Here is a 57,671-nt window from a genome sequence, read left to right on the forward strand (position 1 = left end):
GGTTTTTACATTCTAGTTGGTAATTAAACTTGGCTCTTAAAATCCGCTGCAATTCCATTAGTTTTGGTATTGAAAGAGCTGCGTGTGACTGTGTTGTTAGTTCTAAGACGTAACAAGCTTTGGGGCAAAAATGAGTTAGATGCTAGATTATTGAGTTATCTAAAAATCACTAAAACCTGTAAACCGCTAAAGTTTTATTAATGGGCATCGATCCACCTCGTTAGTCATTTTACTCACTTAACTCAGTGTCCAATGCTGCTGGTACGGATCACATAACCTAGCACCCAGTTTGCGACAAAACCTTAAAGAGTGATCTTCTTTAGAGTGGCAATTATATTTGTGTTAGGTTCTGTTACTAATAATACCACAAAGTGTATTTGTGGTATTATTGGTAACACAACCTAACAAAGGGGCATGACAATGGATCTCTGGCATTATCCTCGTACACAGCTTGCTACGTTTATCCTTAACGGGATGGACAAAGGTCTTCTTCAACGTGTTTCAATCTTCGCTCCACGTAAGCGAGGTAAAACTCAATTTATACAGAAAGACATCATTCCTATCGCTCGTGAACTTGATGTTTTACCTATCTATGTAGATTTTTGGATGCAAAAAGACGATCCAGAAGGCATCTTCATTAAATCCGTCATTAATGCTTGTGAAAGAAATGAAGGATTTCTACATAAGCTTGGCAAAGCTCTCAACTTCAAAAAGTTAGGTTTTAGTGCAGCTGGTGGCAAAGTTGAAGTTGAGCGGTCTCAGGGAGAATTGAGAACTGACTTATTCGCTGTATTTCAACGCTTAAATGAGCTGGATATGCCTGTTTTGCTGTTACTTGATGAAGTTCAACATTTGGCTACTCGCAAAGAATTTGACTCGTTTACGGCCGCTCTACGTAGTTTTGTCGTGAACAGAGAGGATAACAACATCAAATGCATCTTCACAGGCTCTAGTCGAGATGGGTTAAGTCGCTTATTCAAAGACAACAAAGCTCCATTCTACAACTCCAGCCAAACCCAGATTTTTGAAGAGCTGGATATGGATTTCGTTGAATTCGAGTTAGCTGCATTCGAAAACGTAAGTGGTGGTGTAAAACTCGACAAACACAAAGCCTTAGAAATATTAATCAAACAAAATCGTGCTCCTGCTCGGTTTGTTGAAATGCTAAAAAATATGGCTTTGAATATGGTTCATGACTTCGATATTGGCGTCCATCGCTATGACGTTGATCGTATCGAGTCAGAGAACCACTTTTCAAAAACATACGAACAATTGAAACCTATCGAAGTGGCGATCCTAAAGCTTGTTGCTGCCAATGAGGCAAAAGGTCTTTATACAAAAGCAGGATTAGACAAAGTGAAGGCTTTCATTGGCGACCCAGAAACAGATATTACAAAATGGTCGGTGAAAAATGCAGTCACACGATTGAAGTCACTTGAGCTCATTTACAGTCCAGAGCGTGGAAAGTTGGAAATTGAGAACCACGATTTTCGTGATTATATTCTTGAAAAGTAAGCGTAACTATTTACCCGTAAGCTCTTGGCTGGCCATTTATGCGAGCCAGTTAACTTGATCCCACATTGGACTTGAGTGATCTTTTTGCGGTTGAAACCTGCAAAAAGCGCGCCTAAGCGACAAAAGAATAGATTTGTTATTTAAGTAAGAGCCGCATATCTGTCTATGATAGATACCTCATGCCTAACACGCAATTGTGAAAAAATGAGTTTGATTCTAAAAGCCATCTGCTCCTCATTCTATTGAGAGCATTGCTTTTTATTACGATCCTACAGCTGAACGCGTGTTTATTCGTTGCTGGCGTGCCTTGCTTAATATCGTTTACAAGCATTGTTATGTTGGTATTTGTGTTGCTTGATGTTTTCGTTGTCTTTTCAGTGGCTTAGGCTCTTTAGAGTCTGCGGGTAAAATGCGCTAGTCTTAACAACCCCTTAAATTCAACGAGTTAAATATAAGGGGAGTTATGATTTAAAATGGGTTAAAGCACAATAGCTCTCCTCATTTATTTCGGCATTTTAGCTGCGACCTTTCTTTTAAAATCATCGCTTTCTCTAATGATATGGGGTGGTAGGGGCTAGATTTATGTTTATCCTTCGGTGCAATATCAAGCACGATCTTTTTCCTTGCACCTCGTGTTAATAACGGGGCCTCTAAAGTGCCGCAAAACTGCGCTTTAAGTGCGGCTCTGTTGGCGATAGTGAGATCCAATTGAGCCAGGTTGTGACTTGCGATATCCAAATCATGGCAGCGAATACAGCCCCAACATAGTGCTTGCGCCGAAGTATCGGCAAGGTTTTTATCGAGGTAATACTTGGCCACCGATAGCGTCATATAATGCCCATGCAAGCAGCGTATTGTGACTTTATTATCCGCAGATAGGCGCTCGACGGTAAATTCACCGTGATAACCCATCGTCATACTTTGCCGCTTGCTTTCATAATGGGGAGTATTTTCAAACACGTTTGTTAAAAAGGTATCACGATCCATTTTGGGTGGTTCGCTGTGATGTAGCGTGCGAAAAAGTTCCTGACAAATCGTCAGGGCGACATCAAATTGCTCATGGATCTTCAGCGCTTTTATCTTGTTATTTGGGGTTATTTTATACGTTGGAATACGAGTTAAACTGAGGGTGTCATGGGCGGCAAAAAAAGCATCGACACGCGCATCGCGTTGTTGTTGCGCAGCAAACCTCGCGGCGCGTTTGGTGGTGGATTTGATTTGTTCATGTTCCGCGACATGTTGAGAGCCATCGATCTCATAGACGCGCTGCAATGTGGCTTGATAAAAATCCAGTCGTAACAAATTGCCTTTGGTGCTTTTTAATTTTTTGAATGTCTTTTCAGTTTGCAGATGGAGTTGCCATTGCCAGTTGAAAAATAAGATAAATTTAACCAGCCAACTGACGTGGGCATTAGGACTTAAAAATCCGCGCTTGCCCTTTTTAAAGTCGACATACCGCAGCGTGATGGTCGATTGAGCCGGGGTTAAGGTCAATGACTCGAGGGTTGATAAGATCATAAGGGTGATCTCCAAATTATAATAGGGCACCTTGCCGCGCTGTTTTAGCTTGGCAATGTTCGCTTCAATCTCCTCATTGGAGTCAACCAATTGATAAAGCGCCGAGTGGGTTTGCATACGTTTAAGCGATCCTACAAATTCACGTATTCTGGGTCCGTTTAGCGTGTTTCCTGAGTCAGATACGCACTCAGGGCAAGGCGTATTGACCTTGTGTTCACGGATATAACGAATCAGCGAGTAAGACGTAAAGGTTTTGTTTATACGCCCGTGATGAGCGCACACGAGGGTTAAAGGGGTGCCTTCTAAGATGCGCTGATCGCCTGTCTTGAGGTTGGAGCTTTCTAGACAAACGCGCAATCTAATACCGTGTTTTTGAAATTCAGACTCAAAAAAATCAGCGGTATAAATGGATTTTTGATCGGCGGCGCACAAACGACAAGGGTTGCGCATGAGCTTGCTTTTCATGGCTTTGAGTGCCACTTTTTTGGTGTAGGAGGGGTGATGTTGACAGGCGACGATCAAGCTATCTGAGGAGGATAGATCTTCGCGCCGAGCAAAGAGGTGTTGATTATGTTCATGATCGGCTTTCATCGAAGACAGTTGCCAAGTACTTACCGCTTGGATCAAATCATTAAGATCGCAAAGCGTTGGCATGACGTGGATCGGCATTCCTCCATTTTCGCCGCAACGAGCGCATACCGCTCGTTTGGCGTTTTGTGGGGCCAACCAATGCCGCTGATCGCAAGTCTTGCAGGTGTGAAGGCAAGGCTTCGATACCATGGTGAAACTGCTCTTATCAATGTCGTAGTGTTTGACACTTTCTTGCGCTTGCTCAAACGAAATACGCTTGCTTTTCCCTTTACGTTTTTTATCGCAATGCTGACAAAAAAGGTGTTGGCCATTTTGGATGTGTGTTTTGATATTGCTGATATTATGTTCACAAGTCGCAAGGCATGCTCGACAGGTGATGAAATTGCGATCGGTATTTTTCACAAAGCGTGCTAACGCCTCTTCATTTTTCTCGCCCACAAACCATCCTAAAAGCGGATCGGCATCAAAAAGCGTTTGAATATCCCGTAACTTCATTAACTTTTTATGGGTGTGCCCATCGTTGTCAGCTTCATAATGACACTCAAGACAAAATAGCGATTTTTGAGCCTCGCCAGTGTAGTACAGGTACCGACCTTTTGAGGTAAAGTCATAATGGTGGCGATCGCAATGCAAATACAATGTGTCGTTGCGTTCATTTTGGATAAGCGCAGGGGCCGTCACGCGATAGTGGGCGTACCAAGCAAAATGCACTTTTTTAAGTGGAAGTGCATGGGATAGGGCGCGTAATTTTTCGGTGATCGCATCTGGGGATGTTGCTGTCATAAAAACCTCTCATAGAGACTAAGGGTGAGTTCACCCTAATAGCCTAAGAGACTTTTAATTCGATCGCAAGGCATTGAATTTTAATGATTTTTATATTGTTAGTTTTTGGTTTGAAAGTGTCTCAATCACAAAGGTTTTGCATTGATAGTGTCTCAGGTCATAGGCGATGCGCTCTAAGTCTTTGTTGTGACATGGGTAAAAAAAATTGTCAAAACGGCCCCAACAGGACTGCGGCATTGGGTTGATAAGAAAAAACGCTCATTCTTGATCCAATACTTTTTCTTTTTTTCGGATTTATATTTATATTTGCTACCTCAGACGAAATTAAATATCGTTTATATGATAATATTCATGAATTTATTGTTTAATGAAAAATGTTATTTGTTATTAAACTTTGGTAAGTCAATTCTATTATATGAATATTAAAAAATGAGAATTTATTATAAAATTAACCAAATAGTTCGTATTAGCGCTTTATCTGCCGCTATATTATTTCCAATATCTTCTTTGGCAAGTAAATGGATTGAAGTGGGGGATCTTCATTTACGATCCGATATCCAACTATTAGCCGTTCCGATATCCAACTATTAGCCGTTCCGATATCCAACTATTAGCCGATGCGGGCCTTATTAGCGTTCCGGTCAATACCTATCCTTTGATGTGGAGTGGTGTGATTGATGATCTCAAGCAGCATAAAAATGACCCATTGTCGGGTGTGGTAAAAAAAGCCTTTGAACATGTGATGCGCGCCTATCAAGACAGTTATAAAAAAAGCCACACCACACTTACCGCGAGCACCGCAAACGAGCCTTCTCGTTTTCAACATTTTGATGAATCCCCTCGAAATAAAGGGCAAGTTCGGCTTAGTCATGATGGAGAAACGGATCACTTTTCCTATAAAATATCGGCCAATGTGCAGAGCGCCGATAGCTTTGGTGATTCGGTAGCAAGTTTAGATGACAGTTATATTTCCGCGTTCTTAGGTAATTGGGCGCTAACTTTAGGCTCTTATCAACAGTGGCAAGGTCCTGGTTGGGATACTGATTTGATCCGCAGTAACAATGCTCGCCCCATGCCATCTGTTTTTTTAACTCGCGATAAATCCGAAGATATTGATTTCCCTGTTTTAAGATGGTTAGGGCCTTGGGCCTTCACGACTGGCATATCTTGGATGAATGATGACCGAGATATCGACAATACTTTACTTTGGTCAATGCGTTTAACCATCAAACCAATCCATAATCTGGAATTTGGCGTATCTCGCGCATCCCAGTTGTGTGGCGATGATCGGCCATGTGGGGGCGGCACATGGAAAGATATGCTAATAGGTAATGATAATCAATCTGATGAGCAGCCAGGTAATCAACTGGCAACGGTTGATATCCGCTGGGGCGATACCGTCTTTGATGTGCCGTATGGTATTTATTGGCAAAGCATGGGGGAAGATGCGGTACGCCTTGATCGTTTCCCTCCGTTCCAAGCAAAAAATTATTTGTATGGCGCTGATGTGAGCTATCAAGCGCTTGGTCAATATATTCGGACTTATTTTGAATACAGTGAAAGTCAGCCGACTTGTGGTAGCTATCATGGAAACTGCGCTTATGAGCATCATATTTATAAATCAGGTTATCGCTATAATCATCGCAGTGTTGGCAGTACTTACGATAATGATGCAAGAACGTTTACATTAGGTTTTGTTGGAAGCAGCGAACTTGATCATCAATGGCAACTGAACCTTCGCTATTTAGAGCTAAATCGAGATAATAGTAATCGCTCTGGTGAGTATGCCGGTAACCAAGTGACGGATGTGGCAGAAAACGCTAACCAGATCGAAGGGATTTATCAATGGCCGATCTTTATAGGGACGATGAAGGTGGGGCTAGTTTACACTTATTCGACATATGAAAATGATATTGATGCGGATAGTGATTTAGATGGTTGGATGAAGTGGGAGTACGAGTTTTAATCTTGCTCCCTTAACTCTTTTTGAATATCCCTTGTTGAGCATGTTAGGCCTAAAAAACCAGATTTTGATCTGGTTTTTTAGGTCTGAGCACTGTTAGATGTTAAGTATTCTTGGACGCTTTATCGCTTTTATATTCATATTGGTAATAGCCATAGCCACCATAACCCGCTGCGGCTTTTTTCTCGAACGCATTTAAAATAAAGCCTTTAACTTCAATGCCATTTTGCTCAAAACGCTGCTTGGCAATGTCGACTTCCTTGGCTGTGTTTTGCTCAAAACGACCTACGATTAATGTCGTTCCTGCATGAGCGCCTACAATCGCAGCATCGGTTACCGCTAAGATTGGCGGTGTATCGACGATCACCATATCATAATGCTCGCTCGCCCAGTCCAATAAAGCTTTAAAGCGAGGGTGGAGCAGCAACTCAGATGGATTAGGTGGAATGTTACCACGGGCAATAAAAGATAAATTGTTCACATCAAGTTTATTAATGATGCTGTCCATATCCATTTGACCACTTAAGTAATCCGATAGACCAGGCTTATCACTGGTATTAAACTGACTTCCCATTTTCCCTTTACGCATATCCGCATCAATCACTAATACGCTTTGGTCTGCTTGGGCGATGACGGTCGCCATATTGGCCGATATAAATGACTTACCAATTGATGGGCTTGGTCCTGAAATCATTAAGACCTTATTTTTAGCTTCCATCATGGCAAAATACAAACTTGTCCGCAGGCTGCGTAGGGCTTCAATGGCGAGATCCGCAGGATTAGCTTCTGCCAATAATGTTTTATGAATGGTCAGATTTTTTTGATGCTGTTTTCGCTTTTTATTAAAGCTATCTTGGTCTAGGGATAATGGTATCGAAGCGTAAACGGGTAAACCAATGGCTTCAATTTCTTCTGGGCTTTCAATGCCTTTGTGCATCGCGGTTTTGAGTAGCACCAAGGCGACTGACAACATGCCGCCTAATAACGTCGCGAGAACCGCGATCAGGGGTTTTTTAGGCTTAACCGGTTGAGTAAAGCTTTGCGCGCCATCAATGATACGAACATTACCCACGGTGCTGGCTTTTACAATATTAAGCTCTTGCACTTTATTTAGCAGTTGGATGTAGATCTGCTGGTTCACTTGCACATCGCGTGTCATGCGCAAGATTTCACGCTGGGTTTTGGGTAATTTCTCAATGCGTTTATTTAAGCGGGCTTTTTCTGCCAACAAGGTTTTACGTTTATCGAGTAGCGACTGATAAGCCGGGTGATTTTTGGTATACAGCTTAGAAATATCACTTTCTTTAAAGGTCAGCTCGTTGAGTTGTGATTCAAGTGTCACCATCACGTTTAAGGTTGATTGCGCTTCCATGGTGAGATCGACCGACTCATTATTTTGACGATATAAATTAAGCTTATCTTCCGCGGTATTTAATTGAGATTTGATGGTGGGTAAGTGCGTTTTTAAGAACTTTAAGCTGCTTTCTGCTTCGGCCGAATTACGCTCAACATTTTGCATAAAGTAGTTTTTGCTGACATCATTGAGGATAGCTTTAATGTCTTCGCGACTTTCACCAGTTAACGATAGCTGTAAAATGCCGGTTTGTTTGCCGCGCTCACTCACCTCAAGGTTGGTTTGTAGCGTTTGGATCGCATCTAAACGGCTAATTTTTCCAATAGAGAAACTGTCGTTATCATTCGCTTCAATTTGAGAGACGAATAACAATAGGTCACCTTGCTTGGCCAGTTTTCCAACTTGACCGGTTAGGATTTCTTTCCCTTCTTCATCACTTAATGAGTAAGTCCCTTGTTCTTGGTTGAGCAAGGTTAAGGTATAAGCTTGAGGTTCGGCATTTTCAGGTAAGATAAAGCGGCTGATCTTGATGTGTTGGGTGTCTCCCATTAGGCGTGAAAATCCTTTCCCTACGATTGGGAAATGAATGGCACTTGAGACAGTAGTGAGATTGAGGTTATCAACGGTTTCTCCTAATACCATGCGCGATTTTAAGATCTCAATTTCCGTTGCCGCAGGCGATTCTGTGTCAAATAAATCGGTCATATCACTGTTTAAAGCTGGCATGCCCGTGCTTTTTTGTTCAACTTGGATCAGCGCATCGGTTTTATAGATTGGGGTTGCCAGTAGGGCATAACTGACACCTAACACAGCAAAAATGAACGTGGTGACAATAATAAACCAGCGATGATCGAGTAAGATGCCAAACAGTTTACCAAGGTCGATCACATCGTTATTGGATGCTGTGCGGGGTGAGGCTGAGTTATTCTTATTACTGCTATTTACACTCATGCGTATTTCAATTCCAATTTGTTATAAACATTATTATTATCAACCAGATATTAGTGGTTATCATGATGGTTGCAGGTTTATTTTAATTTTTTAGACCAAGCGCCGGATGATTGCACGATTAAATCAAAAGCGTGCTCAAACGCTTCTCTGCTTTTTCGATAAGGATCGGGGATGTCTCTTTGCCCTATCCATTGACCAAACAGCATGGTTTTACCTCTGACTTCCGGGGCAATTTGGCATACGGCTTCGATATGCCCCTTTTCCATCACCAAGATCAAATCATACTCTTGGCATAATGCATAGGTTAATTGCTGAGCTTGATGTCCCTCAAGAGAGACATCATGTTCAGTTGCCAGTTCGCTTGCCATATTGTCGGCAGGTTTGCCGCTTAAGCCGCTTTTTTGCGTTGCGATGCCCGCAGAAGCGATATGCTTATGTGGCAGTTGCTTTTGCAATAACCGTTCACCTGTTGGCGAGCGGCAAATATTGCCCACACAAACGACGAGTACTTTGTCAAACATACTGATGACCTACTTCAGATTCATATAGTAATTCAAGCCTTCCGATAGATTGTTAAAGGCACTGATGGTTGGTACCAGTTTCATGACTACACGGTTCCAACGGGTAATTGGCGCGGCAGTCACATAGACAATATCGTACGGCTGCATTTGAAATTCGGTACCAATAACCAGCGCTGTGGGGTCTTTTATATTTAACTGATAAATATTGGCGATTGGTGGTTTTTCTTTTTTCTCACCGTCATTTTTGCTTACGGCTGTCGTTGAACCGTTTGTTGCGGATGCCGTTTGGGTGCTGTCAGTGTTATCTGAATCATTCGCGGTCGTTGCTGGTGGCGTTTTGATCCCGCGGATCACAAACACGCCAGTGGCATCGGCGTCGAGCTCGTTAATTCCGCCCACGCTACTTAATGCTTCGGTCAAGCTCATGCCTGAACGATCAATTTTTAATAATTTAGGTTCGTTGACTTCGCCCATCACAAATACTTTTTGGCCATCATTACGAGGAACATGAATGATGTCGCCATTTTCAAGTAAGCGGTTTTGAGTTAGATCGCCACGTTGCATTAATGCATACAGAGAAATACTTTCTTCTTTACCGTTGCGAGTTAAAGTGATGTTACGCCAATCGGCATCTGCAGATAACCCACCAGCACGGTTAATGGCATCTAATAATGTCAGAGGAACATTACTAATCGGTTGTTGGCCTGGGTTATTGATTTCACCAGTCACATAGGCTTTTTGCGCGCGAAACGACGCAACATTCACATCCACTTGCGGACTTTCGATATATCTTGCTAGGCGAGTGGATATTTCAGAACGAATTTGAGTAACGGTTTTACCGCCAACATGAACGGTGCCTATATAAGGGTAGAAAATAGTGCCGTCAGAATGCACCCAATTGCCCGATTCACTTGAGCTTCGGTAAGAGCCAGCCGGAATGGTCAGTTCTGGGTGATCCCAGATCGTGATGTTTAAAATATCACCAGCGCCAATATAGTATTGATATTTTGCGATTTCGGCATCCAATGCTGGATTACTGCGAGAAGAAACGTGATTGGTCTTAAATGTCGATACGGTATTGGGGGTCAGCGAGTACACGTTAACTCGGTTTGAAATGTCATCGGAGTCATCGTCATCTTTTGAATCTGAATCCGATTGAACGACATTTTTACCATCTAAACTAAGATGGGAGCCAGGCAGTGTACAACCAGTCAGTAAAATACTGGTTAAGATAAGTGCAATTGTTTTGGTTGTCGTTTTCATTCGATCCGTCGTTTTTTGTTTGTTATATCATCTACAACAAGTGAGTAACGTTATGATTTAAAATCAGTTATGGTTTTTTTTGTTACCAACGACCAGACAATATTTGCATTCTGTCATTGGTGGGCTTTGTATTTTCAGGTTTAACCTGGTGCGGGGGAGCAAAAAATACAGTGGTGAGCTAGTGCCAGATGATACTTGAAAATGACGAGTAAATAAATAACAACCTCCCTTCAAATATTGACGAAAGTCAAGAATAGGGAGAAAAGGTAAAATACAGTGTTTTAATGTGTGGTCAGGGTGTATTTGACACTGATTTTACATGGGAAAATTATATTGTTAGGTGGGTGGTGATTCATTATTCGTATGGATGAGTAATAAGCCGCCCATCTGATGTTTAACTGTTTATTATCAATTGGTTAGGTTTGTTTTTTGGTGCTTGGTAGTTGTGGTGTTAATTATCGCTCGATTTATTGATGAGAATATGGATAATAAGGGTGCATTCTAAAGTAATTTAGATGGCATTCATTGGTAAATACATCTGCTACGCCAATATTTAAGATTTAATTAAGGATATCTTTTGTCTGACTCTCTCATTGAACTTATTGTCATGTTCTTTATTTCGTTGAGCATTTTGCTTGTCTTTCGAAAAGTAGCAAAAAAGATCAACTTGGTCGACCAACCTCATGGACGCAAGCAGCATAAAGGCGCAGTGCCTTTAGTCGGTGGACTCGCGATTGGAACGTCGTTTCTAGCATTCTTATTTATCGCTACTCATTCTTTTCCTCATGTAAATGATTTTGCAGCTTCTATTTTAGTACTGCTTATTATTGGTGGGTTAGATGATAAATTCGATGTGAGCTTTAAAATTCGATTTATTGTGCAAGCTGCGATCTCTTTATCGATGATGTATTTTGCCGATGTAAAGTTGCATCAACTCGGTGATATGTTCGGATTTGGTGAGGTTCATTTGGGTTGGCTTGGTTATATCATTACCATTCTTGCAGTTGTAGGGGCGATTAATGCCTTTAATATGGTCGATGGCATTGATGGCTTATTAGGAGGACTTTCAATGGTGACCTTTGGCGCTATTGGTATGTTGCTGTTAGCTGATGGTCAGCCAGAGTTTGCCTATATCAGTTTAGCCATCGTCGTGATCTTACTTCCGTATATTTTGCTTAACTTAGGTCTTCTCGGTCGACGCTATAAAATATTTATGGGTGATGCCGGCAGTATGATGATTGGCTTTATGGTGGTGTGGTTTTTACTTTGTAGTAGCCAGGTACCCGGCAAAATGCTTATTCGCCCCGTCACGGCATTATGGTTTATTGCTATTCCGTTAATGGATATGGCGTCAATTATGATCCGCCGTATTCGTCGTGGAGATTCTCCATTTAAACCCGATCGAGAGCATTTACATCATATTTTCCAACGCTTAGGGCTTTCATCGACGCAAACCTTGCTGGTGATTTGTTCGATGGCTGCGGTGTGTGCCGGCTTTGGTTATTACGGTGAAGTGACCAATATCCCTGAAGCTGTCATGTTTTATTCTTTCTTAGTGTGCTTTGCGGTTTACTTTTTGTTATTGGCTTACTCTTGGAAGGTCACGGCCAAGCTGCGTGTGTGGTTCAAGTTAAAGACTAACCGTGAAACTGAACAAGAGAAGATCTCTGTCGCTAAAATTGATTAAACAGCAATATGTATCGTTAATCGCTGAAAATGATAGGCTGACAGGGGGGGGGACTTGTCTATTTGTCTTAATTTGTTGTGCTAAGTTAAGTTTTGAATGAATTTCTGACGCGATAGTAGAAATGCGCCATCCTTCCTTTTACAATGTGACTATTCCTTACTCTTTACGCAACGATCTCACTGACCGTGAATATCTCAGTGTTCTTCCCAATAAATAACACTAACACTGTGATTTTATTGCTTGAATGGTAAGTCCTTTATTATTAATTTTATCGAGTGGATGTTATGAAAATTGCTATTGCGGGTACAGGCTATGTTGGCCTTTCGAATGCGGTTCTTTTATCGCAAAATCATCAGGTGATGGCAGTCGATATCATTGCTGAAAAAGTGGCGATGATTAACAATAAACAATCGCCTATTGCCGATGCCGAAATTGAGCAATATTTAGCGGAAAAAGAGTTAAACCTGACCGCGACGCTTGATAAACAATTGGCTTACCAAGATGCCGAGTTCGTGATCATTGCCACGCCTACCGATTACGATCCTAAAACCAACTACTTTAATACTTCATCGGTTGAAGCGGTCATTAAAGAGGTGATGGCGATTAATCCTAATGCTGTGATGGTGATCAAATCGACCGTGCCAGTGGGTTATACCGCCAGCATTAAACAAGAACTTGGCTGTGACAATATTTTATTCTCGCCAGAGTTCTTACGTGAAGGTCGCGCTTTATTTGATAACTTGCATCCGTCTCGCATTATCGTGGGTGAACAATCTGAACGCGCCCAAGTATTCGCTAACCTTCTGGTTGAAGGGGCGATTAAAGATGACATTGAGGTGCTATTTACCGATTCAACCGAAGCGGAAGCGGTGAAGTTGTTCTCTAATACTTACCTTGCATTGCGTGTGGCCTATTTTAACGAGTTAGATTCTTACGCTGAAGCTAATGGTTTGGACACGCGCCAAATTATTGAAGGCGTAGGCTTAGATCCACGTATTGGTAATCACTACAATAACCCATCATTTGGTTACGGCGGCTACTGCCTGCCAAAAGATACCAAACAATTACTGGCAAACTACGACGCCGTACCAAATAACATCATTGGCGCGATTGTGGATGCTAACCGGACTCGTAAAGATTTCGTTGCCGATTCCATTATTAAGCGCGCGCCAAAAGTGGTGGGCATCTACCGTTTGATCATGAAGGCGGGCTCGGATAATTTCCGCGCTTCCAGTATCCAAGGCATTATGAAGCGTTTAAAAGCCAAAGGTATTGAAGTGGTGGTGTATGAGCCGGTGATGAAAGAAGACGATTTCTTTAATTCCCGCGTGATCCGCGATTTTAACGAATTTAAACAAATGTCGGATGTGATCGTGTCAAATCGCATGATGGATGAATTATCGGATGTGGCGGATAAAGTCTACACCCGTGATTTATTTGGCTCGGATTAAAAGCTAAAAGCGAAATTCCGGATAACTCGTCCTTCGTTTCCTGAATGACAAAAGGTAACTACGACAAAGGATTGTCATGCATTACGATGTGTTTAATGGCGACGCAGATGGCATTATTGCGTTGCTGCAATTGCGCTTAGCTTCCCCTAAAAAAAGTCAATTAGTGACGGGGGTTAAGCGTGATATTCAATTGCTTACTCAAGTTGAAAATGCCCGTGATGTGACGTCGGTGACAGTGCTTGATATTTCATTGCAAAAAAACCTTACTCCACTGACTGCGTTGCTTGAACGTGCGATCCCTGTTTTTTATTGCGATCACCATCAAAGTGGCGATATTCCCAACCACTCCAGCCTGACAACTTTAATTAATCTCGACTCTGAAATGTGCACCAGTTTACTCATCAACCAAAAGCTAAAAGGCCAATATCAAACTTGGGCGATTGCGGCGGCATTTGGTGACAATATGGTGAAAGGGGCATTACGTTTAGCTCAGCAATTCGACCTTAGCCAATCTCAAATCGACTTTCTTAATGAACTCGGCGTACTGGTTAACTATAACGGTTATGGCGCTGACTTAAGCGATTTGCATATCTCGCCAGCGGATTTATTTACTCAATTACTGAGCTACCCTAACCCGTTTGATTTACAAGCTGATTTAAAGTCGCCATTTTATCAACTTCAAACCGGATACCAAGCCGATAAAGCCCATCTGAGCGCTATTTCTGCCAGTTATGTGGATGAGGTTTGTGAAGTGTTCATCTTGCCGTGCCAGCCGTGGGCAAGGCGGATTAGTGGCGTGTTTGGCAATGAACTGGCTAATCGAAATCCGGATAAAGCATTTGCGGTGTTAACGTTAAATCAGCTTAATCAAGATCAAGAATTAAAGAAGAGTGAGAAGAGTTACACCGTCAGCGTTCGTGCGCCTTTGAATAATCGACTGGGCGCAGATGAAGTGTGTGGGCAATTTGCCACTGGAGGCGGAAGACGTGCGGCGGCTGGGATCAATCACTTAAACGCCGATCAAATGAATGCATTTATTGAGGCGCTAAGCCAGCGGTATTTATAAGATAAAATAAAATGGTTATCCCACGTGACTTCCCACACGAGTAGATAAACCCTGTCACCCCACGCGAGTAGGTAAATTCCGTCATCCCATACGCGAGTAGAACGAGCAGATAGGGGATCTCGCTTTTCTCTTTGCTATTTAAATCCCGGCGCCATCAATTAAATCAGGTGAAGTACCATTAAATTGCTGATCCATATCCCAAGATGGCTTGTCACTTTGCGGGCGACCCACGATTTTAGCTGGAACGCCTGCAACTGTGGTGTGAGGGGGGACGGCTTGTAAGACCACCGAGCACGAACCAATTTTCGCCCCTTCACCGACTTCAATATTGCCTAATATCTTGGCACCTGCGCCAATCATAACGCCTTCACGGATCTTCGGATGACGATCGCCACCATCTTTACCAGTACCACCGAGGGTGACGTCTTGTAAAATTGACACATCATTTTCCACTACCGCTGTTTCACCAATCACAATGCCAGTGGCGTGATCGAGCATAATGCCATGACCAATTTTTGCGGCTGGGTGAATATCGACTTGGCAAGCGACGGAAATTTGATTTTGCAAATAGGTGGCAAGGGTGACGCGACCTTGATTCCATAGCCAGTTGGCCACGCGATAGCCTTGTAGCGCGTGGTAACCTTTTAAATACAATAGAGGAATAGAGTACATTGAAACGGCAGGATCTCGGTTTACGGTAGCGCAAATATCACACGTCGCCGATTCGGTTAGACTGCAATCAGAAAGGAACGCCTCTTCGACCACTTCACGCACGGCCATGGCGGGCATGGAAGCGGTTTTGAGTTTATTGGCCAAGATATAACTCAATGACGCGGCTAAGCTGTCGTGGTTAATAATGGTCGAATGATAGAAACTGGCCAGCATTGGCTCTTGCTCTGCCTGTTGCTTGGCTTCTTCTACGATTTTGTGCCAGATCTTCTGTTTTTCGCAGTGCTTCATGAAATCCTATTTCTCTTTTAGTCGTTATCGCCGCTTTGAAAACCACGATAACGAGTTAATCCTTTAGTGCCAAGATTCTTATGTTTCTAATCTTTTATCTTTCTGCTTTTTTCGCTCTGGCGAGTAAATCTTGCGCCGCTTGGCGAGCATCTTTACCTTGATACAATACTTGATAGATTTGGTCAACAATTGGCATTTCAACACCCATACGATTAGCCAGTAGCCACACTTCTTTTGTGTTGCGATAGCCTTCTACTACTTGACCTATTTCTTGTTGGGCTGTATCGATGGTTTTACCTTGACCTAATGCCAAACCAAAGCGTCGGTTACGCGATTGGTTATCGGTACAGGTTAACACTAAATCGCCTAAACCTGCCATGCCCATAAAGGTTTCTGCTTGTGCGCCTAATGCTGTGCCTAAGCGGGTCATTTCAGCCAGGCCACGAGTGATCAAGGCGGTTCGAGCATTAGCACCAAAACCAATGCCATCGGACATGCCAGCGCCAATCGCGATCACGTTTTTCACTGCGCCGCCCAGTTGCATACCGGTGAAATCTTCATTGGCATACACGCGAAAGCTTTTATCGCAATGAATAGTCTCTTGTAGATCTTTTACAAATTGAGCATTAGGAGAGGCAACAGAAATTGCCGTGGGCAATCCGGCCGCCAATTCTTTGGCAAAGGTTGGGCCAGATAATACCGCGAGTGGAATGTCATCGCCCAAAGCTTCTTGCGCCACATCTTTTAATAAACGGCCAGTTTCAGGTTCAAGCCCTTTGGTTGCCCAGCAAATGCGTGAATTGTCTAATAAGTGCGGCTTTAAACTGCCGAGCACTAAACCAAATACATGGCTTGGTACGACGACTAATAAATCTCGGCTTGAGGATACCGCAGTGGCTAAATCGGTTTCAATGATCAACGATTCTGGGAAGGCTATCCCCGGTAAGAACTCATGATTGGCACGGTCTGCTTGTAGCTTTGCCATGTGCTCGGCTTCATGCCCCCAAAGCACAACATTTGAACCATTGCGAGCCAGAGCGATGGCAAGAGAAGTACCATAAGAGCCCGCGCCGATAACGGTCATAACGACATTTTGATGAGGAGTTGTGTTTGGCATGATGAAAACCTTTTGATGAGTTCTGAAGGGGATAACGCAATAGACAAAAAAGCAAAAGCCGTTTAAATACTCACGAAACATCTAATCTCGATATTACTTGAGTATAGCGCTTTTGCTTTTTTATTTTCAGCGTTCAAAACGAAGCGCTTTCACACTTCATCGAGAAAACCAGATTATGCTTCTTCTTGTGGTGCTTGTTCAGCTTGTTGCTGTAGGTAGTTCATGAACAATGCATCAAAGTTAACCGGTGCTAGGTTCAATTGTGGGAACGTACCTTTAATCACTAAGCTTGAGATTGTTTCACGAGCGTATGGGAATAGGATGTTCGGGCAGAATGCACCTAGGCAATGAGCCAGTTGACCTTGTTCCATTTGTCCTGCAGTGAAGATACCGCCTTGTTGAATTTCACATAGGAAAGCAACTTCTTCCGCATTTTTAACGGTCACGGTTAAACGTAGAACCACTTCATAAACGCCTTCGCCTAATTCACGGCTTTGAGTGTCTAGCTCAAGGTTAACATCTGGTTCCCACTCTTTTTGAAACATGTTTGGTGAGTTCGGCGCTTCAAAAGAGATGTCTTTTAGGAAGATACGTTGAATTGTGAAGTTCTGTTGTTCTTGCGGTGCTGCTTCAGCCATGATTAAAATCCTTGTAGAGATAAATTAAAAAATGATTTGTAAGCCAGCACGCATGATGATGCGAGATATGCGTGAGTGGCTTTGCTTATTTTATTTCTTACCTTTTTTAGACACTGCTTTATCAGAGACTAACGGTAAGTTCTTTTCGTTCCAAGCGCTCATGCCGTTTTTCAGTACGGTCACGTTTTCAAAACCGGCTTTGGCCAATAGGTTGGCACTTTCTGGCGCAGTTTGTCCTAACTTGCATACCACAATGATTGGGGTCGCTTTGAATTTTTCAATGGTAGAAAGTGCACCAGATTTGATGTCTGATGGTAAAATGTGAACTGAGCCCGCAATATGACCATGTTTGAACTCTTCTTTCGAGCGAATATCAACCACAACGCCGTCTTGTTTGTTAATTAAAAAAGTCAGTTCATCGTTATCAATGGTTTTGTATTTGGCGGTTGAAGCTTTATAAAAACTCATGACCAATGCCGCCAGTACACCAACCCAAACAAGGCACATGATTAGGTTTTGTTGAAAAAATTCCGTATATTCTTGCATATTTTAAGCTCTTACCTGCGATAGCTGGGGACATCCACAGCTGAAATTTGAAAGGCAAGAGTATAACCGTCTAAACAAGCAGTGGCGAGAAGAGAAGAGAAAAAACCTATTCTAGATCTTAAAAGAGGCTAGGGGGCGTTGATCTTTCGTGATTAAATTTTGTTCAACAGTCCCTAAAGCCCAAAGTAAAATGTCAGTTTATCTTCAGTAAACCTTAAGGGTTTCTTGGTACAATGTGTTTATTGGTGGCGGCAAGTAATTCAAGCCATGTCATTATACTGACATGCTATTTCAATTTGCTATTACCTTGCACATGCTACTCTTACCAGAGAAAAACCAAATATACTCCAGTCACGCATCTTGACGTCATTGGGCTATATTAATCATAAATAACGAGGCCAGAATGATTCCGAGTATTTCTGTTGTGATCCCTGCTAAAAATGAGCAAGGAAACATTGGGAGGCTTATCAAGGAGATCCATCAAAGCCTACATGCTTTTGAGCAAGTAGAAATTGTTATCACGGATGATGGCAGCACCGACCAAACCGTACAAGAAGCCATAGAGACTGCTCGCGAGTGCCAATGTGCAGTGCAAGTAATTAGCCATGCACAAAGCTGCGGGCAAAGCACCGCTGTATTAACTGCAGTCAAACATGCCAAAGGCGACTGGATTGTGACTTCTGACGCGGATGGCCAAAATGATCCTTCCGATATGCCTGCGATGCTAGAGGCGGCAGCGAAAGTGACCAACCCGCACTTTTGTATCGCAGGGTTTAGAGCTAAGCGCCAAGATACCGCGTGGATCCGCTTTCAATCTAAATTTGCTAATGGCATTCGCGATAAATTATTGGGCGATGGCGTGCCCGATTCAGGTTGTGGCTTAAAAGTTATTCCTAAGCAAACCTATCTTCAATTACCGTATTTTGATCACATGCATCGTTTTCTTCCAGCGTTAATTAAGCGCCTTGATGGCGAGATTGTGGTGCATCAAGTTCAACATCGTGATCGAGAAGTCGGCACATCTAACTACAATGCTTGGAATCGAGCTTGGGTGGGTGTGGTCGATTTATTTGGCGTGATTTGGTTAAAGCACCGTGCCAAACTGCCGGTGGTCAAAGATGTTCAAGCGGTCACCGCGCCAACGGGCAAAAGTGATGACGCTTATTCCAATGACGACACTATCTAAATGAAGTGGTTAAAGCTGGCGGCGTTGATCGTGATTATCTTGTTGCTTATTTCGCAACTGAATAATCCGGTGATCGCCCATATTGCCGATAAAAACTGGCTGGTGGATTACATTGGACAAAATGGCATTAAAGGCGATGTTATTTTACTGGTGACATCCATATTCTTCTTAGCCATCAGTGGACCTAAGCAAGTGATCGCTTTGGTGTTTGGCTATTTGTACCATATTTACCTTGGAACCTTATTGACGATCGCTGTGTGTGTAGTCGCGGCATCGATCAATTATACGGTGGCGCATTTTTTACTGGCTAATATTCTATTTAAACGATTTCCGAATCGAATGCGAAAATTTAATGCCTTTGCCAGCCGCGCGCCGTTTACCAAAATTTTATTACTGCGCTTATTTCCGATTGGCAATAACGTGGTAACCAATGTGTTATCTGGCAGTGTGCGGGTGCCACTAGTGCCCTTTTTTTGCGCCAGTATTCTTGGCTATTTGCCGCAAACGATCATTTTTGTCTTAGCTGGTGCGGGGATCAAGTCGCCTGACAGTAATCTTATTTACGTCAGTGTTGGCCTAGGTGTGGTGAGTACCATTTTAACCAGTTTGATTTATCGTGATCATGTCAAACAACAGGTTGAATCATTAAATCAAGAATCAAATTTGGATGAAGCATCATGAACCAGGTTTCAGGCTCTATTGGAGCTCGCTGTCAACAAGCGTGGCGCAATGAAGATTACTATCAAACCCTATTGTTTTTATTGGTGATTGCGGCGGTTATTATTTTAGCCGGCGCAGGTTTTCGTGACCCGTGGCCTGCCGATGAGCCTCGCTTTGTCGAAGTGGCGCGTGAGATGGTGCAATCGGGTAATTGGTTTTTCCCGATGCGGGGAGGGGAATTATACCCAGATAAACCGCCGGTGTTTATGTGGTCGATGGCGGCTTTTTATTGGCTAACGGGCAGTTTAAAAGCGACGTTCATGTTACCTAATGCGATTGTGAGTTTGATGGCATTAGTGTGTTGTTATGACATTTCCGCCAAATTGTGGAATGTCAAAACTGCGCGCACGGTTGGTTTGTTATTACTGATCGCCCCACAATTTATTATTCAGGCTAAAGCGGCGCAGATTGATGCCATGGTTGCCGCTTGGATAACGATTGCGATGTATGGTTTGTTACGCCACTTTTTTGTTAAAACCAGTTGGACTTGGTATTGCGTTGCCTGGGGCTTTATGGGACTGGGGATCATTACCAAAGGAGTGGGGTTCTTACCGGCGCTACTGCTTATTCCTATCTTGTTTTTACACTTTTCGGGCAAGCATCGCTTTGAAGAACAAGTGTCATGGAAACTCTTGTGGGGACCGGTGGCCATGCTTGCGGTCGTCGCTTGTTGGTTGATTCCTATGCTGTCGATTGCCGAAAGTAGCCATAATCCCGATTTTATTGCTTATAAAAATAATATTTTATTTAAGCAAACCGGTCAGCGTTACGCCCATTCTTGGGGGCACATTAAACCTTGGTATTACTTTGTGGTCAGCGTTATTCCTGCCATGTGGTTTCCTTTGTACTTTGTATTTTTCAATAAGAAATTCTGGCAACAAAGTCGCCAATCTGTGGTGATCATTAGCTTATTAGCTTGGATTGCATTAGTGGTGGTGTTCTTTAGCTTTAGCCCTGGTAAGCGTGGGGTTTATATTCTACCAGCACTGCCGATGATGGCACTGATCGCGGGGCATTTCTTAGCGCGCGAGACTTGGCAACCTTGGGTCGAAAAATTGCTCAAAGGCTTAATTGCCGTCCTTGGTGTTGCGATGCTGGTGGCCGCAGGGATGGCGTTATTTAAAGCGCATGTGGTGACTAAAGCATTGGGCGATGACACCTTACCTTATGCTGCATTCTTTATTGTTGCAGGCGCGGTGTGGTTGCTGGCTTTCTGGAAAGGGCTAAAAAAACCAGCATTATGCAGTTTAGGCGCGGCATTAGCCATTACTTGGGTGTTATACAGTTTTGTCGGCTACTCTTTATTAAATCCAATGCGGACTCCTGCTAAAGCCATGATGCTTGATGTGCAGCAAAAAATTGGCTCTGATGGCGAACTCGGTTTAACTCGCTTTAAAGAGCAGTTTTTATTGTTCTCGCCAATTTCATTAACTCATTTTAGTTATTTAGATGAGGCGACAGAGCAAGACCGTAACGCTTGGCAGTGGATGAAAGAAAAACCGAATCGCTACATCATGACCACCAATTCTAAAGATATGGAATGCTTTGATCGCACTAAAGCGGTGGATCTTGGTATGGCGCATCGCCGTGATTGGATTCTACTCGACAGTCGCAGCTTGCTTACTACCTGCACGGCGCCACAAGAGAAGAAACGCTATCACTTAACGATTACTCAACCATACTCATAATATAACGACCTTATCGCCGTCTTAATCATGATCTCTCGCTAGCTTCGATGAGATAGGATTAAGGCGGCTTTTAAATATGCAGGGCTTTACATGTTGAAACACAGATATACTTTTTATTTCGCTTTTTTTGCTATTGCACTGCTGAGTTTTATTAATCGCGATTTAACTCCAGTCAATGAATTAAAATACATCAGCATTGCGCTGGAAGCGTTGCAATCGAACCATTGGTTTGCTTTTTATAATCATGGTCAAATTTATGCCGACAAACCACCGGTGTATTTTTGGGTCATCATGGTGGGTATTAAGCTATTTGGCACCAATGGCGCGGCGTTGTTTACCTGTTTATTTAGTATCTTGCCGGCGATTGGTATTGCAGAAGTGATGCATCGTTGGACTAAACATGAGCTCAAACCTGCGATGGGCAATATCGCGGTGGTGATGTTGATCAGCAGTGGGTTATTTTTAGCTTGCGCCATTATTTTGCGTATGGATATGTTGATGGCGCTGTTTATTACCTTGGCGTTGTATCAGTTCCATCTTGCATTTATCCGTCAGCAACAATATTTAGCCCCATCCGCTCAGCGCTACTTTATTTTACTGTTTATCTTATTGGCCTTATTGATTAAAGGTCCGGTCGGGCTGTTATTGCCGGTGCTGTCTATCTTCGCTTTCTTGTGGCAAAAAAAATCACTAAAGCAATGGTCGCTGTATTTTCCATTAAAAGGTGTGTTGTTATTTTTGCTGATCATTGGCTTGTGGGGGTTGGGCATTGATTATGATGGCGGGCATCAATATTTGTATCAACTCACTATAGGTCAAGCACTAAAACGCGGTATTCATGCTAGCGTGCACCCAGAGCCTATTTATTATTATTTGCAAAGCGCCTTTAGTACCTTACAACCTTGGAGTCTATTGCTGGTGGTGAGTGGGCTTGGCTTTATTCTGCAATTTTTTAAATCTAAATCGCAATTAGAAACCCAATCCAAACTATCTGATACTGCATGTTTATTTCTGACGGTAACAATCACTGGGGTGGTAATGTTGTCGGCGGTGAGCAGTAAGCTTGAGATTTATTTTCTGCCCCTGATGCCTTTTGTTATTTTCGCTAGCGTGATGATATTGCAACAACTCAATGAGCGTAAATGGTGGTTGTGGGGGTTATACCCAATTGCAGTGCTGACCATGATTGCACCTATAGTGGCATTATTTTTCACCTCCGCATTAGATAAATTACCAGTGTCATTAAGTGATGCCTACTTACTGCTTGCGAGCCTCTTTATTTTTGGTGTAATAACGATGGGTTTGTTACTCAAACAGAAGTATCAACATGCTGTGGTCTCACTTGGGTGTACTATGCTCGCGATTATACTGGTGGCGGCGTTAGTGGTGCCGAAATACAACAACTTACTTGGGGTAGAACAAGTCGCAAACTTAGCGCAACAGCAATCTCCAAAGTATGGCAATCAAGGTTATTACGCTTACAAAAAAGAATCGATCCAAAATATGGATGTGTATTTTCATCAACCGGTGCTTCTGATCGATACGGTTCAACAAGCGGTGAATCTTAACGTTGGCAGCGTGATCATTACTAAAAACAAACAAGCAGAAATCATCAAAGCCTTAGCAGCCAAAGGGCAAAAGCCAAGCTATATTAATACCGAAGGGAAATACACATTATTGGTAAGATAGCGAAGCACATCAATACGGCAAAAACGGTATTGTTGAGGCGCTTACAGCCCGTCACTTTCGAGGATCTACCTACAGCGCGCGGTGATTAGATTCCCGCTCTCGCTTATGCTCGGCAGGAATGACGAATTTCTGTGGTTCAGCGCGTGGTGATCGACTCACCGCGGGTTGGGTTTCAAATATTATTCGGCGAGCTCGATCGTTATGCGCGCTTTTGATTTTCATCTTGCTTAAAACTTCGGCATAATGTTGGCAATCAATGAAATTTTGTACCAGATTTATGTGACAGTTGCAGGGTAAGTCGCAAGTATATCGACCAATAAGCGGTCTTAAATTGATCTTATCCTACAGTTTATAATGAAAAGTGTAGTAAAATTACGCTCAACGAAAATCTATAATTTTTAGTCTTTAAACGAGGTTTAACATGTCGAATAAAAAACCAATCGCTTTAGTGATCCTTGATGGATGGGGTTCTCGCGAAACTCATGGCGATAACGCGATTGCTAATGCCAATACTCCGGTACTGGATTCTCTATTTGCTAATCAACCGAACACGCTTATTTCAGCTTCAGGTTTCGATGTAGGTCTACCTGATGGTCAAATGGGTAACTCTGAAGTGGGTCACACCAACATTGGTGCGGGTCGTGTGGTATATCAAGACTTAACTCGTATTACGAAATCTATTGCCGATGGTGAATTTAAAGATACGCCAGCACTTGCCAATGCGATTGATAAGGCTGTTAAATCTGACAACGCGGTTCACATCATGGGTCTTATGTCTCCTGGTGGCGTACACAGCCATGAAGATCACATCTACGCTGCGGTACAAATGGCAGCAGAACGCGGCGCCAAAAAAATCTATGTACACGCATTCCTTGATGGTCGTGATACTCCGCCGCGCAGTGCAAACAATGCACTACAACGTTTCCAAGATTTATTTGCAGAGCTAGGCCTTAAAGAAGGTCGTGTTGCCTCTCTAATTGGTCGTTACTTTGCTATGGATCGTGATAACAATTGGGATCGCGTCCAAAAATCTTACGACTTGCTGACTCAAGCAAAAGCGGAATTTACTTTTGATTCAGCAACTGCTGGCCTTGAAGCGGCTTACGCGCGTGATGAAAATGACGAGTTTGTACAAGCGACTGAAATTCGCGCCGAAGGTGATGCACAAGCGTCTATCGTTGATGGCGACGCTGTGATCTTTATGAACTACCGCGCTGACCGTGCTCGTGAAATTACTCGTACTTTCGTACCTGATTTCTCTGGTTTTGAACGTGCTGTATTCCCAACGATTGATTTTGTGATGCTAACTCAATACGCGGCAGACATTCCTCTGCTTTGCGCATTCCCACCGGCATCATTAGAAAATACTTACGGTGAGTGGCTGTCTAAATGTGGCAAAACTCAACTGCGTATTTCTGAAACTGAAAAATATGCTCACGTTACTTTCTTCTTCAACGGCGGTAAAGAAGATGAATTTGAAGGTGAAGAGCGCCAATTAGTCGCGTCTCCAAAAGTCGCTACTTACGATCTTCAACCTGAAATGAGCGCGCCAGAATTAACCGACAAGTTAGTTGCAGCGATCAAATCAGGCAAGTTCGATACTATCATTTGTAACTACCCGAACGGCGACATGGTTGGTCACACTGGCGTTTATGAAGCTGCGGTTAAAGCATGTGAAGCCGTTGATGAATGCATCGGCCGTGTGGTTGCTGCAATCAAAGAAGTCGATGGTCAAATGCTGATCACAGCCGATCACGGCAACGCTGAAATGATGATCGATCCAACAACCGGTGGCGTACACACTGCGCACACTAACTTACCAGTGCCATTGGTTTACGTTGGTTCTAAAAACCTTGAATTCAAAGCGGGCGGTAAGCTATCTGATCTTGCGCCAACCATGCTTGAACTAACAGGAATGGAAATTCCAGCAGAGATGACTGGTGAGGTAATCGTAAATCTGAAATAATCCTTATCCTTCGTACTTGAAGCTACAGCTAGCTCTAAATTGATAATAGGTTGACTACGATCATTCACTCCAATCACCTAGACAGCTAGCTTTCTGTTTACAAAAGAAAGCTCATGGAGATGAATGATCTTGCCGCCTCACTGCAACATCAATTACTTTGGATAACGAATTGTGCGAATTACTGTTATGGTAGTTCGCACAATATTTGTAGATCATGTCTTTTTGATAGACGCAGATCGTGTCTTTAAAAGATAGAAAGGACCATGTTTTAGATGAATTTATGCAAAAAAAGGCTTTCTAGTTTCCTCGTCGGCCTATCACTTTCTATTTTATTACTTCCACTTAGCGTAAACGCTGCCTCAAAAGAGGAGCTAAAAGGCGTATCGGCGCAGATATCTCGTCAAAATTCCTCCATCAGTTCGCAGCAGAAAAAACTCAATAAATTACAAAGCGAATTAAAAGATCACGAAGTGGCGATTTCAAAATTAGGTCAAGAGATCCGTCATACTCAGCGAGAGCTGAGTAAGGTTCACGTTAATTTAAATCAGCTTCAAACTCAAAAACAACAATTAGAACAAACCAAAGCCGAGCAAAAAGCCACGCTTGAAAAATTAATCAAAGCCTATTACATCACTAGCCGTAATAATGATGTCTCCCAAATTCTACAAGGCGGCGATCCAGCAGAAAAAGATCGCATCAGCCAATATTTCCAACATCTTGCGACCGCTCGTACCGAAGCCATCCAAGCGCTAGAAATAACCCAATCTCAACTGGATGAAAAACAACAACAACTTTCAGTCGAAGAAAATAAACAATCGATGCTATTGGCGCGCCAAAAAGACAAGCGCAGCGATCTACAAAAAGCGCAAGGCCAACGTAAAGACACTGTCTCAGGCATTCGCACGAACATTAAGAGTAATCAAAGTAGCTTGGCCGAATTGCGTCGTAATGAAACACGCTTAAAAGCCGAGATAGCTAAAGCGGCAAAACGTAATATTTCGCCAATGGATGGGTTGGCGAAATACCGAGGTCGCTTGCCGTGGCCATTAAAAGGCAGCATTGCCCACAGTTATGGTACTCGCCAAAGCGGGCAAGTGACTTGGAAAGGTATTGTGATTAACGCCAAACAAGGTCAAGCGGTGAAAGCGGTGCATTCTGGTAAGGTGGTATTTGCCGAATGGCTACGCGGCTACGGTTTAGTGGTATTACTGGATCACGGTAAAGGTGATATGACCTTATATGGTTATAACTCAACCTTACTGAAAAAAGATGGTGATGTGGTCGCTGCTGGTGAAACCATTGCTCTGGCAGGTAATACCGGTGGACAAGATCGCCCATCACTGTACTTTGAAGTTAGACGTAACAGTCAGCCACAAAACCCAAAGAGTTGGTTGCAGAGATAAATACGACAATCTGAGAATAGGCAGCGAGACGCCGAGTGCGCTTCGCTGCAAACCTCAAAATACAGTGGTAACTTTAATTTTATGCCTTCTGAGCGTTATGGCTTCACTCTTGAAGCTGTTGCAATAATTGCTTTCTAAAATACACCGCATAACCATAAGCGCAGATCCCACCGACTATATTGCCAACCGCGATGCCAACAAATAGGCCTTGCACGCCGTAATGATGACTACCAAACAAAGCAAAAGGTAAGGTGAAAATAAATAGGCGGGCAAAGTTCCAGAAGAAGGCTTTAAGTGGCAAGTGCATTGCATTTAAGCAACTGACCAACATCATGACAAGCCCTTGGAAACCATAGCTAAAAGGCACAATTAACAAAAAGTGCCACAAGGTTCGGTGGACACTTTCTTCTTGGCTAAATAAGGAAGCAATAGGCCAACTTAGCGGCACCATCAATACAAATAAACCAAATTGAAAGATCAGCGAAAAACGCATCGACGCAAACAAAGCCTCAAAGCTACGTTGTGGATTCTTTGCCCCCATATTTTGCGCGATAAACGGGGTGAGTACTGAGCCAAGCGACATTAAAACTAAGATCATAATCGATTCGACTCGTTGTGCAGCGCCATAAGCCGCCACCGCTTCTGTTCCAAATCCTGCCAGCATCCACATTAAAATTGCACCCGATAGCGGATTCATCGCACTGGAGAATGCCGCTGGAGTGCCAATTTTTAAGATTTGTTTCCAATCACTCAAGATGTTTGCAAACTTTGGTCGAGCCACCATTTTTTCGCGCAAGATCAACACATGTAAAATAAGGATTAACCCGCCTAACCAACTGATCGCACTGGCAATCGCCGCGCCTTGAATGCCAAGTTCAGGAAAAGGGCCGTAGCCAAAAATAAGTAGCGGATCGAGTATGCCGTTAATTAACCCCGACATCATCATGATCTTAGCGGGCGTTTTGGTATCACCGGTGGCGCGGATCACACTATTGCCGGCCATAGGTACGACTAATAATGGAATGGTGAGATACCAAATCGACATGTATTGCTCAATCAACGGGAGCAGCGGCGGAGTCGCTCCTAATGCACTAAATAGCGGCTTAATTGTGAGAAAGCCAATGGTTGAAGCAATGCTGACCAAGAGTATTGCCAGCAATAAACCATGAGTCGAAAAACGCGCCGCTTTGCTATCATCTTTTTGCCCAAGTAAACGACCAACATTGGCCGATAACCCCATGCCGATGCCAAGCGTAATGCAGCTCACGCCAAAGGTGACTGGAAAGGTGAAACTGATCGCCGCTAAGGCTTGAGTGCCTAATAACGAGATAAAAAAGGTATCGATAAGATTAAATGTCAGGATCGCAAATAAGCCAAACATCATTGGTACGGTCATTTTTTTTAAGACGGTTTGAATGTGGCCAGTGAGTAGGCCGTGTTTATCATGCATGGTAATGACAACGTTGATGATGGAAGCAATAGGATACAGGAAAAGCGAAAAAGCGGGAAGCGGGCACGCTATGGCTCGGGAGTTCAAGATCTCCAACCGGGATCACATTTTTTTTCGTCTGCCCCCTTGTATTATGGCCTGAGCTCCCCAACATCTTTATCAGCCGAATGATTCGGCATCCCTAAAATTTCTATGAACATCTACTAGGAGAAACAACCAGATGAACATTCGTCCTTTACACGACCGAGTTATTGTTGAACGCCAAGAAGTTGAATCTAAATCGGCTGGTGGCATCGTACTAACCGGTTCTGCTGCGGAAAAATCAACTCGCGGTATCGTTCTAGCTGTAGGCAAAGGTCGTATCTTAGAAAATGGCACAGTATTGCCGCTAGACGTTAAAGTCGGTGACTCGGTAATTTTTGCTGAAGGTTATAGCACCAAGTCTGAAAAAATCGATGGTAAAGAAGTATTAGTCATGTCAGAGAATGACATCATGGCTGTTATTGATTAATACTCGCATTCAAAAAACCAAACGCATTCAATAGATTTAAGGAATATTCAACATGGCTACAAAAGACGTAAAATTTGGTAACGACGCACGAATCAAAATGCTAGAAGGTGTCAACGTTCTGGCTGACGCGGTAAAAGTGACTTTAGGGCCTAAAGGTCGTAACGTGGTGCTAGATAAATCATTTGGCGCACCAACTATCACTAAAGATGGCGTATCTGTTGCACGTGAAATCGAGCTAGAAGACAAATTCCAAAACATGGGCGCACAAATGGTGAAGCAAGTTGCTTCTCAAGCGAACGATGTTGCTGGTGATGGAACAACAACGGCGACAGTATTGGCGCAATCTATCATCACTGAAGGTCTTAAAGCGGTTGCTGCGGGTATGAACCCAATGGATCTGAAACGTGGTATCGATAAAGCGGTTGCTGCTGCCGTCGAAGAGCTTAAAAACTTATCTAAGCCTTGTGCGACTAGCATTGAAATCGAACAAGTTGGCGCGATCTCTGCAAACGCAGATAGCACCATTGGTAAAATCATTGCAGAAGCGATGGATAAAGTTGGTCGTGATGGCGTGATCACGGTTGAAGAAGGTCAAGCACTGCAAGACGAGCTAGACGTGGTTGAAGGTATGCAATTCGACCGTGGTTACTTATCGCCATACTTCATCAACAACCCAGAAGCGGGCAGCGTTGATCTAGAAAGCCCATTCATCCTATTGGTTGATAAGAAAGTATCAAACATCCGTGAATTACTGCCAACACTAGAAGCTGTCGCTAAAGCCTCTCGTCCACTGCTTATCATTGCAGAAGACGTAGAAGGTGAAGCACTCGCAACATTGGTAGTAAACAACATGCGTGGCATCGTGAAAGTCGCGGCAGTTAAAGCGCCTGGTTTCGGTGACCGTCGTAAAGCGATGCTACAAGATATCGCGGCATTAACGGCGGGTACGGTTATTTCTGAAGAGATCGGTCTTGAGCTTGAAAAAGCAACGCTAGAAGATCTTGGTCAAGCGAAACGTGTCACTATCACTAAAGAAAACACCACGATCATTGATGGCGCAGGTGAAGAGTCAATCATTCAAGGTCGCGTAACCCAAATTCGTCAACAAATCGAAGATGCAACCTCTGACTACGACAAAGAAAAACTGCAAGAGCGTGTAGCTAAATTAGCTGGCGGCGTAGCAGTCATCAAAGTTGGCGCAGCAACCGAAGTTGAAATGAAAGAGAAAAAAGACCGCGTTGAAGATGCACTGCACGCAACTCGCGCTGCGGTTGAAGAAGGTATTGTTGCCGGTGGTGGTGTGGCACTTATCCGCGCTGCAGCAACCGTTTCTGCAAATGGTTTAGCTGGCGATAACGAAGAGCAAAACGTCGGTATTCGCGTAGCACTTCGCGCAATGGAATCCCCAATTCGTCAAATCACGAAAAACGCAGGTGATGAAGAATCTGTGGTTGCTAACAATGTTCGTGCAGGCGAAGGTAACTACGGTTACAACGCTGCAACCGGCGAATATGGAGATATGATCGCAATGGGTATTTTAGATCCAACGAAAGTCACTCGTAGCGCACTTCAGTTCGCCGCATCGGTTGCCGGTCTTATGATCACGACCGAAGCGATGGTAACTGATAAGCCACAAGATTCTGGTTCTGCAATGCCTGATATGGGTAGCATGGGCGGAATGGGTGGTATGGGCGGCATGATGTAATCAGTCCCCTTATAACTGACCATAAAAAACCCGCAGATTTGCGGGTTTTTTTATGGCTGTTCTTATATGCCATTGATTTATATTTGACTCAATTAGCTATCAATGGAATGGTAAAAAGAAAAGATATTAATCAAGGATGAAGCATGACTATTTGTTTACGCGATCTCAAACTATCTCTTGCCACCGAGCAAATCGAAGTGCCTTGCTGGACCATTGAGCCCGAGCAGCATTGGGTGATCTTTTCGACTTACAGTCATTGTGGTTCAACGTTAGGTCGAGTGCTGGCCGGTGACTTAGATTTAAAAGCCAATCCTAAACCAGTGGCAGGCGATCATTCAGCGAATATTGGGCTGAATTTACAAGGTTTGCCTGATTCGATTGGTTGGGTGTCTTTGCATTTGCAACAGGCATTGCTCGAAAAAGAAATTGCCAATGATGATACTGATTTTATGGATAAAATTGATATCGGTTCCACGGTCGAAGCATTAGTTTTAGAGTGTTGTGACTCTGCCGAGCAACGGGATGAATTATTAGCATTAACCGATATTGCTCATTTGCGTTTGCGAGGTTTTCGTCAATTATCGACCGGAGAAACTCGCCGTGTGATGTTGGCGCGAGCGTTAGCTATTCGTCCTCGCTTGCTTATTTTAGATGAGCCTTACGCCGGATTAGATCTTGCCCATCAACAACAATTATCCAGCCTGATTAATCAACTCTCCCAGACCATACAAATTATCGTGATGACTTCCCGTCAAGATGAGGTGCCGGAGTGCATTACTCACGTGGCGATGTTTAATCATAGCCAAAATAAGCAAGGTGTGACGGTCAATACCTTAGGGGAGGGAATGTCGATCGAGCAGTGGCACGCACACCCAGTGATGGCGCAGCTTAATCAGTTATCGCAACAGCGCAGTGATGAGGTAATGGGGTTAATTAAACGTCAGCGTTATCAAGCGCAATACCCCGATCCACTGGTGGAGTTAAAAAACGGCAAAGTGGAATACACCGATGGGCTGATTTTTAAGGATGTGAATTGGCGTATTAATAATGGCCAGCATTGGCAAGTTCGCGGCCCGAATGGCTGCGGAAAAAGTACCTTATTAGGGCTGATTTTAGGCGACCATCCTCAGTGTTATAGCAACGATATTACTTTATTTGGCAAACCGCGCGGCAGTGGCGAAACCATTTGGCAAGTGAAGCAACAAATTGGCATTGTATCCTCGGCGTTGCATCTACAATATCGAGTCAATTGCAGTGCGCTTGAGGTGTTGTTATCCGGCTTTTTTGATTCGATTGGTTTGTATCAAAAGCCGAGTAAAAAGCAGATCGATCTCGCTAAAGATTGGTTGGCTATTCTGCACATGAGTCATTGTGAGAAAATTAGTTTTAAGCAGTTGGATTATGGTCAGCAGCGGTTATTACTTATTGGTCGGGCGCTAATTAAACAGCCGGTGTTATTGATTTTAGATGAGCCGTATCAAGGCTTGGATTTTATCAACCGTAAGCTGGTGATGAATACCTTAAATATGCTCGCACAAGAAAATTTAAGCCAATTGCTGTACGTTTCCCACCATGTGGATGATGCGTTGCCCGCAATTAAAAACTACCTCGATTTTGTTGGAAACACAGAGCAAGGGTATGAAGTGGAGATTGTAAAATTTCCAACCATTTGTTAGATATTTATGATTGCAAAAACTCGCCAATGGTCTGATACACCTTGGCGCACTCATCAGGGATAATGTCTTCATACATAGGTTTATCATTGGTATTAATGGTAAAAAGTGCAGGGTGATCACTCACGATAAAAGGAATAGCCATGTTGAACCTCGATATTGGGTTAGTAATGCCATTTAATGAACCATTTCAGAATCAATTCACCAATTAATTGATGTTTGATATGAATGGGTGGTTATTATAATTATTCTTTATTGACACATCTAACACTAACGATGTTAAATGAACTTGTTATCAAAATATAGCCAGTTGTGTCCATTTTGTGAACGAGGTTAACTTGTGACTAAAGTCGTAGCGAGAATACTTTTGTATTAAATCTATGATTATTTGTAATGTATTAAATGATTTAGTTTCACTTTTTTCATTGATGATTATTGTCTATACTGCAAGCAACTCGAAACAAGTCGTCACGAATATCAGCAAGATTTTATTTCTTATTTTAAGCGTTAAGAGCGCCAATCTGGAGACGTTATGTTTAAAGCATTAGTTCTAAATCAAGAAGAAAAACGCACTATTTCTAGTATTGAAATGTTAGATGAAGCCACTTTGCCACAAGGTGAAGTGATGGTAGCGGTTGATTATTCTTCTTTAAACTACAAGGACGGTTTGGCCATCACAGGGAAAGGAAAAATTATCCGCAACTTCCCAATGGTTCCTGGTATTGATTTCGCCGGTACCGTTCTTGAGTCAAAAGATGCACGCTACAATGCAGGTGATAAAGTGGTATTAACCGGTTGGGGCGTAGGTGAAAACCATTGGGGCGGCATGGCACAAAAAGCCAGCTTGAAAGCCGATTGGTTAGTGCCTTTGCCACAAGGATTTGATAGCAAGCAAGCGATGATGATTGGTACCGCAGGCTTTACCGCGATGTTATGTGTTCAAGCTATCCTTGATGGTGGCGTAAAACCTGAAGATGGTGAAATCTTAGTGACGGGTGCCAGCGGTGGTGTTGGCTCTGTTGCGGTGACTTTACTTAGCCAGCTCGGTTACACAGTGGCAGCCGTGACGGGGCGTGTTGAAACCAACGGTCCGCTACTCGAAAAACTTGGCGCAACACGCATTATTGATCGCAGTGAGTTTGAAGAGCCTGCTCGTCCATTAGAGAAACAAATTTGGGCTGGCGCAGTTGATACTACAGGCAGCAAAGTATTAGCTAAAGTCTTAGCACAAATGGATTACAACTCAGTGGTTGCAGCTTGTGGTCTGGCGGCAGGGTTTGATTTACCGACCACGGTAATGCCATTTATTTTGCGTAACGTGCGTTTGCAAGGTGTGGATTCAGTGAACTGCCCAAGCGAGAAACGTATTGCGGCGTGGAATAAGTTAGTTGAAATTCTTCCTGCCAGTTACTTTGAGCAAGCGTGTACCGAAGTGAGTTTAGATGAAGTGCCTAAGTACGCCGATGATATTACTAATGGCCAAGTGACGGGTCGTGTGGTTATTAAACTGTAATCGCTTACAAACGGTAATCGTTACCAAGCGGTAATGATTGTCTAGCAATATTGTTTGTTAAGCATTATTTGTTAAACATTGTTTGCTAAGCAAAGCAGAAATTATAAAGAGTGAACAAAAGGTTAGGTGGTGCTTTGACATGAGTGCCCACCTGGCCTTTTTTGTTTGTGAGGTGATCTTATATAAGCAGCTGTTCATTGAGATTTTCAGTTCAAATCATCGTGATTTCAAAAAGCACGACGACTTAAAAACCGTCATCTCGGAAACGAGGAACGAGTTATCCGTGATCTCGCTTTTAAACCACTCCCCACCGATTAACCACCAAAAATTATCACACGTTCATAAAGAAAAAAGCGAGATTCCCTATCTCCTCGCTTAGGCTCATGCATGGAATGACGGCGTTGAGGGCGAGGCTCAGGTATGGAATGACGCGTTAAGGGCAAGACTCAAGCAGGGTATGACGGCGTTGGTATTAACCTTCCGACCAACCATCTGAATCCGACATATCTGGCGCGCCGGGAATCGATTTTTCTTCATCGGCCCATTCACCAAAATCAATCATTTGGCATTGCTTGCTGCAAAAAGGGCGGTAAGGGCTGATTTCTCCCCAAACGACATCTGTTTGGCAAGTAGGGCATTTAACAACGGTGGTTTTCTTTGGCGTAGGGCTGTTCATATTGATTACTCGGTTTTGATAACTTAATCGCTTATATGCTCAGAAGTGTAGCGTTAACAAATCGCGAGATCAAACTCGATATCTTGGCTGCAAGCATTACCGGTATCAAAATACATAAACTTAATTGCAAAGCGGTTTTTATGCCCAGAAATCATAGGGTAAACGCCGAGCTCAACCGGTAATTGCAAACGTAGAACGTGGGCATCTTCGGCTTCACTTTGGAAGAAGCCATTACGAGCGGTTTGAGGCTTGAGTTGTGAGGTTTCACGCGTTAGGCGCAACATTAATGCTAACGCTTGTTTTAAAGGTGCCAGGGTATCAGTCCAAACTTTGGCATCCGCGAGTCGCTGTTCTAATGGTAAATGCAGCCAGTAATGTAGCGCGGGTAAATCAAAGCAGCAAGTGCCGCCAGGGAGGTTAAAACGTTGACGGATTGAACTTAAAAAACGGTCTTCTTTTAAGCTGACCCCAAAACGTTCCGCTGCCATTACTTGTTTAAAGCTGGTATCAATTTCATTTAAAATAGTGGTGAGGATCGCTTGATCTACCCCTGCAACCCCCATCCAATGTTTGCAAGCCAGTTTTTGTTTTTCGAGATCTTTGCCAATTTCAGATTTAATTTGAATTTGTTCAAACAGATCCATTAAATCAAATAAAGAACGGAAAAAAAGCTGATAGGCTTGCGGGATCTCAAAAGAGGCAGAACTATGCAGCTGCTTAATTAGAGTGTCTATTCGCAGATAAATTCGTACTTTTTCATTTAATGGATGTTCGAATTTTAACATAATAATTTCAACACATAGTTTGGGTGACATTGATAGAGCTATTGTCACAGATATTGATAGGTCTTGCTATCCCCTTGTCGCTTCAAGTTACCTTTAAATCCAGTAATTTGCCTACGATGGGCTAATATCTAAATATTTTTGATGCAACGCCGTCACTTGTAATAGTAACGCTTGTTGAGTTTGTGGATTGAGATCGGCGTCATTGTTAATCACATCATCAGCAAAAGATAAGCGTTCTTGCCTTGAGGCTTGTGAGGCGAGAATAGCGCGGACTTGAGTTTGCGAGGTGCTATCGCGTGAGCAAGTTCGCTCAATTTGAGTTTGCTCACTCGCATCGACCACTAAAATACGATCGACAAAATTCTTCCACTCGCTTTCAACCAATAGTGGTACCACTAAAATCACATAAGGTGAGGTAACGTGTTGAAGTTGACGTTTGATTTCAGTGCGAATTAACGGATGAAGTAAATCATTGATCCATTGTTTTTCACTTGGAGCAGAAAAAATACGTTCACGTAACTGGCGACGATCAAGCTCACCAGTGTCGGTTAATATCGAGTCGCCAAAGTGTTGCACTATCGCATTGAGGCCAAGCGTGTTCGGCTGCACCACTTGACGCGCCACAATATCGGCATCCACCAAATCAATATTAAAATGCTGGTGGAATAAATTAGCAATACTGGTTTTACCGCTGCCGATCCCGCCCGTCAGTCCAATGATCATAAAATTACGCACCTAGCATATAAGTTAAGTACCAATGGGCGATATCGTGCCCCCAAATCAAACAAAACCACCCGGCGATGGCAAGGTAGGGGCCAAATGGAAAGGTCATATCGATGCCTTTTTTCTGCTGGCGTAATTGAATAATGCCAAAGATGAGTCCCACCACCGAAGAGAGTAATATTAATAACGGTAATTGTTGCCATCCAAGCCATGCACCAAGAGCGGCCAGCAATTTAAAATCGCCATACCCCATGCCTTCTTTACCAGTGAGTAATTTGAATGCCCAAAATACCGACCATAAGCATAAGTAACCCGCCATTGCGCCAATCACCGCATCTTGTAATGAAATCGGGCTAATACCAAACGCCGATAATGCCAATCCCGCCCATAATAACGGCAGGGTTAATTGGTCAGGCAACAACATGGTATCGAGATCGATAAAGGTGGCCGCTATTAAGGTAAAGGTGAAAAACAATAACGCTAAGCCATACCAATCGGCAGGGAAATAACAGGTAACCACTACCGCAAGCAGAGCAGTTAATAATTCGATAGCAGGGTAGCGAGGGCTAATTGGGTTGGCACATTGACGGCATTTACCACGTAAAAATAACCAGCTGATCACGGGAATATTATCGACTGCGCGAATTTGAGTCCCACACTTAGGGCAGCGTGAACGTGGAATACTTAAATTAAACGGTTGTGCTAATTCATCTAACTGCGCGGTTATTTCGGGATCATTTTTAAACTTTTTACCAATCTTGAGTTCGCTAAGGTAGCCGAAGCACTCTTGTTTCCATTCGCGTTCCATGATTACGGGTAGGCGATAGATCACCACATTTAAAAAACTGCCAATCAGCAAGCCAAACACACCTGCTAAAATAGGGAATAGAAAAGGGTAATAGTCAAAAATTATCATGTTGGATCACAGCGCCACTGAAAGTGAAAATAATAGCCTTAGAATACACTAACTAGCTTAAAGATTGGCAGATAAAGTGACACCACCAGTCCGCCAACCACTACGCCTAAAAAGACAATGATCGCAGGTTCAATGATTTTACCTAAATTATCGACGGTGTTATCCACTTCAAACTCATAAATGGTGGCGACCTTATTGAGCATATCATCCAAGTTACCGGACTCTTCGCCAATCATCACCATCTGCAATACCATTTCAGGAAACGCCTCGGCATTACGCATTGCTATGTACATCGGCATGCCGGCGGCAGTGTCTTTGTGGACTTGCTCAACCGCCACTTGATAATGCAAGCTGCCAGCGGTTTTAGCGGTGGTGAGTAGGCTGGTTAAAATTGGAATACCGGCGCTAAAGCTAGTAGAAAGAGTTCGGCTGAATTTGGCGATCGCCGCTTTGGAAAATACCGGTCCTAATACTGGCATTTTTAACGCCATACGACTGGTCTTTAATCTAAAACTAAATGAGCGTTTGCGAGCTTGTTTCACCGCAAAGATAAACACAAATACCCCGATGATCATTAGCAATAAGTAGTCTTGAATAAAGTGAGACAGGTCGATCACTCGTTGGGTAAAAGCGGGCAGTTCAGCGCCGAAGCCTTTAAACATGGTTTCAAACTCAGGAATAACCATAGTTAACATTAAAATTGAGACACTGGTAGCAACCAACATTACCATGCCTGGGTAGATCATCGCTTTGATCACTTTGGATCGCAGTTCTTCACTTTTTTCTCGGTAGGTGGCAAGGCGTTCAAAAACTTGGCCTAAATTACCAGTTTGTTCACCGGTGGCGACTAAGTCACAATAGAAATCATCAAAAAAGGGGCTACTGGCTTTAAGCGCTTTAGAGATAGGAGTACCGGCTTCAACTTGAGTACAAATGATCGACAATATCGACTTCATTTCCGCTTTACGTTGGCTGTCGGCGATCAGTTTGAGTGATTGCACAATCGGCACGCCAGTGGTCAGCATGGTGGAAAGTTGGCGAGTTAATACCGTGATGTCTTTGCGTTTTACTTTATGGCTCATTTTGGCAATAAAAGACACACTGCGACGTTTGAGTTTTTTGATTTGTACCCGTTGCTCTTTTAATTTGGCGCGCACTTCGCTCTCATTGATCGCCATGATCTGCCCAGAGACTTTTTTGCCCGAGCTATTGACTCCACGCCATTGAAAGTTGCGTAAAGTTGGCGCTTTAAGTTTGGCAGTTTTAGGCATGATGCTTCCTTGCTACTGGGTTTTAAAAAGGAGGTAGGTTGATTAAATAACTAAAAATACAACACGCGTTGCAGTTCGGCGAAGCTAGTAACACCTTGTTTTAAATTATCAATACCGGATTGACGCAGGGTCGACATTCCTTGTTTTACCGCGATCATTTCAATATCGTTGGCAGAGGCTTTTTTGATCACCGCTGTGGCAATTTCGGTGCTAAATGGCATTACCTCATAAATCCCCACTCGGCCAGAATAGCCACCAGTACATTCGGGACAGCCTTGGCTAAAGGCTTTGTAGATCACCACATCCGGCGCGATATTTAATTTTTGGCGCAATACATCGGGGAATGGATCGGGCTTTTTACAGTGAGAGCATAAACGACGGGCTAAGCGCTGAGCGATAATAAGAGTTAACGATGAAGCAAGGTTAAACGCCTCAATCCCCATATTCGACAAACGCACAATAGTTTCGGCGGATGAATTGGTATGCAGAGTTGATAATACCAAGTGACCGGTTTGCGCCGCTTTTACTGCAATTTCAGCGGTTTCGAGATCGCGAATTTCGCCCACCATTACCACGTCGGGATCTTGACGTAAAAAAGCGCGCAGAGCAGCAGCAAAGGTAAAACCAATTTTCGGTTTCACTTGCACTTGGTTGACTCCGGTTAAGTTTATCTCGACCGGATCTTCGGCGGTCGATATATTTTTATCTGGGGTGTTTAAAATCCGCAATCCGGTGTACAAAGAAACGGTTTTACCGCTACCGGTTGGGCCGGTCATTAAGATCATGCCTTGCGGTTGCTGTAGCGCCTCTAAATATAATTTTTTTTGTGCGTCACTGTAGCCAAGTTTGTCGATATTCAAATTGGCAGCGCTACTGTCGAGCAGGCGCAATACGATTTTCTCGCCCCATAAGGTTGGCAAGGTAGAAACTCGCATATCAATCGCGGTATCGGCGTTTAAGCGAATTTTGATCCGGCCATCTTGCGGCAAGCGGCGCTCGGCAATATCGAGCTTAGATAAGATTTTAATTCGCGCGGCAAGGCGGCGTCCTAAATGTTGCGCAGGGCGGTTGGTTTCAACCAAAATACCATCGCAACGCAAACGCACCCGATACAATTCTTCATACGGTTCAAAGTGAATATCTGACGCCCCTTTGCGCACCGCATCGAGCAATATTTGGTTGATAAAACGACTGACCGGCGCTTCATCTTGGCTGAGATCTTCGGTTTCTTGAATTTCATCACTGCCAACTTCCACCATATTGGCCAGTTCGTCTTGAGTGATGTCTTTGCCTTGGCCATTGTCGCTGCCTGCGCTTCGACCGTATAAACGACGAATCGCACCTTCCAGCTCTTTGCAATCGGCCAGAATAAATTCGACTTGCTTGCCAGTAGCAAAACGAAAATCATCCTCTACTCCAGTATTGGTGGGGTCGGATACCGCCAGTAATAAGCTTTGTGAATCAATCTGTAGTGGCAGTACTTGGTGGCTGGTGATTAAATCGCGTAATCCGAGTTGTTCACACACTTCGGCGTAGCTGTAATGGTCAAGGTGAGCTTGGGGTAGGGCAAATAATTGACACAATTGTTGCAATAACGTTTGGCTATCTATAAAACCAGCGTCCACGCACACCACGGGGACGCTTTTTTTATCGTTAAGAACGCTGCTCACCACCACCTGTTCCTGCTCGTGAGTCAGGAAGTCGGCTTGACGTAAAATGGAGGCGAGGTTGATGTTCATAATTAAATTTAACTTTTTGGTGCTACTGTTTATTTACATCCGCGAGGAAGGATATTAACGCTACCAGTTACGGTACTTGTACACTTCCAGATACCATCAGTATTACGATTCATGGAAATAGCTTGAGAAGCTGTAAATTGTGAATCTGCACCATCAAATACCATTGTTATTGATCCTCCCGCTGATGATTGACCGGCATCCATTTTCATGTCAATAGTCCCTAAACTCGACGAGACTCCTAGTGCCGCTGCATCATAATTAGGAAAAAATCCAGTAGAGGCAATACCATCTTCTGCATTTATTTTCAAAGCAGCAATGGTAGATAAAGCGGAACCTAACTCTGCTTTTTTAACATAATTTTGATATTGAGGAATAGCAATCGCGGCAAGCACACCGATAACCGCCACTACGATCATCAATTCAATTAAGGTGAAACCCTTTTGTAGCTTCTTTTTACCTTGTTGTAATTTCATTTTTCATCTCCGTGAATATAGAAAGGTTTATTCTGTGTATTGAGTACTGTCGTTTACTACAGCACCAACGACTTCGAATAATGGTCATTTGGATATAGGTTGTTGACCAGCACAGGATAGAAACAAGGCAGAGAAAGGAGAAATCAATTGCAACGTGCTTTCGAGTCAGATTGTAATGTTTGTTAATTGTTTCACCAAGGTGACATTTTTTTGCGACTGACTAGTTGAATAGGGGGATTTATAAGTGATAAAAAGGTTAATTAATACTCAGTAGCCGCTAAAGCGTCTTGGTCAAATGGCGGTGGATTTGCGAGGGAGGTCAAGTAACAACGAGTGAGTCATTGTGGTCATAATCAGTAAAAAGACTAGAAACGAGATCACGGATAACTCGTCCCTCGTTTCCGAGATGACGATTTTTAACTTATTTCTTGTTTGTGAGGTGACGATGTATGTTGCGTTACTTTTAAACGGGCAGCGTCTTCCCGAGGAGCCGAAGGTGACATCAGGGATCTCCAACAACGCGTTGAGTCTCAAATGGTGGTAGGAGATCTTGAACTCGCTCCTTCGTCACTCTCCAAGATGACGCTCTTTAAGTCGTCAACGTTCGGCGAAAAATCCCCGTTATTCCATGCATGAGCCTAGGCGAAGAGACAGGGAATCTCGCTTATTTTTGTTCTATTTTTTAACTCCCATTCAAGCGCCAATCATACTCATAGCTTGGTTGGCTAAAGTTCGGCTTGGTTATGATCCTCTTTATCTCCGGTTTAAATTTTGCCAAATAATCCAGCATGGCTGATTGACCGCCAAAATCGACCACAAACCAATCATAAATAGAAGAAAGCTGTAACTTGCCGTTGGTTATTTTCATCCCTTTATCGCTAAGGATAAATTCTCGTTCCGCTTGAGCTAAAAGCGCCTCAGTATTTTGCGCAGTAAACGCTTGAGTCGCTAAGTTAGGGCAACCTAAACTGGCGCAGTTAACCGCATAGTGAATGCGAGGATCTCGCCAGATTGGGCGTAAGATCCGATGTTCAATATCATTGAGAGTGATGGTTTTACCATTAATAGTGGCGATGTCTTGCCCCCAAGGCCCAAACGAAAATAAGCCACCAATTTTGGTTATTGACTTAGTGGGGTAATTATCCAACACCACTTGCACTGTTAACGCGTTATATAAATTAACCCAATAGGCGAATTGCTGCTTTTTATTGTATTGACGTGGGTCTAGTTGGGTTAGTTGCTGGATGTATTGCTGCAGCGATTTTTTGTCTTGATCGCTTATGCTGCCATAACCAAATAAATGATTGTCGCCTTGCACACTAAGGTTACGATCTAAAATTCCCTGCCATGCCGAGTGATCGATGCTTTGAGTGTTGGCTTGATTACTGACATTCCAATAAGCCCAAAGGTCGGCTTTAGGCGCGGCCATCGCCGAGCTTGAAAATACGCTAATGATCATAACTCTAATCACTATATTGAGAAAATACTTCATCTTGAATCTCAAGTTGGTTTGATATCGGTATCAAAGTAGACCGTGTGAAGCCAGGTTTGATTTCGCGTGTTAAATAAATGCAACAATTTTATTTTATTCTCCCAATAGAGCTTGTTTCGGTAACGCTTTTTTTTGTTATAAGAGATCGATCTTAATCACACTTTAAAGAAAAATAGATAAAGAGGGGTAACAAATACCTATAAAGAGGTGCGTTTTGTGGGACTTTTATTAAATGGTCTTACCAATCTTATTGGTGTTTTAATGAATAATTGTTAATGGTTGGTTAACTCGTTATCCATTCTATGATTTGAATCAATTTTTGACTAGACACTGGCGTTGGGATTATGTAAAATTTTCGCGCGCTGGTAATTGGTATTACCAATTCACACTCAATAAGTGGAACGAGACTTCATCATGGCTTATCAACGGATCCGTCAGCCAAAACTTTCTGATGTCATTGAACAAGAATTAGAAAGGCTGATTGTAGAAGGCACATTATCTGCAGGGCAACAATTGCCACCAGAGCGTGAACTTGCCAAACAATTTGATGTTTCTCGTCCTTCCATTCGCGAAGCGATCCAGCGCTTAGAAGCAAAACGCTTACTGACTCGTAAGCAAGGTGGCGGTACGTTCGTATGTGAAAAATTATGGACGTCTTTTTCCGATCCACTACTAGAATTGTTATCGACTCACTCAGAAACGCAACTCGATTTATTGGAATCTCGCCATGCGATGGAAGGGATTTCAGCTTATTTTGCCGCTCTGCGTGGCACGACAGAAGATTTTAACCATATCTCCGAGTGTCAACGAGAAGTCGAAATCGCGATTGAAAATAAAGATATTAAGCAAGAATCTAGCGCGGTAATGAAGGTATTAATTGCCATCTCTGAAGCGGCTCACAATGTGGTGTTATTGCATATTGTTCGTAGCCTTGCTCCTTTGCTAGAACAAAACGTATTACAGAATTTAGAATTACTTTATCGTCGTGATGAAGTGGTGGAAAAGGTGAGTGTTCACCGTGCCAATATCGTGCAAGCGATCCTTAAGCGAGAGCCAGAATTGGCACGCAAGGCATCTCATGCACACTTGGCTTACATTGAAGAGACTTTGTTGGATTTGACTCGAGAAGAGAGTCGTCGTGAGCGTTCATTACGCCGAATCCAACAAGCCAACGAATCTTAATACAGGTTAACTATTCTTTATCTTTGATAAGCAATAGCCTGATAAACCAACAGAAGGATAGATCGCTATGTCTGAAGTCATTAATAATGACGTTGATGCACTGGAAACTCAAGATTGGTTAGAAGCCCTTGAATCAGTGGTACGCGAAGAAGGTGTTGAACGCGCTCAATATTTACTAGAGCAAGTTCTTGATAAAGCTCGTTTAGATGGCGTTGATATGCCAACGGGTATTAACACTAACTATGTAAACACCATCCCAGCTACGCAAGAAGCGGCTTATCCAGGTGATATCACAGTAGAGCGTCGCATTCGTTCGATCATTCGTTGGAATGCCATCATGATCGTATTGCGTGCATCGAAAAAAGATTTGGATCTTGGCGGCCACATGGCGTCTTACCAATCAGCAGCGTCTTTCTACGAAGTGTGTTTTAACCATTTCTTCCGCGCTCCAAATGAAACCGACGGTGGCGATTTAGTTTATTACCAAGGTCATATTTCTCCAGGGATCTATGCGCGTGCATTCGTTGAAGGTCGTCTATCGGCTGAGCAACTAGACAACTTCCGTCAAGAATCAACAGGTAACGGTCTTCCGTCTTACCCGCATCCAAAACTATTGCCTGAATTCTGGCAGTTCCCAACCGTATCGATGGGCCTAGGTCCAATGTCTGCTATCTATCAAGCTCGCTTCTTGAAGTACTTGAACGGTCGTGGCCTTAAAGATACCACCAATCAACGTGTTTACGCGTTCCTTGGTGATGGTGAGATGGATGAGCCAGAATCACGCGGTGCGATTTCTTTCGCTTCTCGTGAAAAACTCGACAACTTATGTTTCCTAATCAACTGTAACCTACAGCGCCTTGATGGTCCGGTTATGGGTAACGGCAGCATCATTCAAGAACTTGAAGGCCTATTTAAAGGCGCAGGTTGGAATGTAATTAAAGTTATCTGGGGTAGCAACTGGGATGCACTACTTGCTAAAGACACCACAGGTAAACTTCTGCAATTGATGAACGAAACCATCGATGGCGATTACCAAACCTTTAAATCGAAAGATGGTGCGTACGTTCGTGAACACTTCTTCGGTAAATACCCAGAGACAGCAGCACTTGTGGCTGACATGACCGATGATCAAATCTTTGCGCTTAAGCGTGGCGGTCATGATTCATCTAAATTGTTCTCTGCGTTTAAAGCGGCTCAAGAAACCAATGGTAAGCCAACTGTTATCCTTGCGAAAACGGTTAAAGGTTACGGCATGGGTGAAGCGGCTGAAGGTAAGAACATTGCTCACGGCGTGAAGAAAATGGACATGACCCATGTTCTTTATCTACGTGACCGTTTAGGTCTACAAGACATCTTGTCTGATGAGAAAGTAAAAGAACTGCCTTACCTAACTCTAGAAGAAGGGTCAGCAGAGCATACTTACTTACACGCTCGTCGTGATGCACTACATGGTTACACACCAGTGCGTCTGCCTAAGTTCACCCAAGAATTTAAAGTGCCAGCATTAAGTGATTTTGATGCACTGCTTACTGAGCAAAAACGTGACATCTCGACCACAATGGCGTTTGTGCGTACGCTTAATATCTTAATTAAAGATAAAAACATTGGTAAGCAGATTGTTCCAATCATTGCCGATGAAGCTCGTACTTTTGGTATGGAAGGTTTATTCCGTCAAATCGGTATTTACAATCCACAAGGTCAAGAATACACCCCAGAAGATCGCAGCTTAGTGTCTTACTACAAAGAGGCGACTTCAGGTCAGGTTCTACAAGAAGGTATCAATGAACTTGGTGCAATGTCTTCATGGGTAGCAGCGGCGACCTCATACAGCACCAACGATCTTCCAATGATCCCATTCTACATTTACTACTCTATGTTCGGCTTCCAGCGTGTTGGCGATATGGCGTGGATGGCGGGTGACCAACAAGCACGTGGCTTCCTATTGGGTGCAACGGCTGGTCGTACAACGCTAAATGGTGAAGGTCTACAGCACGAAGATGGTCATTCACACATCCAAGCGAATACCATTCCAAACTGTGTCTCTTACGATCCAACGTTTGCTTATGAGCTCGCGGTTATCATGCAAGATGGTATTCAGCGTATGTATGGTGAAAACCAAGAGAACGTTTACTACTACTTAACTGTGATGAACGAAAACTACCACATGCCAGCCATGCCAGAAGGCGCGGAAGAAGGCATTCGTAAGGGTATCTACAAGCTAGAGTCTTACACTGGAGCGAAGGGTAAAGTTCAATTGATGAGCTCGGGTACTATCATGAACGAAGTACGCAAAGCTGCGAAAATCCTAAGCGATGATTACGGTGTGGCTTCGGATGTGTTCTCAGTAACCTCTTTCAATGAATTGACTCGTGATGGCCAAGATGCAGAGCGCTTCAACATGCTTCACCCAGAAGCGGAAGAAAAAGTGGCTTACATCTCAACAGTACTTGGATCTGAGCCAGCAATCGCTGCAACGGATTACATGAAAAACTACGCAGAGCAAGTGCGTGCTTACATGCCATCTGAGTCTTATAAAGTGTTGGGTACTGATGGTTTCGGTCGTTCAGATAGCCGCGATAACTTACGTACTCACTTCGAAGTGAATGCCGGTTATGTTGTGGTTGCTGCGCTGACTGAACTTGCCAAACGTGGCGATATTGAAAAATCGGTTATTGTTGACGCAATTGCTAAATTCAACATCGATGCAGATAAAATCAACCCGCTATACGCATAAGCCAATGTGAATAAGCATTGATGCGCTGTGATGACTCTTTATTGCAGCGCATTTCAATCAATTAATAGGAAAGCATAATGACAATCGAAATTAATGTACCTGACATTGGTACCGATGAGGTTGAAGTCACTGAGATTCTTGTAAGCGTTGGCGACAAGGTTGAAGAAGAACAGTCTCTTATTACCGTTGAAGGCGATAAAGCGTCAATGGAAGTACCGGCTCCTCAAGCAGGTATCGTAAAAGAAATTAAAATTAACGTGGGTGACTCAGTGTCGACTGGCTCATTCATTATGACCTTTGAAGCACAAGGCGCAGCAGCGTCACCCGTTGCTGAAGCTCCTAAAGCCGAAGCAGCACCTACTCCTGCAGCAGCAAGCGAACTAAAAGAAGTTCATGTTCCTGATATCGGCGGTGATGAAGTTGAAGTCACTGAGATCATGGTTGCTATCGGTGACAGCATTGAAGAAGAACAATCTCTTCTTACTGTTGAAGGTGATAAAGCGTCAATGGAAGTGCCAGCACCTTTCGCCGGTACGCTAAAAGAAATTAAAATCAACGTCGGCGATTCAGTTTCAACCGGTTCATTAGTGATGATTTTTGAAGTCGCTGGTGCTGGTGGCGCGGCCTCTTCTGCCCCTGCTCCACAACAAGCAGCCCCTGCTCAAGCGGCTGCACCTGTTGCGTCTGCGGCGAAAGAAGTGAACGTTCCAGACATCGGTGGTGATGAAGTTGAAGTCACGGAAGTTATGGTTGCGGTTGGTGATACTGTAGAAGAAGAGCAATCTTTAATTACGGTTGAAGGCGACAAAGCATCAATGGAAGTTCCTGCTCCGTTTGCTGGTAAAATCAAAGAAATCAAAATTGCTGCTGGCGATAAAGTGTCGACTGGCTCTTTGATCATGATCTTTGAAGTGGAAGGTTCTGTACCTGCGGCTTCAGCGCCACAAGCTGCCGCACCTCAAGCATCAGCAGCACCAGCCGCTAAAGCACAAGCTGGCGCGCCTGCAACAAGCGGTGATTTCCAAGATAACCATGAGTACGCACATGCCTCTCCTGTGGTTCGTCGTTTAGCGCGTGAATTTGGTGTTAACCTTGCTAAAGTAAAAGGCACAGGTCGTAAGAGCCGCATCTTGAAAGAAGATGTACAAAACTTCGTTAAAGAAGCTCTAAAACGTCTTGAATCTGGTGCGGCTGCATCAGGTAAAGGCGGCGATGGCAGCGCACTTGGTCTGCTTCCTTGGCCGAAAATTGATTTCAGCAAGTTTGGTGATACTGAGATTCAAAAGCTGTCTAAAATCAAGAAAATCTCTGGTGCTAACTTGCACCGTAACTGGGTAATGATCCCACACGTTACTCAGTGGGATAACGCTGATATCACCGCATTGGAAGCGTTCCGTAAAGAACAAAATGCAATTGAAGCTAAGCGCGACACTGGCATGAAGATCACACCACTTGTGTTCATCATGAAAGCGGTAGCAAAAGCGTTAGAAGCCTTCCCAACGTTTAACTCTTCTCTTTCTGATGATGGCGAAAGCATCATTTTGAAGAAATACGTAAACGTCGGTATCGCGGTTGATACGCCAAACGGCTTAGTGGTTCCTGTATTTAAAGATGTAAACAAAAAAGGCATCTACGAATTATCAGAAGAACTGGCAGTTATTTCTAAGAAAGCACGTTCAGGCAAGTTAACGTCTTCTGATATGCAAGGTGGTTGTTTCACAATCTCAAGCCTTGGTGGTATCGGTGGTACCGCATTCACACCTATCGTGAACGCACCAGAAGTTGGTATTCTTGGGGTGTCTAAATCTGAAATCAAACCAGTATGGAATGGTAAAGAATTCGAACCACGCCTACAGTTGCCACTTTCTCTTTCTTACGATCACCGCGTGATCGATGGAGCTGAAGGTGCTCGCTTTATTACTTACCTAAATGCTTGTCTGTCTGACATTCGCCGTTTAGTTCTGTAGTAAGGGATAAAATAGGGTGGCCAAACAGCCACCTTATTTTTTATATATTTCGACTTATTGCATCGAAATCCGAGTTGGAAAAACGATGCGATAGGACTCAAAGAAAAAAGAATGTTGTCTAGCTCACAGGCTAACGTGAATCACTTTTCACAGCGTTAACAAGTCGATAAACTATTGTTAATTCTGAATTAGATAATTCACTCCCATTCACTGTCATGTCGTGCAGTAAATAGTGAAATGGGAATCGTCAGCTTGTCAGGGATAATGACTATAACGAGGTCAAAATGAGCAAAGAAATTAAAGCACAAGTAGTGGTACTTGGTGCCGGTCCTGCTGGATATTCAGCGGCATTCCGTTGTGCAGATTTAGGTTTAGAAACCGTGATTGTTGAGCGTTACAGCTCGCTTGGTGGTGTTTGTCTTAATGTCGGTTGTATTCCTTCAAAAGCATTACTACACGTTTCTAAAGTAATTGAAGAAGCCAAAGCGATGGCAGCACACGGTGTTGTATTTGGCGAACCTCAAACGGACATCACTAAGATCCGTTCTTGGAAAGACAAAGTTATTACTCAACTTACTGGCGGTCTAGCTGGTATGGCAAAAATGCGTAAAGTGACGGTAGTGAATGGTTTCGGTAAATTTACTGGCCCTAACACATTGCAAGTTGAAGGCGAAGAAAGCACTACAGTAACCTTCGACAACGCCATTATTGCTGCGGGCTCTCGCCCAATCAAACTGCCTTTCATTCCACATGAAGATCCACGTATTTGGGATTCAACTGACGCACTAGAGCTCAAAGAAGTGCCGAAGAAAATGCTCGTGATGGGTGGCGGTATCATCGGTCTTGAGATGGGTACTGTGTATCACTCTCTAGGGTCTCAAATCGATGTAGTTGAAATGTTTGACCAAGTGATCCCAGCAGCAGATAAAGACGTTGTTAAGGTATTCACTAAGCAAATTAAAAACAAATTCAACCTAATGCTTGAAACTAAAGTAACCGCAGTTGAAGCGAAAGAAGATGGTATCTACGTTTCAATGGAAGGCAAAAAAGCGCCAGCAGAAGCTGAACGTTATGATGCGGTTCTTGTGGCGATCGGTCGTGTGCCAAACGGTTCATTGATGGATGCAGAAAAAGCAGGTATTGAAGTTGACGAGCGTGGCTTTATCAACGTTGATAAGCAAATGCGCACCAACGTTCCACACATCCACGCTATCGGTGATATCGTTGGTCAACCTATGTTGGCTCACAAAGGTGTGCATGAAGGCCACGTTGCAGCAGAAGTTATTTCTGGTAAGAAGCACTACTTCGATCCTAAAGTTATCCCTTCAATTGCCTACACGGAGCCAGAAGTGGCGTGGGTAGGTAAAACAGAGAAAGAAGCGAAAGCCGAAGGCATTAAATACGAAACGGCGACTTTCCCTTGGGCTGCATCTGGCCGTGCAATCGCATCTGATTGTGCAGAAGGCATGACTAAGCTTATCTTCGATAAAGAAACTCACCGTGTTATTGGTGGCGCGATTGTCGGGACTAACGGTGGTGAATTGCTGGGTGAAATCGGTCTTGCAATCGAAATGGGTTGTGATGCAGAAGATATCGCTCTAACCATTCACGCTCACCCAACGTTGCATGAGTCTGTTGGTATGGCCGCTGAGATTTTTGAAGGGTCGATTACCGATCTTCCAAATCCAAAAGCAGTAAAACGTAAGAAGTAATAAAGCGATTTCGTCACTGGCAGTATTGGTGACGAATCTGCATTAAAAGGCCGTATGATCAAAAGATCATACGGCCTTTTTAGTATTAAAATCGTGGGTGTTGCACGTTAAAATCGGCTGTTAATCCTTTTCTTTATAAATACACAACATATCTAAAAAGCTGGCAACTAACTTAGTGAGGCTTTCTTTATCTGGACGACGATTAGCCTGCACGAATATTGAATAACAAATACCATGGAATAACTTAGCTATATTACTTGGGTTTTGTTCGTCACAAATCTCACCATTTTCAATGCCTTTCACAAACATCTCACAGAAATACTTTTGATGCTGACTGTGAGTTGAAACAAATAATGGCCATACTTCTTCGCGAGTTGAGGTGCTCCATTCAAACCAAATCTTAGTCCACTGAATATCGTCTAAAACTAAATCGACTAGCTGGTTAGAAAGGGTAGATAAATTTTGTTTAACCGGCAGATCTAAATTTATATTTTCCAATAAAAAGGCGGAGAAATGTTGTTCTACATTGGTGAGCACTTCATCAACTAAATCCTCACGGGTTGGAAAGTAATTAAACACAGTGGCAACCGAGACTTGAGCGATATCCGCGATATCTGCGTGGCCACCACGGCCAATGCCGCGCTTAGCAAATACTTCGATGGCGATTTCTAAAAGCTGTAATTTTCGCTTTTCAGGGGACAGCCGAGTCCTTGGGCGTCGAGTTAATATATCCATATCATAATCCTAGCTTATATTCTTTTATGCTTGAAATTCATAGCGTAATGGCTTCAATTATTTAAGAATGATAAAAAAAATAAAATAGTAAATCACTGTTATAGTTATTATGTGAATAAGTCTACCTATGTCTAGTTTAGTGTCAATTTGAATAAAAAACATACAACTTAAGTCGAGTGCTTGGAAAAAGTTAACGAATACGTGCAGTGGTGGTAGAATGCGTGCTATGACACGATAGCTGATATTATTTCAGTTATGGTTAATAACAAAAAAATCTAACTATTGAGAAAGATATGAAACATACAGTTGAAGTAATGATCTCGGAACAGGATGTACAAGATCGAGTAAAAGTTTTAGGTAAAGCAATTGCCGAACATTATCAAGGATCTGAAAAGCTTGTTGTAGTAGGTCTATTACGTGGATCTTTCGTGTTTATGGCTGACTTATCACGCGCGATTGGCATGAATCATAAGATCGATTTTATGACAGCTTCAAGCTACGGTAACAGCATGACCAGCACCCGTGATGTACGTATCTTAAAAGACCTTGATGATGATATTAAAGGTATGGATGTGTTGCTGGTAGAAGATATTATCGATACCGGTAATACTCTAAGCAAAGTATGCGATATTTTAAAAATCCGCGAACCAAACTCAATTGAGATCTGTACGCTACTTGATAAGCCATCACGTCGTGAAATTGAAGTAGATGCGAAGTGGATTGGTTTTGAAATTCCAGATGAGTTCGTGGTTGGTGTGGGTATTGACTACGCTCAGAACTACCGTCATTTACCATACATCGGTAAAGTGGTACCACAAGAGTAAGCTTCCTCATGAAGCGGTCAGTATGCCGAATACGGTATTCTTACTTGTGATACTCAATATGACTGATGATCATTAGAATCACAGTGGTCTATTCAGTATGATTATTGAGCTGAAGGAATAAAAAAGAGCGATATGATTATCGCTCTTTTTATACCCGTCGTACTTGAAGCTACAGCTTTGTTGACTACGTTCACTCACCCTAATCACTTAGGCAAGCTAAGCTTATGGGGTTTCGTTTACTTGTCGCCTCACTGTAACGTCAATGACTTTGGCTGTGTATTTGATAGTGTTCTATTACAATAATGCAGATTACCCAATAATTTTCTCAGGGGTTTCTTCATTTAAAATCTTCGCAATTGAAGCTTGGTGGGAAATCTCTAAGCTTTCGTTACTATGGCAGCGAACACCTAAATCTTTCAATACACCGTCGCCAATACCGTAGCACCAGCCATGAATTTGTACTTTTTGGCCACGTTCCCAAGCTTGCTGAAGAATGGTTGAATTACCTAAGTTATAGGTTTGCTCTGCGACGTTTATTTCGCACAGCTTATCAGCCCATTGATCTTTGGGAAATTGAGAAAGCCAATTTCGGTGTTTAAGATACAGGTCGCGAATGTGGAGCAACCAGTTATTGATCAGTCCAAGATTTGGATTATCAATTGCCGCATTGACCCCACCACAGCCGTAGTGACCACAAATAATAATGTGCTTGACCTTTAAAACGTCAACCGCATATTGCACAACAGAAAGACAATTTAAGTCGGTATGAATGACTTGGTTAGCCACGTTGCGGTGAACAAATAACTCCCCTGAATACAGGCCAGTAAGGCGCTCAGCAGGGACTCGACTATCTGAACAACCTATCCATAGGTATTCAGGTTCCTGTGATTCTTCAAGTTTTGTGAAGAATTCAGGGCGTTCTGATTTGATAGACTCAGCCCATGTCGAGTTATTTTTGAATAACTGTTTAATATCTGGCATGTTACATTCCTCGTTAACCTGCTTTACTATACACAAAATCACCAAAAATCAAATCCGATCTGTGATCAATTTACCAAATGGATAAAAAAGATAATTATGTTCGCATTAGAGATAAAAAATTTACGCAAAGTTTATGCCGGTGGCGTCGAAGCCTTGAAAGGGGTATCACTCAATGTAGAGCAAGGTGATTTTTACGCTTTGCTTGGGCCAAATGGCGCAGGCAAATCGACAACTATTGGTGTTATAAGCTCACTGGTCAATAAAACTTCAGGCTCAGTAAAAGTCTTTGGTCATGATATTGACACTGATTTGGTTAAAGCGAAACTCGAACTTGGTTTAGTACCGCAAGAATTTAACTTCAACCCATTTGAAACGGTACAACAAATTGTGATGCAGCAAGCGGGTTATTATGGCGTTTCGGTCGCACAAGCGAAAGTTCGCGCGCAAAAATACCTTACTCAACTCGATTTGTGGGAGAAACGAGATGAACGTGCGCGTAATTTATCGGGGGGGATGAAGCGTCGCCTGATGATTGCACGCGCATTAATGCATCAACCAAAATTGCTGATTTTAGATGAACCGACCGCAGGCGTTGATATTGAATTACGTCGTTCAATGTGGGAGTTTCTAAAGCAAATTAACCAAGAAGAAGGGGTGACGATCATTCTGACCACTCACTACTTGGAAGAAGCTGAGATGTTGTGTCGCAATATCGGCATCATCAATAGTGGTGAAGTGATTGAAGATACTTCAATGAAAGCATTACTGAATAAGTTGACGGTTGAAACTTTTATTTTGGATATCGCACCGACCAATCAGCAACCACAACTTGATCAAGCCAAGATCACCAACTTTGATTCAACCAGCTTGGAAGTCGAAATTGATAAGCAACAAGGGTTAAGTCAGGTGTTTCAACAGTTAAGTGCGCAGGGGATTGAAGTGTTATCGATGCGCAATAAAGCGAACCGCTTAGAAGAGCTGTTTGTTACGATCGTACGTAACGGTAAAAATATCAGTGAAAATAAAAAACAAGCAGCGCGAAGAGGTAATAAATAATGGCTGAATTATATTGGACCGCATTTAAAAGTTTAGTTACCAAAGAGATCCGTCGCTTTATGCGTATTTGGGTGCAAACTATTGTCCCGCCAGCGATCACCATGACGTTGTACTTTATTATCTTTGGTAATTTGATTGGTTCGCGTATTGGTCAGATGAACGGTTTTTCTTATATGGAATATATCGTACCGGGTTTGATTATGATGTCGGTGATCACTAACTCTTATTCCAATGTTGCTTCATCATTTTTCAGCTCAAAATTTCAAAAAAATATTGAAGAGTTGTTGGTCGCGCCGGTGCCTCATCATATTTTGATCTTAGGCTTTGTGATGGGCGGCGTGGTTCGCGGTTTATTGGTTGGCGCATTGGTGACCTGTGTGTCGTTATTCTTCGTTGATTTGCAAATTCACCATTGGTTTATCATTATTTCAACCGTGTTTTTGACCTCGATTGTGTTTTCTCTTGGTGGCTTAATTAATGCGGTATTTGCGACTACCTTTGATGATATTTCAATTATTCCAACGTTTGTATTAACGCCATTAACTTATTTAGGTGGGGTGTTTTACTCGATTAACTTACTGCCGGAATTTTGGCAGCATGTGTCTAAAATTAATCCGATTGTCTATATGGTGAATGCCTTCCGTTATGGTTTTTTGGGCGTATCGGATGTGGGTATCGTGACCTCATTTAGCGTACTGTTTGTATTTATTGCCGCTTTATATGCAGTAGCCTACGGTTTGATTTCGAAAGGAATTGGTCTGAGAAGCTAAAGCTTTAAGGGGGAGTAGCTGAGAAACGAGGACGTTACGCTTGAGAGCTGAAAAGCGACAAGTTCGTCATCCCGCACATGAGCCTAAGCGAAGAAGATGCGGGATCTCGCTTTTAATCTTCGCTTAGTTAAAATAACAAAATCCCGCAATTTCTGAGTGAAGTTGCGGAATTTTTATGATCTTAGGTAGGTTATTTTCTTGTGGTTACTTTGCCATTGGTTACAGTAAAGAAATATTTGTTTTTCCCTTCAATTTCACCCGCACCAGTTAGTATTTTTTGTTGGTTCAAATCATAAATTAAGCCATCTTTGGTGGTAGATTCAGCCGAGAATGGTTTGCCATCCTTACCTAAATATTGCGCTTCAAATGATACTGTTGGTGATATCCCAGTCGCATCATTAATGGTTAAATTATGTTTGAGTCCATCGCCAGTATGCAGGGAAAAGCTAATATCGTGATTCCCTTTATATTCAATTCGATCATCAACATCATTTCCGTCGGTATTAACCACAATATTTTCACCATCTTGAGTGATTTTTAATGTTTTTCCAAAGCTTAATTTACCTTTTTTACTGTTTGAAAAATTAAGACAAGTTTGTTTATTCACGTTAATTGCTGAATTTATTGTACAATTTTTTATGATTAATGTGGCGAGTTGTTCAGCACTCGCTATTACATCTTCAGAGTAACTTTGGCTTGTTGATGAATTAAAATCTATTCCAAGGTTGCTTGTGACTGCTTTTTCCACATCTTCAGAATCACAACCGGCTAAAAGGGCGATAACGGCTGTTGCGACAAGTAATTTTTTCATAATAAGTCTCTCAATTAATTAATAAGTGATACCCATTTCTACTTGGGCACAAGCCAGATCATGGTCAGATACTACGTGACGCAGTTCAATATGGCGTAAAAAACACTGTTTTATTTGTTGTGTGAATAATGTCTCATTTTTAGGTTCATTTTACTGATCTAGATCAATTTATAATAAAAAGACCAAAATAACAGCGATTGATTAGTTTGAGTGATGTTTTGTTGGAAGGTTGGATAGTAAAAAAGCTGCCAAATTGGCAGCTTTTAGAGGGAGTTGAGTGTATCAGGAGGTTATTCTTCTTCGCTATCGCTTGGGGCGGTGCTTGATAGTTCAACACTGATGTTGTCAATCAAACGCACATTACCTAAATGTGCCGACATCAATACGACTGCTTGTGTCGTTTCCTCTGTCGCCAGTTGTAAGGTACTGGCATCACGAATAAATATTTCATCGGGTTCTAGATCGGCGGCGCGCAGTTGATCGACCGCATCTTCCACCAGTGATGGATAATCTTTACGACCACCGCGCATTTGGCTGCCAATCCAACGCATAGTACGGGCTAATACGGGGGCACGCTGACGCTCACTTAATGTTAGACGAGAATTACGTGAACTCATCGCTAAGCCATCTAATTCACGCACTGTCGGCACGCCAACGATGTCAATGTCTAACGCTAAATCAATCACCATTTTTCGGATCATGGCGAGTTGCTGAAAATCTTTCTCACCAAAACACGCCACATCCGGTTGCACAATATTGAACAACTTAGTCACGATAGTGCTGACACCACGAAAGTGGCCCGGACGCGCTGCGCCTTCTAACATGTGAGACAAACCAGGAACTTCGACAAAGGTTTGTTTATCTAATCCTTGTGGGTACATGATGTCTGGTGTTGGGGTGAAGACAAAGTCCACCGCCTCTGTATTGAGTTTACTGAGATCGTTTTCTAGAGTACGCGGATAATTGGTGAGATCATCTTCACGTTCAAATTGCATTGGATTAACAAAAATACTGACCACAACGAGGTCTGCATGCTCGCGAGCCTTGCGCACTAAAGTCAGGTGACCTTCATGCAGGTTGCCCATAGTCGGTACGAAAGCGATACGGCGGCCATCACGGCGCGCACTTTTTAGCTGGTCTCTTAGCGAGGCTACATCAGCAAAAGTTTGCATGTTAATTCCTTAATTCTCAATATCTTAATGAAAAATACGTATTTAAAATCCGACGATTAAAAATAAATTTATTAAAATAGAGATTTATTCAAAGCTGTGTTCTTGAGCGGGAAAGGTTCCTGCTGCAACATCTTGAATATATTTATCAATAGCTAATGCCATGCTGCCGGTTTCTGCTAAAAAATTCTTGGAGAATTTCGGCATATAGTTGGCTGAAATACCAAACATATCGTGCATGACTAAGATTTGCCCATCGGTTTTATTGCCAGCGCCAATACCGATCACGGGGATGTGTAATGCGGCAGTGATACGCTCAGCAAGGGCGGTTGGTACGCATTCTAACACAAGTAACTGCGCACCGGAATTTTGTAATGATAATGCGTCTTTTACGATCTGTTCAGCTTGATCGTGATCGCGACCTTGAATACGGAAACCACCAAAAATATTGACCGATTGTGGTGTTAGCCCTAAGTGAGCACACACCGGAACCGAACGTTCCGTTAACTGTTTTACGGTATCAATCAACCATTCACCACCTTCCAATTTGACCATGTTGGCACCGGCGCGCATTAATTTGGCCGCTTCTTGGCAAGCTTGCTCTGGGGTGGCGTAACTCATAAATGGCATATCCGCCACCAGTAAGCTTTGTTTGTTTCCGGCGCGCACGCAGCGGGTGTGGTAAGCAATCTCATCCACGGTGACGGGCAAAGTAGAATCTTCACCTTGTAAAACCATTCCCAGTGAATCACCCACTAATAATAACGGCATTTGTTGTTGTTCAAAAAGTTGAGCAAAACTGGCGTCATAAGCGGTTGAAGTGGCAAATTTAATCCCTTCTTGCTTCCACTTAATCAGAGTATGAATGGAGACTTTTTTCATTATTGTATCCTTACATGAAGTTGGCTGAGCCGTTTACCTGAGCTCAATATAAGCTTTATCAAATTATTCTTGTTTTACCAAGCGCAAACTTGATCCAAGATTTCGTCGCATCAAAGATCCGCTTTTCAAATAGTTAGCCTTGCCAAATATTCAAGCCATTACGATCCACTTGTGGCAATAATTTTGCTAACTCTGTGCCATCAGGAAGGTGTAAGTCGGGCGCAATTTCAAATAATGGATAAAGTACAAACTCGCGTATTTTCATACCGTAATGCGGCACGGTGAGACGTGGGGTATCAATGGTTTGATTAGCATACAGGAGTATATCGAGATCGAGACTACGAGGCCCCCAACGTTCTTCTTTACGCACTCGGCCTTGTTGTTGCTCGATAGCTTGGGTGCAATCGAGCAAGTCTAATGGCGACAATCTAGTACGAACTTGCGCGACGGCGTTAATGTAGTCTGGTTGGTTTTGTGGCCCCATCGGCGTGCTGGAATATAACGATGAACAGGCCACTAACTCGAGATCTGGGTGTTGTTTTAGCGCTTCAATGGCCAGTTTGGCTTGCGCGACAGGATCGGCAAGGTTGCTGCCAATGGCAATATAAACTGTAACATCCGATCCTGACGTTATCATTCTGATGCAGCCGGTTTGGCGCTTGGTTTACGCTTAGCGTAAGTGCGCTTTTTACGACGACCAGAAGGTTGTGAATGACCCAGTGATTGCACCATATTTTGGCGATGCACCACTGGCGCGTCTTGGAATTCGTGCCACCATTGGGCGAGTTCCTCGACTTGACCACCTTCGACCGCGCCACGCATTTCTAGCATATCAAAGCCGGCGCGGAACTTATTTAGCTCAAGCATCTGGAATGCACGCTTACCAGTACGACGAGTTAAGCGTAATTGCAGTTGCCAAATATCGCGTACCGTTGCGGTGTGGCGACGTGGAATGGCTAAGCTTTTTACTTGCTCATCCATAATATGATTGCCAGCGGCCATGATCGCATCGTAATAGCTCAGCGATTTTTCATGCATCAGCTTTTCAGCTTCAGCTTGCAATGGATACCATAAGAAAGCGGCAAACATGAAAGCAGGATTGATCCGTTTACCACTATTGATGCGTTTATCGGTCGAGCGTAATACGGTTTCAACCATTTGCTCTACTTTCGAGGAATTATCGTCAGTAAAGTGACGCGCGACACTTGGGAATAAGGTGCCAAACAGTTGATATTCACGCAGCAGTTTATAAGTGGCTAAACCTTGTCCGGCTTGCAGCAGCTTTAAGGACTCTTCAAATAAGCGCGCGGAAGGCACTTCCGATAATAGCGGCGCTAACTCGGTA

Annotated in this window: 47 protein-coding genes (1 of these 47 running past the window's edge); 22 read left to right on the forward strand and 25 right to left on the reverse strand. The window is 43.1% G+C overall.

What is annotated here, in order from left to right:
* Positions 1-420: 420 nt before the first annotated feature.
* Positions 421-1,515: a hypothetical protein gene (locus HC723_RS08755; protein ID WP_190338802.1), complete on the forward strand. Its 1,095-nt coding sequence runs from the start codon at positions 421-423 to the stop codon at positions 1,513-1,515.
* A gap of 498 nt (positions 1,516-2,013) precedes the next feature.
* Here the strand turns inward: HC723_RS08755 and HC723_RS08760 are convergent, their stop codons facing one another.
* Positions 2,014-4,407, reverse strand: a complete 2,394-nt coding sequence (locus HC723_RS08760) for a hypothetical protein (protein WP_190338803.1) — start codon at positions 4,405-4,407, stop codon at positions 2,014-2,016.
* Between the two features lie 670 nt (positions 4,408-5,077).
* Between HC723_RS08760 and HC723_RS08765 the strand changes: the two genes are divergently transcribed.
* Complete coding sequence (locus tag HC723_RS08765) at positions 5,078-6,373, forward strand: capsule assembly Wzi family protein (protein WP_190338804.1); 1,296 nt, start codon at positions 5,078-5,080, stop codon at positions 6,371-6,373.
* A 100-nt stretch (positions 6,374-6,473) separates the two neighbouring features.
* On the opposite strand, the gene HC723_RS08770 is transcribed toward HC723_RS08765, so the two are convergent.
* The 3 genes from HC723_RS08770 to HC723_RS08780 form a co-directional block, all read right to left on the reverse strand.
* On the reverse strand, positions 6,474-8,675 hold the full coding sequence (locus HC723_RS08770) for a polysaccharide biosynthesis tyrosine autokinase (RefSeq protein WP_190338805.1): 2,202 nt from the start codon (positions 8,673-8,675) through the stop codon (positions 6,474-6,476).
* 77 nt (positions 8,676-8,752) lie between these two features.
* Entirely contained in the window at positions 8,753-9,196 is a 444-nt protein-coding gene (locus HC723_RS08775; RefSeq protein WP_190338806.1) for an arsenate reductase/protein-tyrosine-phosphatase family protein, read from the reverse strand.
* 9 nt (positions 9,197-9,205) lie between these two features.
* Positions 9,206-10,459 carry a polysaccharide export protein gene (locus HC723_RS08780; RefSeq protein ID WP_190338807.1) on the reverse strand — a complete coding sequence of 418 codons (1,254 nt, stop codon included), beginning with the start codon at positions 10,457-10,459 and terminating at the stop codon, positions 9,206-9,208.
* 577 nt (positions 10,460-11,036) lie between these two features.
* Between HC723_RS08780 and wecA the strand changes: the two genes are divergently transcribed.
* The 3 genes from wecA to HC723_RS08795 all read left to right on the forward strand — a co-directional run bounded on the left by wecA (position 11,037) and on the right by HC723_RS08795 (position 14,663).
* Positions 11,037-12,146 carry a UDP-N-acetylglucosamine--undecaprenyl-phosphate N-acetylglucosaminephosphotransferase gene (wecA, locus tag HC723_RS08785; RefSeq protein WP_203218762.1) on the forward strand — a complete coding sequence of 370 codons (1,110 nt, stop codon included), beginning with the start codon at positions 11,037-11,039 and terminating at the stop codon, positions 12,144-12,146.
* 284 nt (positions 12,147-12,430) lie between these two features.
* Positions 12,431-13,597 (forward strand): nucleotide sugar dehydrogenase, encoded by a 1,167-nt coding sequence (locus tag HC723_RS08790; RefSeq protein WP_190338808.1) that lies wholly within the window; start codon positions 12,431-12,433, stop codon positions 13,595-13,597.
* Positions 13,598-13,673: 76 nt separating this feature from the next.
* Positions 13,674-14,663: a DHH family phosphoesterase gene (locus HC723_RS08795; RefSeq protein ID WP_190338809.1), complete on the forward strand. Its 990-nt coding sequence runs from the start codon at positions 13,674-13,676 to the stop codon at positions 14,661-14,663.
* Positions 14,664-14,801: 138 nt separating this feature from the next.
* Here the strand turns inward: HC723_RS08795 and cysE are convergent, their stop codons facing one another.
* The 4 genes from cysE to HC723_RS08815 all read right to left on the reverse strand — a co-directional run bounded on the left by cysE (position 14,802) and on the right by HC723_RS08815 (position 17,924).
* A complete protein-coding gene (cysE, locus tag HC723_RS08800; RefSeq protein WP_153445971.1) occupies positions 14,802-15,623 on the reverse strand; it encodes a serine O-acetyltransferase in 822 nt (273 codons plus the stop codon).
* Between the two features lie 94 nt (positions 15,624-15,717).
* Positions 15,718-16,740 (reverse strand): NAD(P)H-dependent glycerol-3-phosphate dehydrogenase, encoded by a 1,023-nt coding sequence (gene gpsA / locus HC723_RS08805; RefSeq protein ID WP_342365699.1) that lies wholly within the window; start codon positions 16,738-16,740, stop codon positions 15,718-15,720.
* A 173-nt stretch (positions 16,741-16,913) separates the two neighbouring features.
* Entirely contained in the window at positions 16,914-17,378 is a 465-nt protein-coding gene (gene secB / locus HC723_RS08810; RefSeq protein WP_190338810.1) for a protein-export chaperone SecB, read from the reverse strand.
* Between the two features lie 90 nt (positions 17,379-17,468).
* The gene (locus HC723_RS08815; RefSeq protein WP_153445975.1) at positions 17,469-17,924 is read right to left on the reverse strand and encodes a rhodanese-like domain-containing protein; all 456 of its coding nucleotides are present in this window, start codon (positions 17,922-17,924) and stop codon (positions 17,469-17,471) included.
* A 403-nt stretch (positions 17,925-18,327) separates the two neighbouring features.
* Between HC723_RS08815 and HC723_RS08820 the strand changes: the two genes are divergently transcribed.
* The 6 genes from HC723_RS08820 to HC723_RS08845 all read left to right on the forward strand — a co-directional run bounded on the left by HC723_RS08820 (position 18,328) and on the right by HC723_RS08845 (position 26,576).
* The gene (locus tag HC723_RS08820) at positions 18,328-19,110 is read left to right on the forward strand and encodes a glycosyltransferase family 2 protein (protein ID WP_153445977.1); all 783 of its coding nucleotides are present in this window, start codon (positions 18,328-18,330) and stop codon (positions 19,108-19,110) included.
* Complete coding sequence (locus HC723_RS08825) at positions 19,111-19,791, forward strand: TVP38/TMEM64 family protein (protein ID WP_153445979.1); 681 nt, start codon at positions 19,111-19,113, stop codon at positions 19,789-19,791.
* Positions 19,788-21,518 (forward strand): ArnT family glycosyltransferase, encoded by a 1,731-nt coding sequence (locus HC723_RS08830; RefSeq protein ID WP_190338811.1) that lies wholly within the window; start codon positions 19,788-19,790, stop codon positions 21,516-21,518. The genes HC723_RS08825 and HC723_RS08830 overlap by 4 nt, the downstream gene beginning before the upstream one ends.
* A gap of 90 nt (positions 21,519-21,608) precedes the next feature.
* Positions 21,609-23,207: an ArnT family glycosyltransferase gene (locus HC723_RS08835; protein ID WP_190338812.1), complete on the forward strand. Its 1,599-nt coding sequence runs from the start codon at positions 21,609-21,611 to the stop codon at positions 23,205-23,207.
* A 421-nt stretch (positions 23,208-23,628) separates the two neighbouring features.
* On the forward strand, positions 23,629-25,173 hold the full coding sequence (gene gpmM, locus HC723_RS08840; protein ID WP_190338813.1) for a 2,3-bisphosphoglycerate-independent phosphoglycerate mutase: 1,545 nt from the start codon (positions 23,629-23,631) through the stop codon (positions 25,171-25,173).
* 272 nt (positions 25,174-25,445) lie between these two features.
* The gene (locus HC723_RS08845) at positions 25,446-26,576 is read left to right on the forward strand and encodes a murein hydrolase activator EnvC family protein (RefSeq protein ID WP_190338814.1); all 1,131 of its coding nucleotides are present in this window, start codon (positions 25,446-25,448) and stop codon (positions 26,574-26,576) included.
* A gap of 103 nt (positions 26,577-26,679) precedes the next feature.
* On the opposite strand, the gene HC723_RS08850 is transcribed toward HC723_RS08845, so the two are convergent.
* Complete coding sequence (locus tag HC723_RS08850) at positions 26,680-28,026, reverse strand: MATE family efflux transporter (protein WP_190338815.1); 1,347 nt, start codon at positions 28,024-28,026, stop codon at positions 26,680-26,682.
* A gap of 220 nt (positions 28,027-28,246) precedes the next feature.
* Here HC723_RS08850 and HC723_RS08855 point away from each other — a divergent pair, with 220 nt between their 5' ends.
* From HC723_RS08855 to HC723_RS08865, 3 genes are all read left to right on the forward strand, one after another.
* The gene (locus HC723_RS08855; protein ID WP_153445989.1) at positions 28,247-28,537 is read left to right on the forward strand and encodes a co-chaperone GroES; all 291 of its coding nucleotides are present in this window, start codon (positions 28,247-28,249) and stop codon (positions 28,535-28,537) included.
* 52 nt (positions 28,538-28,589) lie between these two features.
* A complete protein-coding gene (groL, locus tag HC723_RS08860; RefSeq protein ID WP_153445991.1) occupies positions 28,590-30,242 on the forward strand; it encodes a chaperonin GroEL in 1,653 nt (550 codons plus the stop codon).
* 143 nt (positions 30,243-30,385) lie between these two features.
* Positions 30,386-31,918, forward strand: a complete 1,533-nt coding sequence (locus HC723_RS08865) for an ATP-binding cassette domain-containing protein (protein WP_153445993.1) — start codon at positions 30,386-30,388, stop codon at positions 31,916-31,918.
* A 4-nt stretch (positions 31,919-31,922) separates the two neighbouring features.
* Here HC723_RS08865 and HC723_RS08870 read toward each other — a convergent pair whose 3' ends face one another.
* Positions 31,923-32,060 (reverse strand): hypothetical protein, encoded by a 138-nt coding sequence (locus HC723_RS08870; protein WP_153445995.1) that lies wholly within the window; start codon positions 32,058-32,060, stop codon positions 31,923-31,925.
* A gap of 387 nt (positions 32,061-32,447) precedes the next feature.
* Between HC723_RS08870 and acuI the strand changes: the two genes are divergently transcribed.
* On the forward strand, positions 32,448-33,428 hold the full coding sequence (gene acuI, locus HC723_RS08875) for an acrylyl-CoA reductase (NADPH) (RefSeq protein ID WP_153445997.1): 981 nt from the start codon (positions 32,448-32,450) through the stop codon (positions 33,426-33,428).
* Positions 33,429-33,900: 472 nt separating this feature from the next.
* Here acuI and yacG read toward each other — a convergent pair whose 3' ends face one another.
* From yacG to HC723_RS08915, 8 genes are all read right to left on the reverse strand, one after another.
* Positions 33,901-34,104, reverse strand: a complete 204-nt coding sequence (gene yacG, locus HC723_RS08880; protein WP_153445999.1) for a DNA gyrase inhibitor YacG — start codon at positions 34,102-34,104, stop codon at positions 33,901-33,903.
* A gap of 53 nt (positions 34,105-34,157) precedes the next feature.
* Positions 34,158-34,889 (reverse strand): cell division protein ZapD, encoded by a 732-nt coding sequence (gene zapD / locus HC723_RS08885; RefSeq protein WP_194704518.1) that lies wholly within the window; start codon positions 34,887-34,889, stop codon positions 34,158-34,160.
* Between the two features lie 111 nt (positions 34,890-35,000).
* Positions 35,001-35,612, reverse strand: a complete 612-nt coding sequence (gene coaE / locus HC723_RS08890) for a dephospho-CoA kinase (RefSeq protein WP_153446001.1) — start codon at positions 35,610-35,612, stop codon at positions 35,001-35,003.
* A 4-nt stretch (positions 35,613-35,616) separates the two neighbouring features.
* The gene (locus HC723_RS08895; RefSeq protein WP_190338816.1) at positions 35,617-36,528 is read right to left on the reverse strand and encodes a prepilin peptidase; all 912 of its coding nucleotides are present in this window, start codon (positions 36,526-36,528) and stop codon (positions 35,617-35,619) included.
* A gap of 38 nt (positions 36,529-36,566) precedes the next feature.
* Positions 36,567-37,799, reverse strand: coding sequence for a type II secretion system F family protein (locus HC723_RS08900; protein ID WP_190338817.1), 1,233 nt, complete (start codon positions 37,797-37,799; stop codon positions 36,567-36,569).
* Between the two features lie 50 nt (positions 37,800-37,849).
* A complete protein-coding gene (pilB, locus tag HC723_RS08905; RefSeq protein ID WP_190338818.1) occupies positions 37,850-39,538 on the reverse strand; it encodes a type IV-A pilus assembly ATPase PilB in 1,689 nt (562 codons plus the stop codon).
* 29 nt (positions 39,539-39,567) lie between these two features.
* The gene (locus tag HC723_RS08910) at positions 39,568-40,011 is read right to left on the reverse strand and encodes a pilin (RefSeq protein ID WP_190338819.1); all 444 of its coding nucleotides are present in this window, start codon (positions 40,009-40,011) and stop codon (positions 39,568-39,570) included.
* 682 nt (positions 40,012-40,693) lie between these two features.
* Positions 40,694-41,470 carry a DUF547 domain-containing protein gene (locus tag HC723_RS08915; RefSeq protein WP_238925437.1) on the reverse strand — a complete coding sequence of 259 codons (777 nt, stop codon included), beginning with the start codon at positions 41,468-41,470 and terminating at the stop codon, positions 40,694-40,696.
* A 447-nt stretch (positions 41,471-41,917) separates the two neighbouring features.
* Between HC723_RS08915 and pdhR the strand changes: the two genes are divergently transcribed.
* The 4 genes from pdhR to lpdA all read left to right on the forward strand — a co-directional run bounded on the left by pdhR (position 41,918) and on the right by lpdA (position 49,098).
* Positions 41,918-42,685, forward strand: a complete 768-nt coding sequence (gene pdhR, locus HC723_RS08920; RefSeq protein WP_190338821.1) for a pyruvate dehydrogenase complex transcriptional repressor PdhR — start codon at positions 41,918-41,920, stop codon at positions 42,683-42,685.
* Between the two features lie 67 nt (positions 42,686-42,752).
* Positions 42,753-45,419: a pyruvate dehydrogenase (acetyl-transferring), homodimeric type gene (gene aceE / locus HC723_RS08925; protein WP_190338822.1), complete on the forward strand. Its 2,667-nt coding sequence runs from the start codon at positions 42,753-42,755 to the stop codon at positions 45,417-45,419.
* Between the two features lie 77 nt (positions 45,420-45,496).
* On the forward strand, positions 45,497-47,386 hold the full coding sequence (gene aceF, locus HC723_RS08930) for a pyruvate dehydrogenase complex dihydrolipoyllysine-residue acetyltransferase (protein WP_190338823.1): 1,890 nt from the start codon (positions 45,497-45,499) through the stop codon (positions 47,384-47,386).
* Positions 47,387-47,670: 284 nt separating this feature from the next.
* The gene (lpdA, locus tag HC723_RS08935) at positions 47,671-49,098 is read left to right on the forward strand and encodes a dihydrolipoyl dehydrogenase (RefSeq protein ID WP_153446019.1); all 1,428 of its coding nucleotides are present in this window, start codon (positions 47,671-47,673) and stop codon (positions 49,096-49,098) included.
* 120 nt (positions 49,099-49,218) lie between these two features.
* On the opposite strand, the gene HC723_RS08940 is transcribed toward lpdA, so the two are convergent.
* Entirely contained in the window at positions 49,219-49,833 is a 615-nt protein-coding gene (locus tag HC723_RS08940) for a TetR/AcrR family transcriptional regulator (RefSeq protein WP_190338824.1), read from the reverse strand.
* A 293-nt stretch (positions 49,834-50,126) separates the two neighbouring features.
* On the opposite strand from HC723_RS08940, the gene hpt reads away from it, so the two are divergent.
* Entirely contained in the window at positions 50,127-50,657 is a 531-nt protein-coding gene (gene hpt, locus HC723_RS08945; protein WP_153446022.1) for a hypoxanthine phosphoribosyltransferase, read from the forward strand.
* A 309-nt stretch (positions 50,658-50,966) separates the two neighbouring features.
* On the opposite strand, the gene can is transcribed toward hpt, so the two are convergent.
* Complete coding sequence (gene can, locus HC723_RS08950) at positions 50,967-51,638, reverse strand: carbonate dehydratase (RefSeq protein ID WP_153446024.1); 672 nt, start codon at positions 51,636-51,638, stop codon at positions 50,967-50,969.
* Between the two features lie 96 nt (positions 51,639-51,734).
* Here can and HC723_RS08955 point away from each other — a divergent pair, with 96 nt between their 5' ends.
* Both HC723_RS08955 and HC723_RS08960 read left to right on the forward strand, forming a co-directional pair.
* On the forward strand, positions 51,735-52,694 hold the full coding sequence (locus tag HC723_RS08955; protein WP_190338825.1) for an ABC transporter ATP-binding protein: 960 nt from the start codon (positions 51,735-51,737) through the stop codon (positions 52,692-52,694).
* Entirely contained in the window at positions 52,694-53,464 is a 771-nt protein-coding gene (locus HC723_RS08960; protein WP_153446027.1) for an ABC transporter permease, read from the forward strand. Before HC723_RS08955 ends, HC723_RS08960 begins: the two co-directional genes overlap by 1 nt.
* Positions 53,465-53,654: 190 nt before the next feature.
* On the opposite strand, the gene HC723_RS08965 is transcribed toward HC723_RS08960, so the two are convergent.
* The 5 genes from HC723_RS08965 to pcnB form a co-directional block, all read right to left on the reverse strand.
* A complete protein-coding gene (locus tag HC723_RS08965; RefSeq protein ID WP_190338826.1) occupies positions 53,655-54,275 on the reverse strand; it encodes a hypothetical protein in 621 nt (206 codons plus the stop codon).
* 290 nt (positions 54,276-54,565) lie between these two features.
* Entirely contained in the window at positions 54,566-55,447 is an 882-nt protein-coding gene (gene panC, locus HC723_RS08970; RefSeq protein WP_153446031.1) for a pantoate--beta-alanine ligase, read from the reverse strand.
* An 84-nt stretch (positions 55,448-55,531) separates the two neighbouring features.
* On the reverse strand, positions 55,532-56,326 hold the full coding sequence (gene panB, locus HC723_RS08975; protein ID WP_153446033.1) for a 3-methyl-2-oxobutanoate hydroxymethyltransferase: 795 nt from the start codon (positions 56,324-56,326) through the stop codon (positions 55,532-55,534).
* 133 nt (positions 56,327-56,459) lie between these two features.
* Positions 56,460-56,963 carry a 2-amino-4-hydroxy-6-hydroxymethyldihydropteridine diphosphokinase gene (folK, locus tag HC723_RS08980; protein WP_190338827.1) on the reverse strand — a complete coding sequence of 168 codons (504 nt, stop codon included), beginning with the start codon at positions 56,961-56,963 and terminating at the stop codon, positions 56,460-56,462.
* Positions 56,960-57,671: the 3' portion of a polynucleotide adenylyltransferase PcnB gene (gene pcnB, locus HC723_RS08985; protein ID WP_225874301.1), read on the reverse strand. Its footprint extends 608 nt past the window's final position; 712 of the gene's 1,320 nt are visible here — the last part of the coding sequence; its start codon lies beyond the right edge, outside the window; it ends in the stop codon at positions 56,960-56,962. The genes folK and pcnB overlap by 4 nt, the downstream gene beginning before the upstream one ends.

It is taken from the genome of Vibrio sp. S11_S32 (assembly GCF_014694465.1).
Lineage (GTDB): Bacteria > Pseudomonadota > Gammaproteobacteria > Enterobacterales > Vibrionaceae > Vibrio > Vibrio algicola.

Bases quoted from the DNA above. Each gene is read 5' to 3' on its own strand.
- HC723_RS08870 (WP_153445995.1), bottom strand. From the start codon at position 32,060: ATGGCTATTCCTTTTATCGTGAGTGATCACCCTGCACTTTTTACCATT.
- HC723_RS08855 (WP_153445989.1), top strand. From the start codon at position 28,247: ATGAACATTCGTCCTTTACACGACCGAGTTATTGTTGAACGCCAAGAA.
- HC723_RS08760 (WP_190338803.1), bottom strand. From the start codon at position 4,407: ATGACAGCAACATCCCCAGATGCGATCACCGAAAAATTACGCGCCCTA.
- can (WP_153446024.1), bottom strand. From the start codon at position 51,638: ATGCCAGATATTAAACAGTTATTCAAAAATAACTCGACATGGGCTGAG.
- cysE (WP_153445971.1), bottom strand. From the start codon at position 15,623: ATGAAGCACTGCGAAAAACAGAAGATCTGGCACAAAATCGTAGAAGAA.
- HC723_RS08835 (WP_190338812.1), top strand. From the start codon at position 21,609: ATGTTGAAACACAGATATACTTTTTATTTCGCTTTTTTTGCTATTGCA.
- HC723_RS08850 (WP_190338815.1), bottom strand. From the start codon at position 28,026: ATGCATGATAAACACGGCCTACTCACTGGCCACATTCAAACCGTCTTA.
- HC723_RS08865 (WP_153445993.1), top strand. From the start codon at position 30,386: ATGACTATTTGTTTACGCGATCTCAAACTATCTCTTGCCACCGAGCAA.
- panB (WP_153446033.1), bottom strand. From the start codon at position 56,326: ATGAAAAAAGTCTCCATTCATACTCTGATTAAGTGGAAGCAAGAAGGG.
- hpt (WP_153446022.1), top strand. From the start codon at position 50,127: ATGAAACATACAGTTGAAGTAATGATCTCGGAACAGGATGTACAAGAT.
- lpdA (WP_153446019.1), top strand. From the start codon at position 47,671: ATGAGCAAAGAAATTAAAGCACAAGTAGTGGTACTTGGTGCCGGTCCT.
- HC723_RS08900 (WP_190338817.1), bottom strand. From the start codon at position 37,799: ATGCCTAAAACTGCCAAACTTAAAGCGCCAACTTTACGCAACTTTCAA.
- pdhR (WP_190338821.1), top strand. From the start codon at position 41,918: ATGGCTTATCAACGGATCCGTCAGCCAAAACTTTCTGATGTCATTGAA.
- zapD (WP_194704518.1), bottom strand. From the start codon at position 34,889: ATGTTAAAATTCGAACATCCATTAAATGAAAAAGTACGAATTTATCTG.
- aceF (WP_190338823.1), top strand. From the start codon at position 45,497: ATGACAATCGAAATTAATGTACCTGACATTGGTACCGATGAGGTTGAA.
- HC723_RS08790 (WP_190338808.1), top strand. From the start codon at position 12,431: ATGAAAATTGCTATTGCGGGTACAGGCTATGTTGGCCTTTCGAATGCG.
- HC723_RS08830 (WP_190338811.1), top strand. From the start codon at position 19,788: ATGAACCAGGTTTCAGGCTCTATTGGAGCTCGCTGTCAACAAGCGTGG.
- acuI (WP_153445997.1), top strand. From the start codon at position 32,448: ATGTTTAAAGCATTAGTTCTAAATCAAGAAGAAAAACGCACTATTTCT.
- HC723_RS08845 (WP_190338814.1), top strand. From the start codon at position 25,446: ATGAATTTATGCAAAAAAAGGCTTTCTAGTTTCCTCGTCGGCCTATCA.
- HC723_RS08955 (WP_190338825.1), top strand. From the start codon at position 51,735: ATGTTCGCATTAGAGATAAAAAATTTACGCAAAGTTTATGCCGGTGGC.
- groL (WP_153445991.1), top strand. From the start codon at position 28,590: ATGGCTACAAAAGACGTAAAATTTGGTAACGACGCACGAATCAAAATG.
- HC723_RS08825 (WP_153445979.1), top strand. From the start codon at position 19,111: ATGAAGTGGTTAAAGCTGGCGGCGTTGATCGTGATTATCTTGTTGCTT.
- HC723_RS08965 (WP_190338826.1), bottom strand. From the start codon at position 54,275: ATGAAAAAATTACTTGTCGCAACAGCCGTTATCGCCCTTTTAGCCGGT.
- yacG (WP_153445999.1), bottom strand. From the start codon at position 34,104: ATGAACAGCCCTACGCCAAAGAAAACCACCGTTGTTAAATGCCCTACT.
- HC723_RS08960 (WP_153446027.1), top strand. From the start codon at position 52,694: ATGGCTGAATTATATTGGACCGCATTTAAAAGTTTAGTTACCAAAGAG.
- coaE (WP_153446001.1), bottom strand. From the start codon at position 35,612: ATGATCATTGGACTGACGGGCGGGATCGGCAGCGGTAAAACCAGTATT.
- HC723_RS08770 (WP_190338805.1), bottom strand. From the start codon at position 8,675: ATGAGTGTAAATAGCAGTAATAAGAATAACTCAGCCTCACCCCGCACA.
- HC723_RS08775 (WP_190338806.1), bottom strand. From the start codon at position 9,196: ATGTTTGACAAAGTACTCGTCGTTTGTGTGGGCAATATTTGCCGCTCG.
- folK (WP_190338827.1), bottom strand. From the start codon at position 56,963: ATGATAACGTCAGGATCGGATGTTACAGTTTATATTGCCATTGGCAGC.
- HC723_RS08910 (WP_190338819.1), bottom strand. From the start codon at position 40,011: ATGAAATTACAACAAGGTAAAAAGAAGCTACAAAAGGGTTTCACCTTA.
- HC723_RS08940 (WP_190338824.1), bottom strand. From the start codon at position 49,833: ATGGATATATTAACTCGACGCCCAAGGACTCGGCTGTCCCCTGAAAAG.
- gpsA (WP_342365699.1), bottom strand. From the start codon at position 16,740: ATGCCAAACACAACTCCTCATCAAAATGTCGTTATGACCGTTATCGGC.
- HC723_RS08795 (WP_190338809.1), top strand. From the start codon at position 13,674: ATGCATTACGATGTGTTTAATGGCGACGCAGATGGCATTATTGCGTTG.
- HC723_RS08820 (WP_153445977.1), top strand. From the start codon at position 18,328: ATGATTCCGAGTATTTCTGTTGTGATCCCTGCTAAAAATGAGCAAGGA.
- HC723_RS08895 (WP_190338816.1), bottom strand. From the start codon at position 36,528: ATGATAATTTTTGACTATTACCCTTTTCTATTCCCTATTTTAGCAGGT.
- HC723_RS08915 (WP_238925437.1), bottom strand. From the start codon at position 41,470: ATGATCATTAGCGTATTTTCAAGCTCGGCGATGGCCGCGCCTAAAGCC.
- HC723_RS08755 (WP_190338802.1), top strand. From the start codon at position 421: ATGGATCTCTGGCATTATCCTCGTACACAGCTTGCTACGTTTATCCTT.
- HC723_RS08780 (WP_190338807.1), bottom strand. From the start codon at position 10,459: ATGAAAACGACAACCAAAACAATTGCACTTATCTTAACCAGTATTTTA.
- gpmM (WP_190338813.1), top strand. From the start codon at position 23,629: ATGTCGAATAAAAAACCAATCGCTTTAGTGATCCTTGATGGATGGGGT.
- panC (WP_153446031.1), bottom strand. From the start codon at position 55,447: ATGCAAACTTTTGCTGATGTAGCCTCGCTAAGAGACCAGCTAAAAAGT.
- pilB (WP_190338818.1), bottom strand. From the start codon at position 39,538: ATGAACATCAACCTCGCCTCCATTTTACGTCAAGCCGACTTCCTGACT.
- aceE (WP_190338822.1), top strand. From the start codon at position 42,753: ATGTCTGAAGTCATTAATAATGACGTTGATGCACTGGAAACTCAAGAT.
- HC723_RS08815 (WP_153445975.1), bottom strand. From the start codon at position 17,924: ATGCAAGAATATACGGAATTTTTTCAACAAAACCTAATCATGTGCCTT.
- secB (WP_190338810.1), bottom strand. From the start codon at position 17,378: ATGGCTGAAGCAGCACCGCAAGAACAACAGAACTTCACAATTCAACGT.